This is a genomic window from Salinisphaera sp. RV14 (assembly GCF_052044135.1).
In the GTDB taxonomy this organism is placed as follows: Bacteria; Pseudomonadota; Gammaproteobacteria; order Nevskiales; family Salinisphaeraceae; genus Salinisphaera.
The window spans coordinates 171,939-229,609 of record NZ_JBQDYF010000004.1 but is presented as its reverse complement, the minus strand read 5'-3'; the positions used below and the strand labels follow the sequence as shown (position 1 = coordinate 229,609).

The window sequence follows — 57,671 nt, the reverse complement described above, 5'->3', positions numbered from 1 at the left end:
GCCGTCTTCCAGTGCGATCTCTGGAGCCTTGTTTATCAGATTATTAATCGGTTCAAAATCAGAGTCGAGATTAGCAGGCTCCAAATGGCCAAAAAGCTGGTTCGCGGAAGCGTTGATTTGCTCCAAAACGAAAGGGTCATTCGAATGATGGACCAGGAACATGAGAATGTTGGCAAATTCCAGCACGTGAGGCCTATCACACATGCGTGTAATGGCCTCCCTAACGTCGCCCTCATGCAAACGACTTGCAAAATATTTAGATATAAAGAAATAAAATATATACTCATATTTATATCTAAATAACCCTACAGATTTCTCTAATATGTCTGCCTTAATTAAAATATCTATCAATTTTTCAAATGAAATATTGACATCGTATTTTTCACAGTGATTTCTATGAAATTCCTCAAGACGTTCAGACGATATTTCACGATTAACTGAGCGAAAAAAACTAAAAGAAAGCTCAGTCATATACTTGTGATACGTATTCAGATCATCGGGAGAAAGCGCCGCCTTACGCAAGGACTGCGTTAAAAGAAACTCATAATAGTGACCATACGCACTTCCCTGCAGCTGGTGTGGGAGACTCGCCTCACCGCTCTGCAGAATTATAAGCAAGAAGAGTGGATAAGCTGGAACAAAGCTAGTTCCCAAGAGGGTATTTACTAAGGCCGCCGACTCGTCTCTAAGCTCCTGGGCCTCTCGAGTAGATAAACTATCTTCGCGCCCTATAGCATTCCATTTATGAATCAGCTCGTCCCTTTTCTTATGCCCGAACTGCAATATCTTATATTGCTTTATATCAGAAAACCCTGGATACAAAGAGAGATACTTTGAAAGAAGCGCCTCAGTCCGAAATCCAGTACTTTCAGTCACTATGAGCGTAAAAAACCTACCCTGTAAAAAGTTTAAAACTTTCGCTAGCGCTTCTTCGTTCAGTTTTGAATGGTCAATATCATCTACAAGAATTACTTTGCTATTGGGCTCCAGCCTTTCGTAAACATCATCCGTATCAAATTCGTATGTCTGAGCAAAACTTTGATAAACATAACGAAAGATACTTTCCGGAGACGTATTTTTAATACTCTCCCCAGAAATTATTACTGGAACCAACCCGGATCTATAATAAGACTTGAACAGCTGGCGCAATAAGGAAGTCTTTCCCGACCGGTCTGAACCGCTGATGACCGAAGCTTTAGCAAATTCGATGGAAGTCAGGCGCTGCGCTGGGACGATGTCCTGATCTTCGGAACTTGGGTCTTTATTATTTCTTTTTAAATCTGGAAAAACATAAAGATCGTCGATCGCAAGAATAGACGATCTCGGATGCGTAAAATTGGCGCCAGGCTTTTCCAGCTCTTTCAGGACCTCTGGCTTTATATCCGGAAGACCACATGACTTAGACTTCGACGCAAAAAAATCCCATACTCTGGCGCCACCACAAGTACGAAAGCCTAAGCCGCTGCTCCATTTCAATTCATCAAGAAGTATCCGGCTATTGTCGACATCTATATCTAACAGCTGAAAGCTGCCTAGCTCTTTAGCACCGTGCTCCTGAACAACTTGCCCGTCCAGCCAAAAAGTACTGGTGGCCGGCTTGATCTCAGCCCGCGAAGCATCTCCCTGGTGCTCATGCCCGGTAACCACGAGATCATGATGAGCTTCAAGAAATTGAGCGAGAGCGCGACTTGTTTCAGGCTTAAACCAGTTTAAAGGATGATGAATAAGTCCAATTGAAAGATCCGAATCGGGAACCTCGAAGGACTCACGCATCAACTCTACCGGAAAATCTAGCGCCCCGGCAGTTTCGTTTAATGAAGACATCCAAGCGCTATTATACGCACTTACGGCAATCTTTTTAGAATTTATTTCTATTTCATAAAGCGAAACCAGAGAGTTAGAAACTTTCTGGCATCCAGCCGGAGAAACCAGGTCCCGAAACTCACCAAAGTTATCGAGAACCGAGCAGCAATGATCCACAAATGACCAATCTATAGCTAGCTCACCGCTCCGCGCGTCACGACAGTTTTTGGTTAGATGTTTTCTAACAGAGTCTTCATTCTTAAAATCGCAATCGTGATTCCCTGGACAAGGAATCACGTAAGTTTGGCATTTTTTTATTTCTTGAACCTTGCTTTCTATCTCCTCCAATACCGAAAGCATTAAATCAAACTGAATCGCAAGTCCTGAAAAAGCGATATCGCCATTCAAAATCAGTATTAAAGCACCGTTCTCCGGCGCTTTCGATGCTATAGCTTTTGCCAGTTCAGATTTATTCTGATTAAAGGTATCGCTTGAATTCAATATATGGATATCACCAAGCTGAACGGCAACTATTCCCATTGTGTCCCCCCTAAAAAAGCGGGCTAGAAGCCCGCTTTAAAGTTTCTAAATCAATCCCAGCTCAAAGCCCCACCCGTCTGGTACTCGATAACCCGAGTCTCAAAGAAGTTCTTCTCTTTGTTGAGATCCATCATCTCGCTCATCCACGGAAACGGATTCTCCGCACCGGGATACAGCTCAGCCAGGCCGATCTGCGAGCAACGCCGGTTGGCGATGAACTTCATATACTCGTCGAACATGCTGGCGTTCAAGCCGAGCACGCCGCGGGGCATGGTGTCGTGGGCGGATTCGATCTCGAGGTGCATGGCCTCGTCGATCATGGTGCGGGCTTCTTCCTGAAAGGCCTCGGACCAGAGGTGCGGGTTTTCGATCTTGATCTGGTTGATGACGTCGATGCCGAAGTTCAGGTGCATGGACTCATCACGCATGATGTATTGCACCTGCTCGGCGGTGCCGGTCATCTTGTTGCGGCGACCGAAGGAGAGGAACTGCACGAAGCCGGCATAGAACCAGATGCCTTCGAACACGCAGTAGAAGGCGATGAGGTCGCGCAGGAATTTCTGGTCGTTCTCGGGGGTGCCGGTCTTGAAGTTCGGGTCGGACAGGCTCTGGGTGTACTTCAGGGCCCAGGCGGCCTTGTTATGCACGCTGGGGAGCTCGCGGTACATGTTGTAGATCTCGCCCTCGTCGAGGTTGAGGCTCTCCACAATGTACTGGAAGCAGTGGCCGTGCACGGCTTCCTCGAAGGCCTGGCGCAGCAGGTACTGGCGGCACTCGGGGTTGGTGAGGTGCCGGAAGATGCCCAGCACGATGTTGTTGGCCACCAACGACTCGGAAGACGAGAAGAAGCCGAAGCCGCGCTTGAGGATGAGGCGCTCGTCGTCGGTCAGGCCGTTCGGATCGTTCCAGGTGGCGATGTCGGCCGCCATGTTCACTTCCTGCGGCATCCAGTGGTTGGCGCAGGCGTTGAGGTATTTGTCCCAGGCCCAGGTGTACTTGAAGGGCACGAGCTGGTTGACGTCGGCGCGGCAGTTGATGATCTGCTTTTCGTCGACGGACACGCGGTTGCCGCCGAGCTCGACCTGTTCCAGGCCGGTGACGCCATCGGCATGGCCCGGCTGCGGGGCTTCGGTTTCACGCTCGAGCGCGAACGGATCCGGGCTGGCGCCGGCCGGGTTCGGGTTGGACGTGGAACCGGCCTTGTGCGCGTCGCGGTTCGGAATACCCTGGCGCGGGGTGTCTTCGAAGTCGAGCATGGTGTTGTCCTGGTTGCTTTGCTTCGTTAAAAAGCGTTGTTCTGTTTCAGGCGGTCAGCGTGGGCGAGAAAAACGTCCGCAAATGAACGCGAGGCAGGCAAATCAAAGAAAACGGTTTACTGCGTTGTCTTTACATCTGCGTAAATCTGCGTAGATCTGCGGACGAATGTCTTTGCCTTTGCTCTGGCTTTACTGGCAGGCCTCGCAATCCGGATCGTCGATGGCACAAGCCATGGGCGCGGTGGGTGCAGCGGCCGGGGCTGGCGCGGTACTCGTCGCCGAGGCGCGCGCACCGCCGTTGCCATTAGCCGAAATCCCGCCGCCATTGGCTGCCGAGCCGCCGTTCGCGGCGCCGGAGCCACCATGGCCGCCACCGGAGCCCTTGCCCGCGTTGGCCACTGCGTTCAGCCGATGATCGCTGATGGTGGACTTCTCGGTGTGCGTGGCACCCATGGTGCGCAGGTAGTAGGTGGTCTTCAGCCCCTTCTTCCACGCCAGCTTGTACAGTTCATCGAGCTTGCGGCCGGACGGTTCGGCCATGTAGAGGTTCAGGCTCTGGGCCTGATCCAGCCACTTCTGGCGCCGCGAGCCGGATTCCACCAGCCAGCGCGGGTCGATCTCGAAGGCGCATTTGTAGAGCACCTTAAGCTCGTCCGGGATACGGTCGATCGCCTGCACGGAGCCGTCGTAGTACTTGAGGTCGTTGGCCATGACCGCGTCCCACAGGCCGAGGTTCTTGAGGTCTTCGACCAGGTACGGGTTGGCCACGGTGAACTCGCCCGACAGGTTCGATTTGACGTACAGGTTCTGGTACGTCGGCTCGATCGACTGGCTCACACCGGTGATGTTGGCGATGGTCGCCGTCGGGGCGATGGCCATGCAGTTGGAATTGCGCATGCCGACTTGCTGGATGCGGGTGCGCAGGGTTTCCCAATCCAGCGTCTGGCTCTCGTCCTGGTCCAGGTATAGTTCTCCGCTTGGGGCCTCGCCGCGGTTCTCGCGCAGCAGCTGGATGGAATCGATCGGCAGGATGCCCTGATCCCACAGGCTGCCCTTGAACGAGCTGTAGGCGCCGCGCTCTTCGGCCAGGTTGGTGGAAGCCTGGATGGCGTAGTAGCTGATCTGCTCCATGGAGCGATCGGCGAACTCGACGGCCTCTTCCGACTCGTACGGCAGCTTGAGCTTGTACAGCGCGTCCTGGAAGCCCATCAGGCCCATGCCGACCGGGCGGTGCCGCAGGTTGGAATCGCGCGCGGTCTTCACGCTGTAGTAGTTGTACTCGATGACGTTGTCGAGCATGCGCATCGCGGTGTTGATGGTGCGCTCGAGCTTCTCGGTATTCAGCTGAGGATTGCCGTTTGCATCTGGCTCGATATGCTGCGGCAGGTTCACCGAACCCAGGTTGCAGACCGCGATCTCCTTGCCCGGCGAGGTGTTGAGCGTGATCTCGGTGCACAGGTTGGAGCTGTGTACCACGCCCTTGTGCTGCTGCGGGCTGCGCAGGTTGCACGGGTCCTTGAAGGTGAACCACGGGTGGCCCGTTTCGAACAGCATGGACAGCATCTTGCGCCACAGGGTGACGGCCGGAAGCGTCTTGGTGTTGGTGATCTCGCCGGCCTCGGCCTTGGCTTCATAGCCGGCGTAGGCCTGCTCGAATGCCTTGCCGGTCAGATCGTGCAGTTCGGGCACGTCGTCGGGCGAGAACAGCGTCCAGTTTTCGTCGTTCAGCACCCGCTTGACGAACAGATCCGGGATCCAGTTCGCGGTGTTCATGTCGTGGCAGCGGCGGCGATCGTCGCCGGTGTTCTTGCGCAGGTCGAGGAATTCCTCGATGTCCTTGTGCCAGGTTTCCAGATAGGCACAGACCGCGCCCTTCCGTTTTCCGCCCTGATTCACTGCTACGGCCGTGTCGTTGACCACCTTCAGGAACGGCACAACGCCCTGGCTCTTGCCGTTGGTGCCCTTGATGTGGGCGCCCATGGCGCGGACGTTGGTCCAGTCGTTGCCCAGGCCGCCGGCGAATTTGGACAGCAGCGCGTTGTCCTGCACGGCTTCGTAGATGCCGTGCAGATCGTCGTCGACCGACGTCAGGTAGCAGGAGGACAGCTGCGGGCGCAGGGTGCCGGAGTTGAACAGCGTCGGCGTGGACGACATGAAGTCGAAGCTCGACAGCAGCTTGTAGAACTCGATCGCTTTTTCTTCGCGCTCAATCTCGTTGATCGCCAGGCCCATCGCCACGCGCATGAAAAACGCCTGCGGCAGCTCGAAGCGCTTGGAATCGTAATGGATGAAGTAGCGGTCGTAGAGCGTCTGCAGGCCGAGATAGGTGAACTCGAGATCGCGATCGGCAATCAGCGCGTTGCCGAGCATGTCCAGGTCGTACTCGCCCAGCCGCGGGTCGAGCAGTTCGTGATGCACGCCGCGGGCAATGAAGTCCTTGAAATAGGCGGTATAGCCTTCGCGCATCTCGGCGTGGGTGGCATACACCACCTCGCCTTCGGCCAGGAAGGTCAGCGCTTCGTGGCGCAGCTTGTCCATCAGCAGGCGCGCGGCCACCGAGCCATAGTTGGGCTCGGCTTCCAGGCGCTGGCGCGCGGACAGGATCAGCGCGGTGGACAGCTCGTCTTCGGTGATGCCGTCGTAGGCGTTTTTCAGCGTATCGGCCAGCACGGTGTCGGCGGTGACGCCGTCGATGCCTTCGCAGGCCTCAGTGATCACGCGCGTCAGGCGATCGCGATCGAGTTCGGCGGTGGCCCCGTTGTTGAAGGTGACCTGGATCTCGCGGGCGGCGGCCGGGGCGTCGATCGCGCCCGTTTCGGCCTGCTTGGCCGCTCGCTCGCGGGCGCGCTCCTCGCGATAGAGCACGTAGGAACGCGCCACCTTGTGCTCGCCGAAGCGCATCAGCGCCAGCTCGACGTAATCCTGGATGTCCTCGATGTGCACCGCGCCGCCGCCCGGCAGGCTGCGGGTCACCCCCTGGACCACCTGTTCGGTGATGTCCTTGACGGTCTGGCGGATGCGCGAGGAGGCCGCGCCCTGCTGGCCTTCCACGTCGATGAACGCCTTGGTCACGGCGAGCTCGATCTTGGAGGCATCGAACGGCGTGACCTTGCCATTGCGCCGAATCACTTTGTAAGCGCCGGGCTTGGTGGCCTCGATGGCCGCGCCGTAGCTCTGCCCGCCCGCGGTCTCGCCGTGCTGCTGGCGCGCTTCGCCGCGCTCGGAAATCTCTGCCTGTGCCATGTCGTCTCCGCGCTGGTTGGCTGCGTTGCGCCGCAACGCGCCGTGAAAGAGTCTTGCCCTCGACGCGGTGGACAGCCGGAAACCGCGTCGTTGGACAAACAAGATACCCCACTAGATACTGTGGTCAAGAACCCGTTTTGGGGCCCCAAATCACTACATGTTGTGTAGTTGCGGTGAACAAGCCGTGCACAACGCTGTGGATAAATCGTGGGATAAATGCCGCGATGCGCCGGTAAACAAGGCTTTGCCGCGCTGGTTAACGATTCGCCGACACGCCCCGGCCTCGGCGCGGCCTTGTGTCTTCACGGCCCGGCGCACGCCCGGCCCGCACCGCCCCCCGAAAGCCGCCACGCCACGGCATGCCTTGACCGCCAAGCGCTTGCGACTGTCGGAAAAGATGACGATTGTTTTTGTTGTGATCGAAGCCGTTTTCGATAGCTTCGGCCAAATTCCCCGCGGCCTTGCGCGGTCCGTAATGACGACGACACCGAGACAGGCGACAATACCGGCATGGACGTGATTGTGATTCGCCACGGCATTGCCCTGGATCGCGACGAAGCCCACAGCATGGGATTGTCCGACGACGAGCGCCCGCTCACCGCGCATGGCGAGCGGCGCACGCGCGCGGCCGCCGCCGGCCTGCGCGCGGCGCTGGCCGATATGCCCATCGACGCCATCCTGACCAGCCCGTTGCTGCGCGCGCGCCAGACCGCCGAGATCCTGGCCGGCTATCTGGACGACCCGCCGGTGGACGAGGCCGAGGTGCTCGCCCCGCCGGTGGACATGGAAGCGCTGGACGACTGGCTGCACACCCATTTCGGCGAGCACCGCGTGATGCTGGTGGGCCACGAGCCGGATCTGGCGACCTGGGTATCCTGGAGCCTGACGCGCCGGCGCGACCGGCTGCTGGCCTTCAAGAAGGCCGGCGCAGCCTTGCTGGAATTCCCCGGCGCGCCCGACGGCGGCACCGGCACCCTGCGCTGGTTGTTGACGGCGAAGCAGTTGCGCGCCCTGGGCTAACAAGCCGATTCAGCGCCCTATTCCGGCGCTTTTTCGCGCCATGCGGGGTTGCGTCGATCGGGGTTGCCGCCCTATACGGCCACCCCGAACAGCAGACCCGCGACCGAGGTCACGCCCATCGCGATCGCGCCCCAGAGCGTCACCCGCGCCACCGACTTGAACATGGGCGCGCCGCCGGCCCGGGCCGACAATGCGCCCAGCACCATCAAGGCCAGCAGCACGCTGATCGAGACGGCCGGCAGAACCGCCGCGCGGCTGACGACGAGCACCACGATCAATGGCACCGCGGCGCCCACGACAAACGACGCCGCCGATGCCAGCGCCGCCTGCAGCGGGCGCGCCGCGGTATTGTCCGACAGACCCAGTTCGTCGCGGGCATGCGCGCCCAGCGCGTCGTGGGCCATCAGCGCGCTGGCCACCTGCGCGGCCAGTGGCTCGTCGAGACCGCGTTCGATGTAAATCCCCTTGAGCTCGGCGTGCTCGGCCTCCGGATGCGCTTCGATCTCGCGCTGCTCCATCGCCAGGTCGGCGCGCTCGGTGTCGGACTGCGAACTGACCGAGACATATTCGCCGGCCGCCATCGACAACGCGCCGGCCACCAGCCCGGCAATGCCGGCCAGCATTACGCTCTTGGCGTCCGCCTGGCCGGCGGCCACGCCGAGCACCAGACTGGACACCGATACGATGCCGTCGTTCGCGCCGAGTACCGAGGCGCGCAGCCATCCCAGCCGATGACTGTTGTGATGTTCATGATGCCGCTGGTGGCGATGACTCGTCATGTTCCCTCTCGTGCGCCGGGTTCCAAACAGCAAGCCGGGGTGCGGCTCGCCCCACAGGCCGGCGTTTTAACACAGCTTTTTTACCGGTGTTTGAGCCGTTCTGATTCTTATTAACAGTCCACCCCGACCGCCCGCGAAACCGCCGTGCCGGACCGGCGCCCGCCAGCGCGCTGAAGCGAGCGCACGCAATCGCTTGGGGCCAGCATCTCGGTTTTGTTCGCGGCCGAATGATAGGATCACGGCCATTGCAAGGCCGGTCGAACCGGACATATGACCACGACCGTACAAGGCCACCCGCGCGCCCCGACCGATTACGACTGGCTCGTCATCGGCGGCGGCCCGCACGGCCGCTTCATCGCCGCCTCGATCGCACAGGCCGCGCCCGCGGCCCGGCTCGCCGTGGTCGATCCGATGCCGGCGATGGCCGCCTGGCGGGCCCGGGCCGCGGCCTGTGGCATGCGCTACCTGCGCTCTTCCAACGCGCATCATCTCGGCGCGCGGGCCGACAGCCTGCGGCGTTTCGCCGCCGCGCGCGGCTACGACGAAGCCCACGCACTCGGCTACTACCGCCGCCCGTCACTGGCCCTGTTCGACGCCCATGCCCGGGCCGAACTGGGCACACCGCGGCATATACCGCGCGGCGCGCGGCGCCTGAGCCGCGAACACGGGGCCTGGCGGGTCGAACTCGACCACGCTGCCCCGACGGCCCGACGCGTCGTGCTGGCAACCGGCCCGAACCGCCCGTATCGTCCGGCCGGGCTCGAAGCGGCCGAACATGTCTTCGATCCGCATTTCGCGCTCGGCGCCCCCGGCCGGGCCACGGTAATCGTGGGGGGCGGCATCACCGGCGCCCAGCTCGCCCTGCGGGCCATCGGCGCCGGGCATCGCGTGTGCTGGCTCACGCGCCAGCCGCCGGTGCGCGCGGATTTCGATTCCGACCCGTGCTATGCCGGCCCGCGCTGCCTGGCACCGTTCGCCGAGGCCTCGTGGGCCCAGCGCACGGCATTGCTCGCCCAGGCACGGCAACCCGGCACGCTGCCGCCGGATATTTACAGCGCCATCACATCGGCCTTGGCCAGCGGCGCGCTCGCCTGGCGACGGGGCGAACCAACGCGGCGGTGTGCAGCCGGCGTGATGCTGGCCGACGGCCGTCGCATCGACGCCGAGCGCGTGATCCTGGCCACCGGCTTCGTCCATCGGCCCGATGCCGACAGCGTGCTGGGCCGGGCGGTCGCGGATTTCGATCTGGCCACCGATGCCGCCGGCCATCTGCATCTCGACCGCGAGCTGGCGGTAGCACCCGGCCTGCACGTCGCCGGGCGCCCGGCCAGCCTGCAGCTCGGGCCGATGGCCGGCAATATCAAGGGCGCGCGCCTGGCCGGGCGCGTTCTGGCTACGCTGGCAGGGCGCACGAAGAGCCCTGCCCCGATGGCGGCCGCCGTTTCCTGAGCGCTCATCCCGGAGAATATTTGTGTCTGATGCCCTGACCGCCTTCGTCCAACACTACGGTCTGCTGGCCGTCTTCGTGTTGAGCGCGCTGGAATCCGCCTGTATCCCGATCCCGAGCGAACTCGTGGTGCCGGCCGCGGGATTTCTCGCATTCCAGGGCGCGCTGTCGCTGTGGGGCGTGGTCGCGGCGGCCACCCTCGGCAACGTGGCGGGCAGCTGGATCGCCTATGTCGTGGGCCGCCGGGGCGGCCGGCCGCTGATCCGGCGCTACGGCCGCTATATATGGCTCAACGAACGACATCTGGAGCGCGCCGAAGACTGGTTCGCGCACTACGGTGAGGTCACGGTGTTCGTGACCCGCCTGCTGCCGGCCTTCCGGACCTTCATCTCGCTGCCGGCCGGTATCGGCGAGATGCCGCTGGGCCGCTTCCTGCTGTATTCCCTGCTCGGCTCACTGCCGTGGAATCTGGCGCTGGCCGTGGCCGGCTACGAATTCGGCGCGCACTGGGGCGCGATCGAGCATTATCTCAAGCCGTTGTCGTATCTGTGCGCGGCCGCCTTCCTGATCGTCGTCATCTGGTTCTGGCTCGGGGCGCGGCGCGCCCGGCGGTAGATCAAACCCCGGGCGGCAGGCGCTGCTTCGAGCCGGCACTGGCGGGCGCGCCATCCACCCGATCACGGTGCGCCCTATACGGCGGCGCGGCGATCAGTCCAGCAGCGACGGGGCTTCCTTGATGTAGTCGCGGCGTTTTTGCGTGGCCTCACCGGTGAGCACGAAACCCTGCAGCCGACCGTCGCCGTCGACAAAGCGCCCCTCCACCGCCGTGCCATCACGCTCGATCTGCCATTCGCCGTGCGGGTCGACCGGCGGGTAAACGATCACCGGGCAGACGTGGGTCTTGATGATGATCGGCAACGTCGGATACTTGACCCGCCCGGGCTCGTCGTCCGCGCCCGCGGCCAACGTCTTGCCGAGGACGCGCGCGCACTGCATGAGCGGGCCGACGTAAGGCCGCCAGTGGCCGTCGACCTCGGCGCAGTCGCCGAGCGCGTAGATATCGGGATCCGAGGTGACCAGCGTGCGATCCACCACGATGCCGCGGTCGACCTCGAGCCCGGCCGCCTCGGCCAGCGCGGTGCCGGCCCTGAGGCCGACCGCCGAGAGCACGACATCGGCATTGATCTGCGAATCGTCGTCGAGCACGACATGGTAGCGATCGTCGTCCCCCTGATGCACACCGGTGGCCGCGTGCCCCAGATGCCAATCGACCCCGGCGTGGGCCAGCGCGGTCCTGACCGCCTCGCCCGCGGCTTTCGGCACGAGCTGGGCGAGCGGCCAGTCGGCCGGATCGGCCACCGAGACCTTGTAACCGTACTGGATGAGGTCGTTGGCGAACTCACAGCCGATCAACCCGGCGCCGAGAATCGCCACGTGCGAGCCCGCCTCCAGATTGTCGCGAAACGCGCGATAATCCATCAGGTTATTGACCTTGTGGACGCGGTCCGCCGCATCGCCGGCCAGGTTCAGCACGATCGGATCGGCGCCCCAGGCCAGCACCAGCCTGGAATAGGTCAGCGTCTCGCTGGCCAGTTGCACCTGATGCGCCTCGCGGTCGATGGCCTCGACCTGTTCATGGGTACGCACGGTAACATCGAGCATCGCGGCCATTTCCTCGACCGTCTTCTGCACCAGTTCGGGCGCCCCCTTGTCCTTGGCATGGGCCTCGGAGATATCGGGCTTGTAGTAGCTCGCCCCATCGTCGCGGGTGATGAGAACCACCGGCGTGGCGGTATCGTGCTTGCGGAATTCCCGGGCCACGCTGTAGCCGGCCAGTCCGGTGCCGATGATGATGATCGGGTCCATGCGCTCGTGCCTCTTTGACGTTCAGGGTCTGCACGCCCCGCCAGGCGCCGGGCGCCCGGTGGGGCCAACAGCCCGTGGAATGGCGTGTGTCGTCGGTGCCGCGGGCCGGCGCGCAACGCTCACGCGACGCATCGCGCGATGCGTCAGTCGACTTCCATCATTTCGAAGTCGTCCTTGGGCGCACCGCAATCGGGGCAGGTCCAGTCGTCGGGGATGTCTTCCCACTTGGTGCCGGGCGCGATTCCCTCGTCCGGAATGCCCTCGGCTTCGTCGTATTCGAATCCGCAGACGATGCATTGCCACTTCTTCATTGCTCGCTCTCGCTAGACCATGGTGATCAAAAAACGGGCGCTGCCGGGAGGCAGCGCCCTTTGAAACTACGCTCAAGGCTACCAAAACACCGCCGCGGCGGCGATGCAGGCCGTCGTCACGGCGACGCCAGCGGCGGCGGATACCGGGCCAGGAGCCGGTCGCGATGGCGCGGATCGAGATTGGCCCGCCGAATGTCGCCGCCGTAATGACTGGCCACGCGCGGATCCATGACGCGATACCAGAGCCACGGCACATAGGCGAGCACGATCATGCCGGCATACCCCGTGGGCAGCTCAGGGGCCTCGTCGAAATGCCGCAACGACTGATAGCGCCGGGTCGGATGGGCGTGATGATCGGAATGCCGCTGCAGATGGAACAGGAAGATGTTGGTCACGATGTGGTCGTTGTTCCAGGAATGCTCCGGCCGGCAGCGCTGGTAGCGCCCGTTGGCGTCCTTCTGGCGCAGCAGGCCGTAGTGCTCGCAGTAGTTGACGGCCTCCAGCAGCGAGGCGCCGAGCACGGCCTGCACGATCAGAAACGGCAACAGCTGAATGCCGAATGCCGCCATCATCGCGATCCAGAGCACGGCCGTCATGCCCCAGGACTGCAGCACTTCGTTGCGCGGCGACCACGTCGAAAGCCCCTTGCGCGCCAGCCGGCGCTTCTCGATATGCCAGGCCGAACGCGCGCTGCCGAGCACGGTGCGCGGCAGGAATCGCCAGAACGATTCGCCCATGCGCGCACTGGCCGGGTCTTCCGGTGTGGCCACGCGGCTGTGGTGGCCGAAGTTGTGCTCGACATAAAAATGGCCGTAGGCCACCGGCGCGAGTGCAATCCTGGCCAGCCAGCTCTCGATCACCGTGTTTTTGTGTCCGAGTTCATGGGCCGTGTTGATGGAAATGCCCGACAGCATGCCGATGGTCGAGACGAACCCCAGCCACTGCCCGATCGTGAGCGGCTGCGTGCCCACGATGACGCACACGCCGACAAACAGCACCAGCTGCACCAGCACGTAGATATACGTCGAGTAACGATAGAACGGATCGTTTTCGAGCACGTCCAGCACGCGCTCGGGCGGATTGGTGCTGTCCTTGCCGATGGTGAAATCGAGCAACGGCACGATGCCGTAGACCATGATGGGTCCGGCAAACATCAGCACCGTCAAACCACTCAGCCAACCCGCCAGCGTGACCGCGACGACCAGCATGACGATGCCGAACCCCATCGGCCACAGCCAGCGTTTTCTGTCGTAGGCCCGGGCTTCGGCAAGGCTGATCTGTGCATCGCTCATGACGCGCCTCCTGGGGCCTTGTGTACGGCCCACGTTGCAGACAAGCCCCGTCGCATCAGACAAAGCGCCGGCTCGGCAGCCATGCCGACGAACCGAACGCCACTCGTCAATGTATTAGTTACATCACGCAATGTAATTTATGATGCGGAGACCGCCGGGTCAACTGCAGCACGCCGCCGCCGGTCGCATCGACCAGCGCGGCCATGTTCGACAGCTGTCGCGCAGACGGGTACAAAAATACGAAAGCGGCGCCATCGCGCCGGGAGGAGCCTATGAACAGCGCGGCGCAGCCAATCCCGACTGCCGACACCGTGGCCGATACCGATGCCGGTCGTATCCAGCGGCTGTTCGAAGCACAACAAGCCAGGGCGCTGGTGCTGCGGACATCCAACGCTGCCGAGCGCATCGCCAAGCTCGCGCGCCTGCGCGCGTTGATGTTCGCAAAGCGCGAGGCGATCCACGCCGCCTGCCATGCGGATTTCGCCAAGCCGGCCGCCGAGGTGGAAGTCACCGAGATCCTGCCGGTGGTGGCCGAAGCGCATCACGCGATGCAAAAGCTCAAATCCTGGATGCGGCCCAAGCACAAGCGCCCCACCCTGCTCATGTTCGGCACCCGGGCCGAGGTGCGCACCGAGCCGCGCGGCGTATGCCTGATCATCTCGCCCTGGAACTACCCGATCAATCTGTCGCTCGGCCCGCTGGTCTCGGCGATCGCCGCCGGCAATACGGTGATTCTCAAGCCCTCCGAGATGACACCGCACTGTGCGGCTTTTCTGGCCGAGTTCCTGGCCGAACTGTTCGACGAAGATGAAGTCGCGGTCGTCCAGGGCGCGGTCGAGACGTCGCAGCGGCTGCTGGAACTGCCGTTCGACCATATCTTTTTCACCGGCTCGCCGGCGGTCGGCCGCATCGTGATGGGCGCGGCGGCCAGGCATCTGACATCGGTCACGCTCGAACTGGGCGGCAAGTCGCCGGTCATCGTCGACCGCTCCGCCAGGATCAAGACCGCCGCCACGACGCTGGTCTGGGGCAAGTTCGCCAACAACGGCCAGACCTGCATCGCGCCGGACTATGTCTACGTGCACGAAGCCATCCGCGACGAATTCATCGCCGCCTGCCGCGACGCACTGGATTCGCTCTACGGCGCGCGTGAAAAGCTGGCCGACAACGGCGACTACTGCCGTATCGTCAACGACAAACACTACGAGCGCGTGCGCGGCCTGCTCGACGACGCCATCGAACGCGGCGCCGAGCTGCCGGTGGGCACGGTGCCGGCCAACGACGATCGTTTCCTGGCCCCCACCCTGCTCACCCAGGTCGACGAAAACGCCCGCATCATGCAGGAAGAGATCTTCGGCCCGCTGCTGCCGATTCTCACCTACACCGATATCGAACAGCCCATCGCGGCCATCAACGCACGGCCGAAGCCATTGGCGCTGTATGTCTACGCCACCGACAACTACGTCATCGAAACGGTACTGTCGCGCACCAGTGCCGGCGGCTCCTGCGTGAACCAGGCGATGATGCATTTCCTGCACGGCCAACTGCCCTTCGGCGGCGTGAACAACTCCGGCATCGGCAACAGCCACGGCCACTATGGCTACCTGGCCTTCTCGCACGAACGCAGCGTACTGCGCGACCGCTTCTCGCTGGCGTTTTTGTTCCGGCCGCCCTACAACGCCTTCACCCGTTGGTTCATTCGGTTTGCGGTGCGGTGGTTGACCTGAGACGTTGCCAGCGGGCTCCGCCCGCTCACACGCCAACTGATTGATCCGTAAAACGGGCTTTCCATTCCAGTCGGGATTTGGTGCTTGAGTCTTTTGGGGGGCGCCGTCTGAGCTTGGCGTATCGATCCGGACCAAAAGGCTTGTTTCGCCTCGGTTTCGCACTGATGTGCGAGCCACTTTTCGGCTTGCTCTCGTTAACAAGCCAAAACAAAAGGCACCCGCCTCGGCGCCGGCTACGCCGGTTCACTCCGATGCTCGCGGCGACGGGATGCGGCAAAAACTCGGGCCGCTTTGGCGGCCCTCAAACATCTTGCCGCACCGGCGCAGTGCGCCGGACACCCGTCGCCGCTGTGCGTCTCCGTCGCCTCAGACGGGAGGAAATACAGCCGCGAACGCCAAACCTCGCGGACCGTGCCTGTATTCGGGTGCCCTTGAGCGCAGCGCCGAGCAGTGGAGGCCGAAAGCGAAAAAGACCGCCGGATGTCTGAGTCGCGCGCAGCGCGGCGAGTTTCCGGCGGTCCGCTTTCGGCCGGAGCCGCGCAGGGCACCGATGCGAAGCATCGGCGCAAGGTAGGGTGTCCTTTCCTTTGGTTACTTTCGTTTGGACAAGCAAACGAAAGTGACTCGCACAGCAGTGCGAAACCGGGAATCAACCAACCCCAATATCCAAACTCAGCCCCGAAACCCAGACTTACAACCGCGAATCGCAAGGCCGCTACTCTGACGCGAATTGATGCGTCGCACATCAGTTATGTAGGTCGGATTAGGTGCTCGCACCGTAATCCGACAGCCGAGCCACCAAGCCCGCCGATCGAGCGTCGGATTACGCGCTGCGCGCTAATCCGACCTACCGCGTGTACGTTTCCGTCGCCTCAAACAGGAGGGAATACAAACAGCGACGCCCGGGCCTCGCGAACGGTCTCTGTATTCGGGGCCCCTTGAGCGCAGCGCCGAGCAGTGGAGGCCGAAAGCGAAAAAGACCGCCGGATGTCTGAGTCGCGCGCAGCGCGGCGAGTTTCCGGCGGTCCGCTTTCGGCCGGAGCCGCGCAGGGCACCGATGCGAAGCATCGGCGCAAGGTAGGGTGTCTTTTCCTTTGGTTACTTTCGTTTGGACAAGCAAACGAAAGTAACTCGCACATCAGTGCGAAACCGGGAATCAACCAACCCCAATATCCAAACTCAGCCCCGAAATCCAGAGTTACAACCGCGAATCGCAAAGCCGCCACTCTGACGCAAATTGATGCGCCGCACATCAAGTTACGCAGGCCGGATTAGGTGCTCGCACCGTAATCCGACAGCCGAGCCACAGAGCCCGCCGATCGAGCGTCGGATTACGCGCTGCGCGCTAATCCGACCTACCGCCTGCCCGACAGGAACCCAAATACAGCCCAGGCCCGCCAAACCGAACGGGGTTGCCTGTATTTCGTCCCGTTACACGGCGACGGAGACGCACAACGGCGACGGGTGTCCGGCGCACCGCGCCGGTGCGGCCAGCCTATTTGAGCGTCGCCAAAGCGACGCGAGTTCTGGCCGCGTCCCGTCGTCGCGAGCATCGGAGTGAACCGGCGTTAGCCGGCACCGTGTTCGGGTGTCCTTTCCTTTGGTTACTTTCGGTTGGACAAGCAAACGAAAGTGACTCGCACATCAGTGCGAAACCAACGGTTAACCGCCCCGGTACCCGACCTCGTATCCCGAATACGGACCAGCAAGCGGCGAAAGATATAAAACTCACGAAGCCGTCGTGACTGGGTTGGCACACATCAGCGCGAAACCAGCCGCTGACAAGCCTCGCAGATCAAATCCATACACCACAACGGGCGCGGTGCGCGCCGCCGTCTCGCACCGCGCCCCCATCTGTAAATGACAACGAAATGCGCCTCACCCGGCCACAACACACGACCCCTGCGTTAAGCTGACCGGCGACATCCCACACTGACATCGTCGCCATGAACGCACCGCAACGCTTTGCCGCCGCCCTCGACAAGGAACAGCCGCTGCAGATCGTGGGCGCGATCAATGCCTACGCGGCGATGCTCGCCGCGCATTCCGGCTTCAACGCAATCTATCTGTCCGGGGGCGGCGTGGCCAACTGGTCGTACGGCCTGCCGGATCTCGGCATGACCACGATGAACGACGTGCTCGAGGATGTGCGGCGGATCACCTATGCGACCGACACGCCGCTGCTGGTCGATGTCGATACCGGCTGGGGCAGCGCGTTCAACATCGCGCGCTCGATCAGGCTCATGGAAGGTGCCGGGGCGGCGGCCGTGCATATCGAGGACCAGGTCGCGGCCAAGCGCTGCGGCCACCGGCCGGGCAAGGAAATCGTCTCGCAGGGCGAAATGGTCGATCGCGTCAAGGCCGCGGTGGACGCCCGCGACCAGATGAAGATCATGGCGCGTACCGATGCGCTCGCCGTGGAAGGCCTGGATGCCGCGGTCGAACGCGCCGCGGCCTGCGTGGAGGCCGGCGCCGACTATATCTTCGCCGAGGCGATGACGGATCTGGCGATGTATGCCCGCTTCACCGAGCTGGGCGTGCCGGTGCTGGCCAATATCACCGAATTCGGTGCCACCGAGCTCTACACCACCGACCAACTGGCGGCTCAGGGCGTGGCGATGGTTCTGTACCCGCTCTCGGCCTCGCGCGCGATGGCCAATGCCGCCCTCGATGTATATCGCACGATTCGCGAACACGGCACGCAGAAGCCGGCGCTGCACAGCATGCAGACCCGTGACGAGCTCTACGAACATCTCGGCTACCACGCTTTCGAGGACAAGCTCGACGCGCTGTTCGGTCAACCGCACGATTCCCGGTAACAAGGAGATCCTGGTGAAAAGAGGCGGTATCGCGGCGATCGTCGTCATCGCGATCGCGATCATCGGTGCGGCCATTTACGGCACCGGCGCGCTGCGGCACGCTCCGGCGCCAAACCAGCCCTCGACCGGCCAGGCCCCGGCGGCATCGACCTCCGCGCCGGCCGCGAATGCGTCAGGCAACAGCGCGGCGAACAAGCCGGCACCGAACGCAAAAGCCGCGGCCGCGACGCAAAAGCCGGCCGAATCGCCCGCCGAGCGCTACTGCGCCAGCGGCCACGGCAAGGCCGATATCCACGCCATCACGCAGGCCGGCGGCCTGGTCCAGATCTTTCAGCACGAGGGCGCGCTGGCCGATGCCTATGGTTGCGCCAAGGCCTATCTCAAGCATGGCGGCAAGGTGAATGCGGTCGATCCGCGGGCCGATTCGAAACATCTCACGCCGTTGCTGTTCGCCATCAAACGCAACGATCCCAAGATGGTTCATTTCATGCTCGACCACGGCGCCGACCCGCACCAGCGCGGCGGGCCGCACCACATCAAACCGTACGGCTATGCCGTGTTCGAGGCGCTGCATCATCAAAGCACCAACTACAACGCCGTGATCAATATTCTGGATTCGGCGCTGGGCGACCAGCCAGCGGCGTCCAGCGGTTCCTGATCGGCAAATGCGGCGTGCGATGAAGCGAGCCCCGGCGCAATACGGATGCGAGCCGTGCCCACTCTGCGCTAGTTTTGTCGCCATGTTTCGAGTCGCCACTGTCCTCACCATGCCCCTGGCCCCCATTGTGTTCGCCGTTCCGCCGGACCCGCGTACGGCCTGCCCCGCGCGATGAGCGGCATGGCGCCGCCCAACGGCGAATCAACGCCGAGCCTGCAAGTCGAGGATGACGCGGAACGCCGCTGCGTGCGCCTGACCGGGTCCTGGCGGCTGTTCACCGCCAGCGACCACCGGCGGCGGGTCGCCGATGAGCTCGATGCCCTGGATTCGCCCCGGGATATGACCTGGGATTTGAGCGAGATCAGCGCGCTGGACAGCGCCGGCGCCTGGCTGCTCTGGCAGGCCTGGGGCAAGCGCGAGCCGGCCGAACTCAAATGCCGCGATCCGCACCGGCAGCGCTTCGAGCGGCTGGCCGGCGCACCCGAGGTGCCGCCGCGCGAAAGTCGTCTGTCCCTGCTCGATCTGCTCGATCGTCTCGGCGGCGATCTGATCGCCGTCGGGCGGCATGTGGGCGGCATGATCGCCCTGCTGATCGGCGTAATGGCCGATATCGCCACCATTTCCGTGCGCTGGCGCCTGATCCCGGCGCGCGAGATTAGCGCCGCGATCTACCGCTCCGGGGTTTCGTCCGTCGTGCTGCTGGGGGTCACCGGCTATGTGATCGGCGTAGTGATGAGCCTGCAGATCGGCGTCACGCTGTCGAGCTTCGGCGCCAACCAGCGCATCATCGGACTGATGGGCCTGGCCGTGCTGCGCGAGCTCGGCCCGGTGATCGCGGCCCTTATCCAGGCCGGCCGCGCCGGTTCGTCGATCACCGCCGGTATCGCCGGCATGCACCTGACCGAGGAACTCGACGCGCTCAAGACATTCGGCGGCTCCCCGCGGCTGCGTCTGGTCACCTCGCGCGTGATCGCCATGATGATCACCATGCCGTTGCTGGTGGTCTGGACCGACGGCGCCGAGATCATGGGCGGTGCCACCACGGCGCAGTTCGATCTGGGCGTGCCGTTCGCATTGTTCATCGCCCGTCTGCCGGAGTCGGTGCAGATATACAACTTCTGGCTGGGACTGGGCAAAGGCGCCTTGTTCGGTCTGATCATCGCGTTGGTGGGCAGCTATTTCGGACTTACCGCCCGTGCCAATACCGACAGCCTGAGCGCCCAGACCACGCGCTCGGTGGTGGTCGGCCTGGCGCTGATCTTGATCATCGACGCCCTGAGCGGCGCCATTCTCGCCAAGCTGGGCCTGATATGACGGCCGATCGGCAGGCACAGTCACGGCCCGCGGTCGAGGTGGCCGGCCTGGGGGCGAAGATCGGCCAGCGCTGGATTCTGCGCGGGCTGGATCTGCGCGTGGAACAGGGCGAGACGCTGGCCGTGATCGGCGGCAGCGGCAGCGGCAAGTCGCTGACGCTGCGGCATCTGATCGGCCTCAACGAGCCCGACGAAGGCCGGGTCGACGTGCTGGGCGTACCCCTGCGGCGCCTGGATCAGTCCCGCATGCGCCAGCTTTCCCGCCACTGGGGCGTGCTGTTCCAGCAGGGGGCGCTGTTCAGCTCGTTGCCGGTGTTCGCCAATATCGCGTTCCCGATGCGGGAGCTGCGCCGCGACGGACTGCACATGCCCGAGTCCATGATCAACGACCTGGTCAGCCTCAAGCTGGCGGCCGTCGGTCTCGATCCCGACGTCGGCAACCAGATGCCCGACGCCCTCTCCGGCGGCATGATCAAGCGTGCGGCCCTGGCCCGGGCGCTCGCGCTCGACCCCGAGCTGTTGTTTCTCGATGAGCCGACCGCAGGCCTGGACCCGGCCTCGGCGACCGATTTCCATCAACTCTACAAACATCTGCACAAGGATATGGGCCTGTCCGGACTGATCGTCACCCACGACCGATCGACGCTGGCCTCCGTAGCCGACCGGGTGGCGATTCTGGACCAGGGCCGTATCCTGACCGTGGGAACGCTGGACGAGGTGCGTCGCGTTTCGCATCCGTTCATCGAACGTTTTTTTGCCGACGACACTGCCGTCGGGGCAGCCGAGAGCTGAGATGGAATACCGTTCGCATATCGTCGCCGCCGTGATTTTCATCCTGGTTTTCGGGGGCGGCGCGGTGGGCTTTTTCTTCTGGCTGTCCACCGGTGGCAACGCACACCGCACAATCGTGATCGAGACCACCCAGTCGGTGGGCGGCGTCAGCGCCCAATCGCCGGTCAAGTTCAAAGGGCTCAAGGTCGGGCATATCGAAAGCGTGGGTTTCGATCCACACGACGCCAACAAGGTCCGCATCGTGTTCAAGGTGCGCGATTCGGTGCCGCTGACGCAGTCCAGCTACGCCAAACTGGCCACGCAGGGCATTACCGGGATGTCCACGCTCACATTGAGCACACCGGATCCGTCGGCGCCGGCAGTGTCCGGCAACCCGCCCCATCTGCCATTGCACAAGGGGCTGCTCGGCCGGCTCAAGAGCCGGGGCCAGGCCGATCTGAAAAAGGTCACCCAAATCCTCGACCAGGTCCAGAGCCTGACCGGCGGCAAGAACGCGAAACACATCAGCCAGACCCTGGCGCAGCTCAATCAGGCGACACACCAGCTCACCGAAGCCGAAAAGAGCCTGCAGCCGACGCTGGCCCAGTTGCCGCAACTGACCGAGCAACTGCGGCATACGGTCGACAGCGTCGACCAACTGACCCACAAGGCGATCCCGGCGATCCAGAAAGCGGGCAAGGCCGCTCAGTCGGCCCGGAACGTCGGCCAGTCGAGCCAGGACGTGATGCGTAACCTGAACAATCAGGTGCTGCCGCACGTCGATGCGCTCACACGCCAGATGCAGGACACGGCGCGCCAGATCCAGAAACTCGGCGCCGAACTGTCGTCCAAGCCCCAGAGCGTACTCACCGGTCCGCCGGCCCGCCGTCCGGGCCCCGGTGAGCCCGGTTTCAACGCCCCGGGCGGTCAATGAAGGGATCCGACATGACGTCACACACTCGCTTGTCACAACGTCTGGCCGTACTCGCACTTGCGCTGGCGGGCGCCGGCGCCGCACTCGGCCTGACCGGCTGCAGCGTACTCAGTGGCGGCGACCACTATCCGACGCGCTATACCCTGGACGCGGGCTCGTCGGAACCGACGAGCGCCAGCACGCCATCGACCGGGTATACGCTGGACCTGCGCCCGGTCAGCGCACCGGACTGGCTGAATTCCAAACGCATGCTGTACCGGCTGGACTACGCCAACAACGCCCAGCTTGCCGCCTATACCCGTTCCGAGTGGGCCGACACACCGGCCCGGCTGGTGGGTGACAATCTGGGGGATGCGCTATCGGCGTCCGGGCTGTTCGCCGCCGTGCTCGCCAACGCTTCGGGCCAGGCCAATCTCGCGCTTCAGGTCGAACTGTCGGATTTCTCGCAGCACTTCTCGTCGCGCACGGCCAGCCAGGGCCGGATCGGCGCCACCGCCACGCTGCTGCGTGCCGACAACGGCGCAGTGATCGCGCAGAAGCGCTTCCAGACCACCGCACCGGCGTCGAATGCGAACGCCGTCGGCGGCGTAGCGGCGTTGGCGAAAGCCGATACACAGCTGGATCGCGATATTCGCCAGTGGCTCGCGCATACGCTGGCCCACTGCGGCAACGCCTGTCCGGCACCGGGCCAAGACTGACCCGGCCAAGCCACGCCACGCGCCGAGTGCATCATCGCGATGCATCCGGCGCAGCGTCATGCCGGAGCTCAGCCGCCGATCAGCCGGTCGCGCGCTTCGGCGTACTTGGCCGCCGTGTTGGCAATCACATCGGCCGGCAGGCGCGGGGCGGGCGCCGTCTTGTCCCAGTCCAGCGTTTCCAGATAGTCACGCACGTACTGCTTGTCGAAACTGGGCGGGCTCATGCCGGTGGCATATTGGTCGGCCGGCCAGAAGCGCGAGGAATCGGGGGTGAGCACTTCGTCGATCAAAACGAGCTGATCAGTCTGATCGACACCGAACTCGAACTTGGTGTCGGCAATGATGATGCCGCGCCCGGCGGCATAGTCGGCCGCCGAACGATACAGCCCGACCGCGACATCACGGATCTCGGCCGCGCGCTCGGGGCCGATGATCTCGGCGGTACGCTCGAAGGAGATGGTTTCGTCATGATCGCCGGCCTCGGCCTTGGTCGCCGGGGTGAAGATGGGCTCGGCCAGTTTCTCGGCCTGAGCCAGGCCCTCGGGCAGCGCGATGCCGGAGATCGCGCCGGTGGCCTGGTAATCCTTCCAGCCCGAGCCGATCACGTAACCGCGCACGACCGCTTCGATCGGCAGCGCGTCGAGCCGCCGCACCAGCATCGCCCGGCCGGCGACCTGGGCGATTTCGGCGTCGTCGAGAACCCGCTCGAGCGGCATGTCGACACGCTGGTCGGCCACCGTCCCGGCGAAGCGATCGAACCAGAAATGGGTCAGCTCGGTGAGCACCGCGCCCTTGCCCGGAATCGGATCGGGCAACACCACATCGAAGGCCGACAACCGGTCGGTGGCTACGATCAACAGATAATCGACACCGACGGCGTAGACATCGCGCACCTTGCCGCGCATGAGCAGCGGCAGGCTGTGCAGTTCGGATTCAAAAAGCGTTTCGGGCATGACGATCGATGGCTGGGCTGCACGGACGCGTAGTTTAACAGCCGCGTCGCGCGCCCGAGGCGCCCGCTACAGCAACCCGTAGCTGCCGCCGGTGGCGATCGCGATGATCAGCAGCCCGAGCCACAGGCTCGCGGTGGCAAGCAGGCGCAACTGATTCATGGCCCGGCCGGCATCGGCCAGCGCACCGGCCGCCAGCGCCGCCCGTACCCGCTTCCAGGGCGCGAAGAACATATGCGCATACAGCGCGATCATGACCCAGGCCAGCGCCTGCATCACGTTGATATAAGGTGGCACCACGGCGATGCCGCCGAGCAGCCCCGTCATCGCATAGCCGGTGACCAACAGCGTGAAGATCGCGATCCAGACCCACAGAAAAAAACGGCCAAGCGCGATCGACAACAATGGCAACCGCTCGCCCAGCGGCACCGACGAGGCCGCCGGCCGCAGCACACCGACCAGAAAGAACAACCCGCCCACCCAGATGGTGGCGGCCAGCGAATGCAGCGCGATGAGATAGGCCATTCGGATTCCTTGTTCGGCATGCGCCCGGGCGCCCGCCATGGGCGGCACCCTACGGAGCGCGGGGGGAGAGGACGGCGCCGCGGTCTTGACGCGCGAGCCGCCATGACAGAGCGTACCGAAGCCAGCAGGTGCAATCCACGGTTATCAAGCGGGCCTATTGTCGTCAACTACCCCGCCCTGAAGGGCGGAGCTTGATGCTCCGGAGTTGACCAGACCTGTGTTGGAGCACAAGCCATGCGTTAAACAACACAAAACCTTACCCGGGAAGCCGACTTCGGTCGGTATATAGGCACCGTGGGATGCTTCCTCAGTCCCACGCACTGCGGGGTACGCGTTAAACAGGCCGATGGGGTCGAAGCCAGTGCGAGTATCCAAGCAACCCCGGGATAAGCGGTCGAGGGGAGACGGTGATGTCCGGCTTGGCATCGCCGCGTGACAAGGCCCGTAAGGGCACTTTTACAAGGAGACTGTTATGGCAGTCATGGTATTGGACAAACGAAAGCAGCCGCTCATGCCGTGCTCGGAGAAACGGGCGCGTTTGCTGCTGGATCACGGCCGGGCGGTGGTCTACCGCACCGTGCCGTTCGTGATCCGGCTCAAGGACCGCACGGCCGAGGGCTCGGCGTTCCAGGACGTGCGGGTCAAGCTCGACCCGGGCTCGAAGACCACGGGCGTGGCGGTCGTTCGCGAACCGGCGAACAAACCCGACCAGCCCCTGTTCCTGGCCGAGATAACGCACCGCGGTCGGACGATCCGAAACAACCTGACGAAACGGCGGGCACAGCGGCGGCGCCGGCGCTCAAATCGGCGGTACCGGCCCGCACGATTCAACAATCGCCGGCGCCGGGACGGGTGGCTGCCGCCCTCCCTTCAGCACCGCGTCGATACGACGGTGGCCTGGGTGGACCGGCTGACCCGGTGGCTGCCGGTCAGGGCATTAAGCCAGGAGCTGGTGCGTTTCGATACTCACCAGCTCCACAACCCCGAGGTGGCCGGCGTGGCATACCAGCAGGGCGAACTGTTCGGCTATGAAGTCCGCGAATACCTGCTGGAGAAGTGGGGACGCCAGTGCGCCTACTGCGATACCGCCGGCGTGCCGCTGCAAGTCGAGCACATCCAGCCCAAAAGCCGCGGCGGCAGCGATCGGGTCTCGAATCTGACCATCGCCTGTGGGCCGTGCAACCACGCCAAGGGCAATTGCCCCATTCAGGACTTTCTGGCCGCCGATCCGGACCGTGCGGATCGGATACTGTCCCAGGCCAAGGCGCCCCTGGCGGATGCCGCGGCCGTCAATGCCACGCGCTGGGCACTGCGGAGCCGCCTGATCGCTCTCGGCTTTGATGTCGAAGTCGCCAGCGGCGGGCGCACCAAGTACAACCGGGCCCGGCTGGGCATCCCCAAGGCCCATTGCCTCGATGCGCTGTGCGTGGGCACCGTCACCCGCGTCCGGGGCTGGCAACAGCCGGTGCTGTGCATCACCGCCGCGGGTCGCGGCAGCTACCAGCGAACCCGCCTGAATCGTCATGGGTTCCCGCGCGGTTATCTGACCCGCCGGAAACAGATCCACGGTTTTCAGACCGGCGACCGGGTTAAGGCGGTGGTGCCCCACGGCAAGAAAGCGGGCACCCACCGGGGCCGCGTGGCCGTCCGAGCCACGGGCCGTTTCAATATCCAAACGCCCGATGGCGTTGTACAGGGCCTGTCCCATCGCCACTGCACGCTGATCCAGCGCGGCGACGGGTATGGCTATTCATTTCGCAAAACGCAGGAGGATGCGGGCCGGGTGGCCGCCTGACGGCGGCGTGCTATCCCGCCCCGGCATGAATGCCGGGGTTTCCCGCGCAATACCGATGACTCGATCCCCTTTCTCCCCCCTGATCGCGCCCTCGATCCTGTCCGCCGACATGGCCGCACTCGGCGACGAATGCGAAGCCGTCATCGCCGCCGGCGCCGACTGGATCCACTTCGACGTGATGGACAACCACTACGTGCCGAATCTCACCTTCGGCCCGCCGGTGTGTGCGGCGCTGGCCAGGCGCCTGGCGCGCTCGCATCCGGATGTGCCGATCGACGTGCATCTGATGTGCGAACCGGTGGACGACCTGATCCGCGGTTTCGCCGACGCCGGGGCGGCCTCGATCACTTTCCACCCCGAGGCCACGCGCCACGTCGATCGCAGCCTCGCACTCGCGCGCGATCTCGGCTGCAAGACCGGGCTGGTGTTCAACCCGGCCACCTCACTGGAATGGCTGAAATACGTGCTCGACAAGATCGACATCATCCAGATCATGTCGGTGAATCCCGGTTTCGGCGGCCAATCGTTCATCCGCGAATCGCTGGGCAAGATCGCCGAGGCGCGCGATATCATCGACACGGTGGTCGCCGGCACCGATCGCGAGATCCGCATCGAGGTCGATGGCGGCGTGAAGATCGACAATATCGGCGAAATCGCCGAGGCCGGCGCCGATACCTTCGTCGCCGGCTCGGCCATCTTCGGTCAGGACGATTACGCTCGCGTCATCGGCCAGATGAAGCAGGCGATCGGCCAAGGATAGTAAGCGAGGCAACCGCCTGGCTTTCGATCTGGACGCAGAGGCCGTTTGCCTGCAAGCCGCGAGACGAGGACACACACTTTGAAAGACAACAAAGGCCGCGCCCGCACTTCGATCGGTCGACGCCGGTCTGGCGCAATGAGCCGTGAAGATCAACGCATCCGCGTCGCCTGGTTCTACTACATCGAAGGGTTGACCCAGAACGAAGTGGCCAAGCGGGTCGGGTTGAGCCGGCCGCTGGTTAACCAGATTCTGGCGACCTGCCGGGCCGAGGGCCTGATCCAGATCCGGCTGGACTCGGATATCAGCAGCTGCACACGGCTTGCCGGGCAGCTGATCTCCAAATTCGGCCTCCTGGACGCGGTGGTCACGCCCGCGCCTGCCCACCCCGAAAATCTCGCCCGCACGATCGGTCTGCAAGCGGGTTTCTATCTGAGCGATCAGCTCAATCACGACCTGCAGATCGCGATTGGCTGGGGCGAGACGTTATGGCACAGCCTCAAGGGCGTTGAGCGTCAAAACCTTCGTAATTCATCGATTGCCTCGATGTTGGGCGGACTCACGCGCTACGCCGAAATCAGCGCCTACGAGACCGCGACACGCCTGGCGGATATGCTGTCCGCCCATTGTTATTACATGGCGGCGCCGGTTTATACCGATGACGCCAAGACGCGCGATCTGTTCGTGAATCAGCTCGTGCTGCAGGAAGTGTTCTCACGCGTACGGTCCGCCGATATTGCGCTCTGCAGCGTCGGTCAGATGGATACGCAAGCCACGCTGCATCGTCTGGAATTGGTCAGCGAAGACGATCTGGCCGATCTGAAGGCCCATCGCGCGGTGGGTGATCTGCTCGGGCACTATCTCGATGCCGATGGCAACGTTGTCGATTGTGACCTGAATTCGCGCGTGGTGGCCGCCCACCCCGCCGATCTGCGCAATATCGAACGCGTGGTGCTGGCTTCGGGAGGCCAAGCCAAGACCGAAATCATCAGCGCGGTGCTGCGGGCGCAATATGCGAACGTATTGGTCACCGATGAGGAGACCGCCGAACTGCTGTGCAAGGCTTGAAAGGCATCGAATCGCAATCTTCGCCGGCGCCCATCGGCCGCGTTGCGCGCCCGAGCGATGCCACATGGTTTTCGCTGCACGTACCCGCGCCGGAATTATCGTCGTATTGACACGCCCGAAGAAACTTCATTTACTATTGATAAACAAAATAACAAAAGAATAACCCGGGCATTGTTTCGCTCGGGTGCAAGCGACGCATCCAGGCCTGAGGTGTCGACTGAGGAGTAACGTCATCATGCGATATGACCTGACCTCGATGGGGTTTATCACCTTCGATTGCCTGGGTCGGCCGGTATCGGCGTTGCCGCCCGGCGGCGGCACCTACTTTATCGACGAGATCACCCTGGCCGTATCGGGCGCGGCCGGGAGCGCGGTCATCGCAGCCAGCCGCTACGGCTTGAAGACGCTGGCCGTGGGTGGGGTCGGCAACGATCTGATGGGCGACTGGGTACTTCAGCGACTGGCACATTTCGGCGTCGATACCGCCACCATGCAGCGCTGCCCCGGCGTCGGCACCTCCTCTTCGATCGTCACCACGCGCCCCAACGGCGAGCGCCCGGCGCTGCACATGAAAGGGGCCACCGCCCATTTCGAAGTCACCGCGGCCATGCGCGACCAGGTCCTGGATTGCCGGGTGCTGCTGCTCGGCGGGGTCGGCCTCATGGATCGCATGGACGGTGCGCCGAATGTCGCCCTGCTCAAGGAAGCCAAACGTCGCGGCTGCATCACCCTGCTGGACGTATTTGCGAGCCGGCCCGAGGATCTGGATTTGATCGAGGGGCTGATGCCCTACACGGATTATTTTCTGCCATCGATCGAGGAAGCGGCCGCCCTGTCCGGCAAGCAACAGCACAAAGAGATCGCTGCGTTTTTCCTGGATCGCGGCGTCGGCTGCGTAACGCTGACGATGGGCGCGGAAGGCGCCTATTATCACCATGCCGACGGCACGCGCTTCCATCAGCCGCCATTCGGAGTCGAGGTGGTGTGCACCTGTGGTTGCGGCGATGTATTTAACGCCGGTTTTGCCACCGGCCTCTGCCACGGTCTCGACGCCCAGGACACGGTCCGTTTTGCGCAGGCGACGTCGGCCCTCAACGCCACCGGCCTGGGCTCTCAGGCCGGCGTCCGATCGTACGAGCACACGCTCAAGATCATGAACAGCTGGCCGCTGCAGAAACCGCATGGCAACGCCGCCTCGGCGCTGGAGACATAACCCGCGCCAGCCGTCACCCGAGCGTTAGGGGCCGTTGCCGATGACAGCGCGGGCTTCCGGCCACGCTTACAACAGCAATGACCAATGCCGGCTGCGCTCGGCCAGATCGGCCAGAAAGCGCGCGCCGTCGACACCGTCCGCGGCCCGATGATCGACCGACAGCGTGGCCGAAACCACCGTCTTCGGCTTCCATTCGCCATTCGCCCACGCCGGCACGGTACGACGCCGGCCTATAGCGATGATCGCGGACTGCGGTGCGTTGATAATGGCGTTGAAACGGTCGATGCCGAACATGCCGAGATTGGATACGGTGAACGTGCCGCCGGTCATCTCGTCGCCAGCCAACTCACGAGCCACGGCCCGCCGGGTTAGCCCGCGATAGCGTTCAGCGAATGTCTTGAACGCTATCCGGCCGGCATCGCGAATCACGGGAACGACCAGCCCGTCCTTGCCGGCAACCGCCACACCCAGATGAACCTGGCGCCGGAGCTCGAGTCGATCGGTGCCGATCAGGCGACCGTTGAGCCGGGGGTGCTCGGTCAGCGTGCGGGCAATGGCGAAACACAGCAGGCAACCCAGGCTCGGCTTGTGCTCGATCCGCGCCGCCAGTTCGGTGCGCAGGTCGAGCAGCGCATCGATCTCCAGTTCCCGCTCCAGATAGAAATGCGGGATATCGCGAAAACTGCGCTGGGTGCGTTCGCCGGTCAGTTGCTGGACGCGGCTCAGGGCCACAATTTCGCCCGCAGCGGACTCGTCCGATGCACGCTCGCGAACCGGCATATCGCCGGGCCGGCCGGCGGCGGCACGAACATCCGCCTGGTAGACCACACCATCGGGGCCGCTGCCCGCCACATCGCGGATATCCAGGCCCTGAGCGGCCGCCTCGCGTCGTGCAGCCGGCGAGGCAAGGCCACGCCCAGCTCCAACACCCGCCGCTGCGGACTCGGGCGCCGGCTCGCGGTCGGCGGCGTCCGAATCGCCCATCGGCTCGACACGCGAGTCTGAATCTACAGACACCGGCGCCTCGACCGATACGGGCGGCTCGGCCTTATCGGCCGCCACATCCGGCAACGCCGGTGCCGGCTCGTCTTCCGACACGATCCAGGCCAGCGGCTCGCCCACGGCAATCACATCGCCCGCTTTGCCGCGCAAGCGGCGGATGATGCCGGCAACCTCGGCCTCCAGATCGTGGTTGGTCTTATCGGTTTCGATCGTCAGGATCGGATCGCCCTTAGCGACATGGTCGCCCTCGGCCACCAGCCATTCGACCACGGTAACCTCGGCCAGATCCATGCCGATATGCGGCACTTCGACCAGCACGGCCATCAGACGTACCGTCCCGGGTCGCTGGCCAGAACCTGGGTCACGGCCTCGACGATGCGCTCCGGCGATGGCCGGATCGAGGCTTCGAGACGCTTGTTGTAGGGGATCGGCGTATCCGCGCAGGCCACGCGCGCGGGCGCCCGGTCCAGGGCGTAGAACGCCGGGCCCTCGGTGACTCGCGTCACCAGTTCGCCGCCCCAGCCGCCGGTGCGTACATCTTCCTCGACCACCACTAAACGCCCGGTCTTGCGTACCGACTCGCATACGCGATCGCTGTCCATCGGCGCCAGGCTCAGCAGATTGATCACCTCGGCATCGATGTTCTGCCCGGCCAGCGTTTCGGCCGCCTCGAGGGCGTAGTTGTGCATCAGGCCCGCGGCGACCAGGGTTACGTCGCCGCCTTCGCGGGTACAGCGTGCCCGACCGATTTCATAGGTTTCCGGCTGATCCGGCAGGCTGCCCTTGGTGTTGTAGAGCAGTTTGTGTTCATAGAACAGTACCGGATTGGGATCGGCCATGGCGGCGCGGAACAGCCCCTGCGCATCCGCCGGGGTGGACGGCATCACTACCCGCAGACCGGGCACGTGCACGAACCAGGCTTCCAGCGATTGGCTGTGCTGGGCCGCCGCGCCGGTGCCCGCCCCGCCGGGCGTACGCAAGACCAATGGTACCGACGCCGCCCCGCCGAACATGTAACGCAGTTTGGCGGCCTGATTCACCAACTGGTCCATGCAGTGGGTGATGAAATCCGAGAACTGGATCTCGACTATCGGCCGCATGCCCATGACCGCCGCGCCGATCGCCAGACCGGTAAAGCCGGCTTCGGACAACGGCGTGTCGAGCACGCGCTCGGTGCCGAACTCTTCGACCAGGCCGCGGCTGACGCCGAAGGCCCCGCCATAGACGCCGACATCCTCGCCGAGCAGAAACGCTTCGTCGTTGGTGGCCAGCGTTTCCCGCAGCACGGCCGTCATCGCTTCGCGGAAGGTGACATCCTCAGGCATAGACATCCTCCAGCGCGCTCGACAGCTCGGGTTCCGGATCGCGCTCGGCGCGGCCGAACGCCTGCTCGACCTGGTCCGCGGCGGCCTCCGCCAAGGCCTGGCTGCGCTCGTCGTCCAGCAGACCGCGCTCGGTCAGCGTTCGGATATAGCGTTCGATGGGATCGTTGGCGCGCCACTCGGCGATTTCCTCGCGCGTGCGATAGCGATTGGCATCGCTTTTGGAATGGCCGAGATAGCGATAGGTGATGGTCTCGATCAGGGCCGGCCCGGCGCCGCGACAGCCGTTCATCAAGCGTGCGCCCGCCGTGTACACCGCTTCCAGGTCCATGCCGTCCACGGCTTCGGCCGGCATGCCGTAGCTGGCCGCACGGTTCGCGATACTGCCGCCGGCGGTGGCCTTTTCAGCCGAAAGCGACATGGCGTACTGATTGTTCTCGCACACGAACAGCACCGGCAGTTGCCACACCGAGGCCAGATTCAGTGTTTCGTTGAAAATGCCTTCCTGGACCGCGCCGTCGCCGAAAAAACAGACCGCGACATGATCCTGGGCCCGCTGTTTGAAGGCGAACGCCGCCCCGCAGGCGATGCCCATGCTGCCGCCCACGATGCCATTGGCCCCCAGCATGCCGGCCTGGACGTCGGCGATATGCATGCTGCCGCCCTTGCCGCCGCAGTAGCCGGTGGCCTTGCCCAGCAGTTCCGCCGCCATGCGGTACGGATCCAGGCCAAAGGCAATCGCGTGACCGTGGCCTCGATGCGTGCCGGTGATCACGTCGCCCTCCTGGCGGTGAGCCAGCGTGCCGACCGCGCAAGCCTCCTGCCCCACGCAGAAGTGCGCCGTGCCGTGCATGGCTCCCTTGGCATACAACTTGTCCACTTTCTCATCGAAGGCACGAATCAGCTGCATCTGCGCCAGCAGCGCCAGTTGACGCTCGGCCGGCAACGCCGACAGCGTGGGCGCGGTGTTTGCGGACGCGTTTTTTTTCCGGGTCGCCATGATCAACAATCCTGTCGTCAGTTCGCGATGGGGGCGAGCAGTTCGTCCTGCTCGTGCCGGAGACGCACGATCGGCTGATCGGCATCGGGCCTGCAGTTGGCGTAGGTCAGATATTCGTCGGCCTTGATCGGCTGCGTCACGCGGGCGCCTTCGCATAGGCCCAGCGGAATCGCGCGGTGCTCCCCGGCATCCGCGGCCGACAGAATCGTACCGAAGTAGGCGTAGCCACCAATCGCATCCAGCGTCTCGCCCGGCTGCAGATCGCGCTTGGCCACCGCGGTGGCTTCGGCGTAGCGCCGGGGTAGCGGTTGCATGGCCGCTTTGCGGTAGAGCACGGCTTCGGCCGCCGACAGCGGCACTTCGAGGCTGGTGAGGTGATAGGGCCGATGGAACAGGTGATACCAGCCCTTGCCCACATGCAGATCCTCCAGGCGCTCACGAATCCGAGGATGCCGTGTTTCGACGATCACGAACACGCCGGGCGCCACGCCGCGGCCGACCGAGAAATCCACCACGCCCCGGCGCGACAGCAGACCGCCGTCCTCGCGCGGGCACAGCAGGCCGGGCAACTCGGCCAGCCCGGCATCGACACCGTGCATGCCGGGCACGTCGGGCACGAGTCCGGTGGCATTGGCCAGCGCGGCCATCTCGATCATGGTCTTGGAGCCGTCGACGAACTCGACGAGCATGCGCGGGTTCATGTTGCGGCGCGCCGCCTCTTCTTCGTAATCCCGCGGCACGGCGTATCGATCGAACTTGTTGTTCTTGCCCTTACCCGCCGCAACGATCGGATAGCCCAGGGTCTGCACGAAGCGCACCAGTTCCATCGTGGCACTGGGTTCGTCACCGGCACCGAGCGTATAGACCACCCCGGCTTCATCGGCCCGGCGCTGCAACAGCGGGCCGATGGTGACGTCGGTTTCCACGTTCATGAGGACCAGATGCTTGCCATGATCGAACGCGTCGATGGCAAGGCGCGCCCCGAATGAAGGCGATCCCGTGGCATCGATGAGCACATCGATCGCCTCGCAATCGCATACGTCGAGATGATTCGAAGTCAGCGCAATGCCACCGGCGGCAATGATCTTCGGCACCGTGGCCGTATCGTCGGCTTCGCGCCCGACGCCGTCGGCCAATCCCGCGACCGCGATCGCCTTGCGTGCCGCGGCCAGCTCCAATTCGACGATCGCGCCGATACGAACGCCGGGCATCAGACTCACCTGGGTAACGATATCCGTACCCATTTCGCCGGTGCCGACCAGACCGATGGTAATGGGTTTGCCGTCACGCTCCCGACGCTTCAAATCGGCCAGAAGACTATGGTTGTCATTCATTGACGTGCTCCTGCAGGCCCGCCGGTGGGGCCCGATGACCCCCGCCGCGCCTTGGCGCTGCGATCCCTTCGGTTTCGATCCGCGACAACGACGATGCTTTCCGCCAACTGAATATATACTTTTGATATCCTAATTATCATTAGTATCATCGCCGCTTTTTCCACTGTCAACTTCTTTTAAGCGATCCGCCGTGTTTCTAAGTTGGCCGCTTTCGACACCAACCCCGGAAACACGAGACGCCGCCGGCAAGCGGGGCTTTCGCGATGTCTAATTCTTCAATGCCCCCATGGTCAGCCCGCGTGACAGATGCCGCTGAATGAGCAGTGTCAGAATGAACATCGGCACAAACGTGACCAACGCGACGACGGCAATATCGTTGTAGATGATCCCTTTCGAGCCGCCCGTGAACATGGCCAGCCCGACCGACAACGTCTGCGCTTTTTCCGTATACGAAATCAGCAGCGTGAACAGGAACTCGTTGACGGCGAATATGAGCGCCAGGATGGACGCGGTGACCACGCCGGATATGGACAGCGGCAGCGTGATGCGCAGCAGGATGCCGATCGAATGGGCGCCGTCGACGCGCGCCGCTTCCTCGATTTCGCGCGGCACTTCGATCATGTAACTGCGGATGACCCAGGTCACGATCGAGAGATTGATCGCGGCATAGATCAGCATCAGCGCCACAGGGTTGTCCAGGAGATGTATGTTCTTGAATAGAATGTATATCGGCAGCGCCACGGCGGCTGGCACGATCATGCGCGTACTCAGGATATAGAAGCCGATCTGGTCCCGGCCCCGGTACTGAAAACGCGCGAGGCTGTAGGCCGCCGGAATCGCCAGCAGCAGATCGAGCAATACACTGCCGATCGCGGCCACGAAGGTATTGCGCAGATACGCCCACATCGGCCAGTTATCGAAGGTGTCCCGCCAGGCATCGAGCGTGAAATGCGGCCAGTAGATCGGCGGGTTGACCATGGTCTCGGTTCGCCCGCGCAGGCTGATCGTGACCAGCCAGAGGATCGGCAGCAGGCAGAAGAACGCCCAGCACGCCAGCAGCAGATAGCGGCCGATACGGCTCGAATGCCGTGCCATACGACGAGATGAAGCCATCGTCTACTCCATGGCCGGCCGGAAGTACCGGCTCACGGCATACTGCGCGGCGCCGATCGTGACCATCAGGACCAGCACGGAAGCGGCCGCCGCGGTGCCGGCATCGAACTGGTTGAAGCCGACCCGATAGATGAAATAACTCACGGTTTCGGTATCGCCAGCCGGCGCGCCCTGGGTCATCACATACACCTTGGTGAACATCGTCACGGCGTCGATGCCGCGCAGCACGAGCGCGATCGCTATGATCGGCCGCAGCAACGGCAGGCTGATCTGCCAGAACACCTGCCAGCTGCGCGCCCCGTCCACTTTCGCCGCCTCTTCCAGATCGCTGTTCTGGGCCTGTAGCGCACCGACGAAGATGAGAAACAGAAACGGCGTCCATTCCCAGACGTCGGCCACCACCAGCGACAGCCGCGCCAGGGCGGGATTGCCGACCCAGTTCAATGCATCCGGCAATACCCCCGTGCTGCCGATCAAATCGTTGACCACGCTGGCCCCGGGCACGAACAGCAGCTTCCACATGAACGACACGGCCGAGGGCATGAACAGCATCGGGGCGAGAAATATCATCCGCCAGCCCTTGACCCACGGATCGCGATAGACCAGCGCCGCGAGCCCCAGCGCGAGCACGAACTCGGCCATCACCGACGAGCCGGAAATAATGACGGTATTGACGACACTGGCGAGGAAATCGCCGTTTCGGAATAGATCCGCGTAGTTGCCGAGGCCTACGAACGTATCCATGCCCGGCATGGTGAACGACGATTGGTAGAAACTCTTGTACAGCGCGTAGATGAACGGATAGAGCGTGATGCCCAGCAGATACGCCACCGCCGGGGCGACCAGCGCATAAGGCAGCCAACGCGGATCGTGCCCGCGCCGCCGGGAAGCGGCGCGGGCTGGCTGTACTGCAGCCGTGGATACCGGCACGGACGACATGCCTAGACCGGCGCTTGCTTGCCGCGGCCCAGCCACATCCGGTCGTGTATCACGCTGTAGTCGACCGGTGGCTTGCCGCCATAGAACCCCTTGCGCCGCAGAATTTCTTCCCAGCGCTTGGACGCTGTCTGCAACGCCTCTTTCGGTTTGACGTCGCCGGCAATAGCCTTGTTCAGTTCAAGGCCCAACGAGGTTTCAAGCTGGTACATGCCCGGGATGCGCGGCTCGGCCCAGGCGTAGGGCAGCGAATCGCCCCAGATCTTGGCCGGCGGCATGATCTTCTGGAAGTTCTCATTGTGGATCACCGACATGAATCCCGGCGACACGCCGTTCGCGGAGGCGCCGTTCATGGCCTGCAGCGAGGCCGTGGTGAAGAACGCCAGCATCACGAACGCAGCTTCTGGATTGCGTGCATTGGCCGCGATCGAAGCCGTCGATCCGGCCAGATTCGGCGGTGCGAAGCGGGCATCGGCCCCGGTGCCGCGCGGCTCATACAACGCAACCGGCTCATCGCCGACGATCCGCGACTGGTCGGGGCGAGTGGCCTGGTTGGCCTGGTCCTGCCATGCCATGTTCATCGCCAACTGGCCACCGAGCCAGGCCGCGCGATCGTCTGCCCAGCCCCAGTTCTCGATCCCTTGCGGCGCGTATTTTTTCAGCTCGACGAGCACTTCCACCGCCTTGACCCCGGCATCACTGACGATCTGCGGCTTCCAGTCGGAATCCAGCAGATCGAGCCCGTACTGAGCCGCGATATGCTCCCAGGTGTAGGTGCTCCAGAACCCGCGGCCGCCCATGTAGCCGATGCCATTCATATGGGCCTCGGCTTTGTTGAGGGTCTTGGCGAAATGCACCACGTCGCCCCAGGTCTTGACCGTATCCTTGGGCGACGCCGAATGCCCCACGTATTGCTTGAATTGCTTGTTCCGGACCATGAACATCTTGAAGTCGCAATCGTAGGGAATCCCGAAGATGCCCTTGTCCGAATACAGCGCGTAGTTCTGCCAGTAGGTATCGGCGAAATCCTGGTACGGCAGTTTGTACTTATCGACATAATCGCCGAGTTCATGCAGAAAGCCCGGCGCGCTGAAATCGCCCAGCCACGGCGAGAAATACTCCAGTGCATCGAAGCGGGCCGAACCGGAAACGAAGGCGGATACCGCCTTGGTATAGAACGATGCGTCCGGAATCGAGATGACCTCGACCTTGATGCCGGACAGCTGCTGAAACGGCTTCAACGTCGCCTGCACCGAATCCGCGTCGGCGGCGCCTACAGCAAAGCGCACGGTCTGGCCGGAAAACTTCGAACGAATCGACTCCCAGTCGGCCGTTCGAATCCAGTCTTTCTTCGGATCCCAGAGCACTGAATCGGGGCCCAGCCCGAACTGCTCGAGGTACTTCTTCGGCACGTAATTGCCGGGTTTGATGGAATCCAGCACCTTGTCCGGATCCGGCATCGCGTCGGCAAACGCGTATTTGGGCAGGACCAACGGCGCGACCGCCAGCGCGCCCATGCCCGCGAGGCCGCCCTGTACAAAACGGCGCCGGGTCCATAGGCCGGCTGTTTTTTCGCTTTTCATCGCCTTCTCCTGGTTTCGATCTTCGAGTCAGGCCGGGCCTGAACGCCGAGGGGACGTGAGCAGCCTTTGCGTTAGTCGGGTCGGCCGCCCACGGCGGATCCGACAGAGGCCAACTCGCCGTTCGGCTGCATTGAGCGGATCGAGTCGGCCTGGTTTTGTGATCCGGCGGCATTCAGGCGCTTGCCGGTCGCTTGATCGAACACATGCAGTCGCCCGGCCAGCAGAGCGAGTTCGATGGGTTGCTTGGCCCGGAGCGTTTGATCGCGGGGCAATTCCGCGATCAGCGGGTGCCCATCGACCACGAATCGAATATCTGTGGTCGAGCCCATCTGCTCCACCAGCTCAATCGTGCCTTGGATGGTCCCCATCACCGACCGTGCATCGACCGGCTGCGGTTTCAGGTGTTCCGGCCGGAATCCGATCGTCACATCGCGACCGCCGAGCGACACGAGTTGCTGCTGCAAACAGGCCTCGAGCTGGAAATCGAATCCGGGGCCATGAATTCGTGTCGCGTCTTCGCCAACTTCGGCCGACAGAAAGTTCATGGGCGGGTTGCCGATGAAGCCCGCGACATAACTGTTGACCGGTTCGTCGTAGAGCGCCAGCGGCGTGGCAATCTGCTGGATCACACCACCGTTCATGACCACGATACGATCACCCATGGTCATGGCCTCGACCTGGTCGTGGGTGACGTAGAAAGTGGTGACACCGATGCGGCGATGCAGCTTGGCGATCTCCGCGCGCATGCTCACCCGCAGCTTGGCATCCAGATTGGACAACGGCTCGTCCATGAGGAAAACCTCGGGCTCGCGCACGATGGCCCGGCCCAGCGCAACGCGCTGGCGCTGTCCGCCGGACAGCTCCCGTGGTTTGCGCGCCAACAAGGGTTCGATGTCCAGCGTCTGCGCGGCGGCCCGGACTCGCCGCTCGATTTCCGTCTTCGGAAAACGCCGCAATTTGAGGGCGAATGCGAGGTTGTCGAATACATTGCGATGGGGATAGAGCGCATAGCTCTGGAAAACCATGGCGATTTCGCGATCCTGAACCGGCACGTCCTGCATGGGGCGACCGTCGAAACTCAGCGTCCCGCTGTCCATATCCTCGAGGCCGGCGATCATGCGCAGGGTGGTGGACTTGCCGCAGCCGGACGGGCCGACCAATACCACGAACTCCCCCTCGCACGATTCGAGATTGAAGTCCTGCACGGCCGGCGTGCTGCCGAAGTACTTGCAGACATTTTCGAGCTTGACCACTGCCATGAACGAACCTCGAACAGCTATCGATCCGGCCTCTGCGCGGCTTACGCTCAAGCCGCTCGGCGGCTTTTGAATTCAATCGATCCGATGTCGATCACACTCGAACGCAAGAGTCTTTTTCCGTCTCCCGGTTGCAGACTGCGCTTGGCCGGCTGTAACGGCATGCGCCCCCTGCATCCGTGTTCTGTATCTCAATCACTCCCATCAGGCCAGGGCTCGGTACGGATCCAGGCTATACCTCGGCTTTGCCGATGTTTACAGGGCGATCAAAACATTGATTAGGGCCCAACCATTGAGCCGCTTTTTTCATTTGATATTCCATCTGACTTTAGTATTATCCATGTCGATGCAAGGATTGCCGGAGCGCGGTTCCCCGACACCGGGCCTCCGTTGAGGGCCAACCCGGCATACCCACAACACGCGGATGATTCGTTACCTGGGCCTCGCACGCCGCTGTTCCGCCATCGGGATTTGGCAAGCCGGGAAATTTCAGTCAGCTTCGGCAAGACACAAGGGCGTGTTGCCGTTTCGTTCGAGTCCGCGCCAAGCGCTGTTTTGCGGCAAGACGAGGCGTAGTGCGCGCCGCGCAGATCATTCTGCGCAAGCGTGCTAGAACGCTGGATTGCCGTCGTGTCGTCAATCGTTGGGCGCTTGTCCCGAAGGGTTGGGCCGCCCAAAAAAAATTGGCTATGGGCGCCCGGCGGCATTGCTAGCCTTGATCGTGGCACGCCACGATCGGCGACTCGCGCCTTGCCGGACGCGATTTGCGGTCTCCAACGCGGCGCTCGCACGAAACGGCAACAGGCCCTCGCAAACAACTACGGCTATGGCGTCGGTACCTGAGATGACCGCGAAGATGACTTCAAATCGATCGAAACAAGCCGTCAACCGCGCTTTCGACGCGGCCTGGCGATGGCGGGTGCAGCTCTGGCGGGGTTGATGCCCACACCCGTTGCGGCGCGCGTTGTCGCGCCGCCTGTTTGTCAATATCCGATCGATTGATGCGCCATGTCCGATTCCGTCTCCTACGAGGCTTCGCTACTCGCCCGGCGTGAACCGCTGGTGGTCGAGGCGCTGGCCGATCTCGACACGCCGCTGTCGACTTATCTGAAAGTCGCCGATGCGCCCTATTCCTTCCTGCTGGAATCCGTGCAGGGCGGCGAGCGCTGGGGCCGTTATTCCATCATCGGCCTGCCGGCCACCGAGCGTATTCGCGTGCGCGGCAGAACGCTCGTGCACGAAACCGATGACGGCATCATCGAGACACTCGAGACCGCCGATCCGCTGGCCTGGATCCAGGCGTTCAACGATGCCCGCCCGCTGCCGCGGTTGCCCGAGCTGCCGCGCCTGACCGGCGGGCTGGTCGGCTACTTCGGCTACGACACCATTCGTTACATCGAGCCGCGGCTCGCCGGCGGCGCCGACGACAAGGACGACCCACTGGATCTGCCGGATATCCTGCTGCTGGTCGCCGAAGAGCTGGTGATCTTCGACAACCTGTCCGGCAAGCTCTATGTGGTCGCCCATCATCTGGAAGGCGACGCCGAGGACCGCGCCCGCGTCCAGGCTCGGGTGGAAACCATTCTGGATGCGCTGGAGGCGCCCCTGCCGGCGTCCGCGGCGCGTACCGGCGCCGACAACCCGGCCATCGACCCCGAGATGGACGACGGCCGTTTCGTCTCCGGCCTGACCCAGGCCGGCTACGAGGACGCCGTGCGCCGTATCCGCGAATACACCCAGGCCGGCGACGTGATGCAGGTGGTGCCGAGCCAGCGTCTGTCGGCGCCGTTCAACGCCGAACCGATGTCGTTGTATCGGGCGCTGCGCAGCCTGAACCCGTCGCCGTACATGTTCTATTTCAACTTCGGCGATCACCACGTCGTGGGCGCCTCGCCGGAGATCCTGGTACGCGCGATGGACGGCGAGGTCACGGTCCGCCCGATCGCCGGCACCCGCAAACGCGGCCTCACGCCGGCCGAAGACGAAGCGCTCGCCGAGGAGCTGCTGGAAGATCCGAAGGAGATCGCCGAGCATCTGATGCTCATCGACCTCGGCCGCAACGATGTCGGCCGCGTGGCCACGCCGGGCACGGTCAAACTCACCGAGCGCATGGCGATCGAGCGCTATTCGCACGTCATGCATATCGTGTCCAACGTCACCGGCAAGCTGCGCGACGATCTGACGCCGATGGACGCACTCCGCGCGGCGTTTCCGGCCGGCACGCTCTCGGGCGCGCCCAAGATCCGGGCGATGGAGATCATCGACGAAATCGAGCCGGTCAAGCGCGGCGTCTACGGCGGCGCGGTCGGCTATCTGGCCGGCAACGGCAGCATGGATCTGGCGATCGCGATCCGCACCGCCGTGATCAAGAACGGCGAGATCCATGTCCAGGCCGGCGGCGGCATCGTCGCCGACAGCCAACCCACCGCCGAGTGGGAAGAAACCATGAACAAGGCCCGCGCGGTGATGAAGGCCGCGGCCCTGGCCGAACAGGGGCTGGCCACACGCCGGCCGATCGGCGAGGGGACGCAGAACCGCTGATCCATTCATATACGCCCGCGCCGGTCGGTCGGGATTTGCATGGCGCCGGCGGTGACGACCCGCACACCACAGGCCCCAATGTCAGGATAGTTGCCACCCGGTATGGCGGTTGACCTGCGTGTTCATCCGCTCCATCGCATGACAGGTACGGGTGCGAATGCGTTTGCACTAATGTTCGGGCAACGTAAAGACCGCGAGCCCTTCGGGCAATGCGGTTTCAGAACCAACCCGCCAGATCCGGGGCCGTTGTTTCGTAGGCGGTCACAAACCGCTCCAGCAGGCGTTTGGCTTCAGCGGCGTCGGCCAATCGCATCACTTCCGCCACTTCCCAGCGTCCAACGGGGCTGCCAGCGCGTGGGTATGGCCCCAAATCGACGCTTTGTGTGTTTGCTGGCGCTGCCGCTATCGTTCCCGATCAGCGATCAAGCCAACGCCCGGTACACATCCAGCGTCTGCCGTGAACACCGATCCCAACTGAATTCGGCGGCACGCTGGAGGCCGAGTTCGGCGTGGTGACTTCGCAAATCCGCGTCTTCCAGCAACACACGGAGCCCGTCGCGAATCGCATCCACGTCCAGTGGATCAACCTCAAGGGCAGCGCCGCCCGAAACCTCGGGCAAGGAAGTCACATTCGAAGTGACGATCGGCGTTCCGCTCGCAAAAGCCTCCAGCAGCGGAAGACCGAAGCCCTCGTATAAAGAGGGATAGGCGACGACAGCTGCGGACGAGTACAAGTCCGCCACCCACCGGCGCGGCAGATAACCCAGACACAACGCCTCCCCTCGGACCAGGAGTTCTTGCAAGCGCGCGACCAGCGTCGCATTGCGCCAACCACGAACCCCGACCAGTACCAGAGGATTATCGCGCCGCACCGCATCCGGTAGTGCGGCGTAAGCAGCAATCAGACGTTCCAGGTTCTTGCGCGGCTCAAGCGTGGCAACCGAAAGTACAAATCCCCGGTGACGCAAACCGAAGCGCAGCAATGTCGGGGCGACCTCGGCTGGCTCGCGCGTACGGAAATCACCTTCGGCGGCCAAATGGGTCACCGCGATCTTGCGGCTGGATACGCCGTACACATCGACGATTTCCCCGGCAACGAAACGCGAATCAGTGATCACCCGATCGGCCCGCTCCAATGCGCCGGGCAAGTGCCGATTGAGAAAAGCCACCCGTTCCGCCGGATGAAACTGCGGATATCGGACATGCGAAAGATCGTGGACCGTGATGACCACCGGCCCCGGGTAATGCAGCGGCATATAGTTCGGCTCATGATAGATGAACCCCTCATGCGCCAACGATCTCAAGGACCGCCTTGCCAGCCAGTCGCGCATAAAATGGCGCGCGGGATAGGCGCCCGGCATACCCCGGATCACGCCGCTGAACGACGCCGCTTTTTTCGCAAATATATTAGGTGGCTCGTCGCCGGCCGTCTGGTCGCTGTGTACCAGGCTCCGAAGCATATCGCCGCGTAACACCTGCCGCCCCTTGCACCCGGCAAGTTCAGCGACCTCGCCCGCCGCCGCCATCGCATCGATGAGATGTTCGGTGTACAGCCCGATGCCAGTCCGCGGGGACTTCAACGAATGCACATTGAACAAAACCTTCAACCGCCGCCCCTCTCATGCGGCGCACCAGCTTGAAGCATCCAGCTGAGCGTATCGCGCAGCGTGAGGCTTGGTTTATAGCCGATGGCGTCGGTGAGATGGCGATGCGATCCCCGCAGCACCGGAATCTCGTTGGCACGCACAAACGCGGGGTTCACCGAGACATCCATTGTATGACCTGTCAGACGCTGCATTATTGTCAGCAGTTCACGCAAGGCAACCGCTTTGCCCGAGCAGACATTAAAGACATCCGAATGCAAACTCGACTCCAGCAGTCCGATATAAGCACCGATCACGTCGCGGACATCCGAAAAATCGCGGCTGACATCCAGATTGCCAAGTTCAATGGTCTCGGCGCGGCGTCTAAACCGCGCAACCATCTTGGGCACCAGAAATCTCTCGTCCTGTCCCACGCCGGTATAGTTGAATGGCCTGGAAATCAGGATGGGCAAGCGTTCGAACCAGGTCCGCACCATGTGTTCCATGGCCAGTTTGCTGCAGGCGTAGTGGTTGACCGGCGCCGGACAGACCGACTCGTCGATCACCTCGGCACAAGGCTTGCCGTAGACGTTGGCAGAGCTGGCAATCAGCACCTTTCGCGGCAGCGTTGGCAAACGGGAAAGCGCGTCCAGCAAATTAAGCGTGCCGAACAGGTTGACGTCGTAAAAGCCGCGGGCATCGTCGTGCCCGACGAATGCCAATGCTGCCAGATGAACCACATAGACGGGCTCAACGTCGCGAACAGCGGCCTGCACAGCGGATGATTCCGTGAGATCGCAGGCAATCATGCGCGTGCGGCTTGTCTCCGACGCCTCGCTGCTCAAGCCGACTACGCGATAACCGCGCGCTTCCAGCGCTGGCACCAGGTAGCGGCCGGTGAAGCCGCTCGCCCCGGTCACCAGAACAACCGGCGCATCCATCAGAACAAAACTCCCGCCCGATTCCGCTCGATATCCGCTTCCACCATCATGGCGCAGAGTTGCTCCAATGTGGTCTCCGAACTCCAGCCCAGCTCGGCCTTCGCCTTGGCCGGATCGCCGATCAGCAAATCCACTTCAGCCGGGCGATAGAACCTGGGATTCACCCGCACAATAGTCTTGCCGGTCGCCGTGTCGAGGCCACGCTCCTGCTCGCCCCGGCCCTGCCACTCGAGCGTAATACCGACGCCCTTGGCCGCCATGGAGACGAAGTCCCGTACGGTTTCCGTCCGGTTGGTTGCCAGTACATACGTATCCGGCGCATCGGCCTGCAGCATACGCCACATCCCTTCAACGTAATCTTTTGCGTAGCCCCAATCGCGTTTCGCGTCCAGATTGCCCAGTTCCAACACATCCAGCTGGCCGAGCTTGATCTTGGCGATACCGTCCGTGATTTTCCGGGTAACGAATTCACGCCCGCGCAGAGGGCTTTCATGATTGAACAGAATGCCACTGACACCGAAAATCCCGTAGCTCTCGCGATAGTTCACCGTCGTCCAGTGCGCATAGAGCTTGGCCACGCCGTACGGGCTTCTCGGATGAAACGGCGTCTGCTCGTCCTGCGGCACTGCCTGGACCTTACCGAACATCTCCGACGTACTTGCTTGATAAAAGCGAATATCCGGGTTGACGATGCGGATGGCTTCCAACAGATTCAGCGCGCCGATACCCGTGATCTGGGCCGTCGTATGCGGCTGGTCGAAGCTCACACCGACAAAACTCTGTGCGGCGAGGTTATAAACCTCCGTGGCGCCCGTTTTCTCTAACAGGCGAATGGCAGAGCCAAGATCCGTCAGGTCAAACTCGACCAAATGCAGATTCGAATGGTCGGCGACGCCGAGCTCCCGGATCCGCCAGAAATTCACCAGGCTCGTCCGCCGGAAGGTAGCGTGGACGGTATAGTCCTTTTCAAGAAGCAACTTGGCCAGGTACGCACCGTCCTGGCCTGTGATACCGGTAATAATTGCATGTTTCATCGAAAACCTTGCCAAAGCAAATAAAGCGGCCAATAACTACCCACGAAAACAAGGCCCCGGGATCAAGACGAACCTCGCCGCCGACCTGTTACGCCTCATGGTTCAGTTCTGGCTCGCCCGCATTTTGTACGAGACTTTCGCAAATCGCACGAAAATTATCGCTTACGGCATCCCAGTCGAACTCTGTGACTACCTGCTTGCCGTTTCGCCCGAGCTGCTCGGCCAACTCGGGATCGGCGTGCAATAAGTGAATCGCCTCCGCCAGCTCACCCGGACCGACGAGCAGCGCATTCTCCTTATCCACCGCCAAATCATGGAATGCCGCGCAATGCTTGTTTGCAATCACCGGCTTCCCCGCCAGCCAAGCCTCGAGAAGCACGATGCCGAAGCTTTCGCTGCTACTCATATTACACACGGCAAAACAGGATAATAGAGCCCCCCTAACCACGTTGCGGGATTGGCGCCCCAGATACTTGGTATTGGGCGCTGCAACGGGCACACCATCATCGTCCGGGCCAATCAGTATTGCCTCTAGATCCACCCCTTCCCGGTTAAGATTCTCGACCGCCTCTATGATCTGCCGATACCCTTTCGCACCCGCTTTCCTGCCCAACACAAGAACAAACGGCCGAGGTGACGAGTGAACCTCTAGAAACGCTTCCTGGTCTGCCGGCGAAAACTGCTCTCTCGAATCACAGCCTGCCGGCAAATAACTCGTGTTGCAGCCTTTCTCGATAAGAAAGTCGCACGCAATCCGAGGCGTGGCGAGCACACGAGTCGCATTACGGGCGCTCTCGATCCAGTCCGGAAAGTGATAAAAATCGTCGTCGAGGTGGGCATGCGGAATAAGTATCGACGGCACACCCTGTTTTTTTGCCTCGTCGATAGCAACCACTGGTGGCCGAAACACATTATTGTGAGTCACAACCAGATCGTAGTCGGCCACATGATCCACGATGAAACGCTCCAGACTGCGGCTCCACGGTCCCCTTCCATCGCTGAGACGCACGCCTCGTGACGCTCTCGACTCCTCTGCGGCCTGATCAAGCAGGCGAAATACCCGCTCTGCGGGAAGCAGCGATAAGTGCTTTTGCAATAGTGTCGGCGCGGCAAGGTTAAGCGACCGACCCGCGACCGTCAGACGTGACACGGTGAAACCCAGGGGACGCGGATCGACCTCCGACTGTGGCGCAGATGTTACCAACCGGACCTCGCCTGCGTCCGCATCGAAAGACAGCGAGAATTTTCCTTTAACCGTATACGGCCCTGCGATAACACAAAGCCCACGGTAAATGGTCGTGACTGTGGCGCCCGCAGCAAAGCCTTTGCATTCGATCCGGCCTCCTTCATGCAGAAACACCCCGCATTCAGAAAACGTCCAGCGGGCCGCAGCCGCACCCTCGCCTTCGGGATATCCCCAGCCCCACGTCAGGCCGGTTTCCTCGAACCCGTGACGCAACTCTCGCTCGAGTACTTGATCAAAAAGCACCTGAGCGGACCACGCGTCATGCAAATGCGACGTTATCGCGTCAGGGTCGGGCTCATCCGCGGGAAAGCGCGCAAAACGTGTATTGGGGATATCCACCGGTACAACGAAATCCGGATCGAAAGTGTAGGTTTCGCTGAACCGCATGTAGCTGTGAATGCTGCTGACCTCGGGCGCAACCACATCAATATCAAATTCACCACTCCGACCCAGCGCACCCACGAACTTTTCGATGTTGGTTTCCGCGCCGCCTAGAGCCGGCGCTGTATAGCGATAAGCGACGTACAGGATTCGTTTCTTGTGCTTTTCCAGGCCTTGCAGCATCTCGACAAACCGTTCGGCGATGCCCTGCATTGCCAACTCTTGCTGAAACAGGTGCTGCCGGCGCGTCTTGGCCTCGGCCGCGTAAAGTTCGGGCGCTTCCAGCGTATTCCATATGGCCTCGGCAAACCGATCCAAGGGCTCAATGGCCAGATGCTCTTCTACGGCAGATGGATACCCACGCTGACCGAATTCCGTTGTAATCACAAACAGGCCATTGGCAAGATAATCGGCCAGCTTGATATTCGAGCCACTGCCCGATTTCATCGGGTTGAGCGCTATAGCGCACGATTGCATTACCGCACTTTTGGTCACCTCATCCACCACGCCCCAGAGACGCACATTCGCGGGCACCTTCAAAAGTGCGCCGCAAACAGATCCCAGAACATGGAATGGCAGATCGGGACACCGGGGCGCCAGTTCGTCCACGATGAATCGTGCGGCCTCGACGTTCGGTGGGTGGGCCGATCCGAGAAACACGATGCCGTAATCCCCGATCCTGCGGCACAAATCCTGTCGCATGCGATCGACGTCTGCGCCCGTTGCGGGTGTGGCCGCGCCATTACGCACCACGATGACAGGCGCTGCCGTGCGTTTGCCTTTTACGAGGCTTATCGCGTCTTCCCGCGAGACGGCGGCGATGGCCGCTGAACGTTCTACAGCCTGCCGCTCAATGCGTTCCACCTGAGACAATAATTCTGCTTCAAGGGGATGCTGTTCCAGAAGCCGCCGTTTGAGTTCCGTCTCATTATTATGAGACGAGTAAACAAAGCGGTCCCCCCAGGAAAGCGGTAGCGGAACCAAGTAACAGTGCTCGACCACCACGCACCGCGCGGATTGCCGCAGTAGGCGATAGACCGCATCAAGCCAGGGATTGGCCGTGCTGTGGCGACTCGCGATGATATCGTCCGCCGACACATGATACTGTGCGTTGATGGTCGCCAGATCAGCATCGTGTTCGGCCGTCCTGGGCACATTGATGACTCGGATGCCCGGGCTGTGCCATCTCGCGCTGAGAGTCCCATCGGTTGAAAAGCTGACCGCGACCACCGAACTCCAGCCACGCACCGCTTCATACAGACTTCGTGTACGCGTTCCGCCGCCGCCGACAGTCGCGAACGAATCATAATCATTCAATACCAGAACGAAGCAGTCGGCGTCACTCGCCGCCGCATCGCTGACAAGTGTCGCCAGGCGTTCCGCAACCGGCTGCGCGATCACATCCCATGTATACTGCTTCAAGCCCAGCGATTGTCCAGCCTGCCCGATAGCGGCAAGTGATATTGGATCAGCGGCCGCCCTCTTCAGCGCCTGCGGAAATTGGTCCGGGTTCGACTCAAGATATTCCTCTCCCGGAGCGGCCTGAATACCCCGCATGCCCATGGGTGTGGAAAGCACCGGCAAGCCATAGGCAAAATACTCGAGTACCTTGACGTTCGAGCCACTGCCCGTTGTCATCGGATTGAGGGCAAGATCAGCGCGCCTCAGTATCCGCGTCTTCGCGGCATCATCGACGATGCCGTAACGCTGCACATTGTCGGGATAACGTCCATCTTCTGGCAGGCAACCCCCGATGATGTCGAAAGCAACCTCGGGCATGGCCGGCGCCAGCGTGCGAACAATGAACTCCGCTGCCTGCACATTGGGTGGGTGCCCACTCCCCATGAACACCGCTCGAAACACATCGGATATCGTGTCCGACGAATCTTTCCGAGCGGCGGTGGCCGTCATCCCGTTCGGTGTATAAAGCGCCTCGAACCCGGAATTCGGGGCAAGCCTCCGAAACGCCGTCAGGTCACCCTCACTGCAATACAGCACCAGGTTCGCGTTTTCCAGAATACGCTGCTCGGCAGCCTCAACGAGATCATGCAAATATCCGGATTTCGCGCCTGGATGAAGCCGCCGGTATAAATGTGCCTCGCTATTGTGCGCGTTATAAACACGCGGCTTTTCGTCTGCCCCTGCGAACAAATCGTAATCCACGGTGAACGGGAAATCGTGAATAATGATATCCGCCCGGTCATACTCTTCCAGGTACGCCCGATGCAGCCGGGTAGGCCATTTCCCACAGGCCGCGATGGCCGGCCCGGAAAGATCGCCGCCACCTGAGTACTGCTCAAGCGCCGCATACTCACGGGCAAACTGTTCGCCCTTTGGAATGCGCCGTTCAACAAAATTAATGCCGTGATTGATAACCACTTCATCATCGCCGGGATGCGTCGAGGTCAGCAATGTGATCTGATGCCAGCGGCTGAGAGCCTGGTAGAAATGAAACAGACGCGACTGCCCGCCATTGGAGGGCGGAGTAAAGGCTGGAAAAAAACAAAACGCCAGAACCCTTTTCATTCATCCGCCCCGTAAGCATGGAAATATGTTTCCAAGGGCGTGCGCTGCCCGGCGTTAATCCCGTTCGACATTGCCTCGGAGCTTAGGCCCGCTGTTTCGTTTCCGGCACGTGTTGTTGCAGACGCTGCCGCCCCCGATGCAGCCCGGGCTGACCAAACGTCACCGCGTGAGCCCGATCCGAACTTAGACTCCAGATAAAGCTGGCGCAGCTTGATATTCAGCCCGGGCGCCCGGTTCAATACACGCAGTGCAGCACGCCTGAAACGAGGGGCTGTCTTGGCATAATTGCCCGCCCGACTCACCAAGCCGACCAGCATCCCGCGGCGGGCATTCCCGAGCTTGGCGGACGATGAATTTTGCATTGTCGAATTCCCGCGCGGCGAGGTGATACGCCACAACGTCTGGGTGTACGACGGTTTATGCTTCGGCGCTGGCTCTTGGGCTTCGGGTGCAACCGACGCGGCGGCGCTGGCGGCTTGGCCGCGCCGCAACCGGCGCTCGACACTTGGGATTCGCGTCACGAGCCGCTTGATGCGCGGATGCCGGCTCACGTAGTCGATCGCGCCGTCGACCGGATCCAGTCGAACGGCCGTACTTTTGGCCCGGCGACGCCCCTCACGGGCGACTTGCGCCCCCCAACGCAGTGGCTCCGTAACCCGCCACGATCGGCTGTTGTAGACGGAATGCAATTCCGACTGCGCGGCTCCGGCGGCATCCAGCGCCTGCTGTGCCATCGTCGTTGCAGTCTCTACGCCGGTTCGGGCGGCATCCAGAGCCTGCGTTGCAGTCTCCACGCCGGTTCGGGCGGCGTCCAGGGCCTGCTCGGCCGTTTCATGGGCCGTCGTCGCCGTCGTCTCCGCCCCGGCGAAGCGGGCATCGAACCGCTCGGCCAGGTTCTCGTACGGCATGCCGTACGCCGCTTCGAATGCCGTATCGAAACACTCAAGCTGCGACGCGGGTCCGTGCTTCTGCGCCACAACCGCATAATCCGGGCTGGCCCCGCCGATCACTTCACGCACCCCGATCGGCACATCGCCGTGCAAACGCCGATCCTCCTGCAGCCGCAGAATTCGGGTTCGGGCAAAGCCCGCGTACTCCGGCAGAAACGCCAGCAGCGGCGGCGGCAACGGGTGACGATGGGTCGGGTCGAGATAGAAATGCCGCGACGCCACCAGGATATTTTCCGGGTTTGGCGTCTCGAGAATGAGCAGCCCGCCCGGCAACAGCACCCGCAACGCTTCGCCGACCAGGGCCTGCAATGTCTCGAACGGTAAATGCTCGGCGATATGAAAGCCCGAAACCAGAGCGAGGCTTTCGTCTTCCATTTCCGCCAGCGCCGCGAGCGCGTCCGCCTGCCGCACCGCAAGCTCACGCTCACGGCAGGCCGCCAGCATGCCCGCATCCAGGTCGACGCCCTCGGCAGCAAACCCCTGGGCCTGCACGACTTCCAGCCACTCGCCCCGGCCACAGCCCAGATCCAGCGCGCGCGGCGCGGTCGTGGCTTCAGTCAGCGGCGCCAGAAACGGCAGGTAAACGCGCAACCGCGCGTCGATAGTCTCGCGCGTGCCGCGAAAACGGTCCTCGAAGGCGCGATAAAAACCGTTTTCAGCCACGCTCACACTCCCATTCCGGGGGCAGCCACATCGCGCCGGTGAATACCGGCCGGTTGACATTCACCACATCGAACACCGCCGCGAGATCCCACCAGTCGTAGTTAGCCGCCACGTGCGTATCGAACGCATGCAGGGCAACCGCCACGGAGTAGGAGCCGACCCCCAGATTCGCGGGGAAGCGGAAGGTGTAGCCGAAACACTCGCCCGCCGACACGTCGGTGAGACTTGCCCCCAGATGATGCGTGTTGATACCGAACATCGGCTGCCCCAGCCGATCCTTGATCACATAACCGAGCACCAGCCGCTCCAGGTCGACATGCGCCCGACACGCGACCCGCAACGCAACCGGCTCGCCCACGCGAAGGTGCTCGACGGCCTTGCCGGCGGCATCGCAAAGCGTCACCGATTCAACCCGGGCCTCGCCCGTGCCCGAGCGCGTCTGCACGCGACCGCTCTCGGTTTCGGTCACCTCGATGGTGCTGCTCTCTTCTTTTTCCGCGATCAGCGCGTTATAGAAGTCCATCACGGCTTCCGGCTGACCATCCTTGATCACGCGGCCTTCGGCGAGCAGCAGCGCACGCGTGCAGAGTGTCTGAATCGCGGTTCGGTCGTGCGAGACAATCAGAAGCGACGTACCTTCGGCCTGGAACTCTCGAATCCGCGCAAAGCTTTTGTGCTGGAAATACGTATCGCCAACCGACAACGCCTCGTCGATAATCAGCACCTCCGGCCGGTAGGCGGTCGCCACGGCAAACGCCACGCGCATCTGCATGCCGCTGGAATAGGTACGTACCGGCTCATCGAAATACCCGCCGATCTCGGCAAACGCCTCGATATCGCCGATGACTGCATCAACCTGTTCGCGGCTGAAGCCCATCAATCCTGCCGAGTGGTACACATTCTGCCGCCCCGTGAGATCGGCATGAAACCCCATGCCCAACTCGAGAATCGCCGCAATACGCCCGCGCGCGACCGCCTCGCCCGTGCTCGCCCGCAGCGTACCGGTGATGATCTTGAGCAAGGTACTCTTGCCCGCACCGTTCTGGCCCACGATCCCGACCGCCTCGCCCGGCGGGATTTCGAAGTCCACGTTCTGCAGCGTCCACTGTTCGGCGATCGGCTTGAAGCCGAAACCGAACCAGGACAACACCCGCCGCCACTCGCCGCCGTAGTCGCGATACGCCTTGCCGAGGCCGCGCACTTCCAGTACCGGTGCGTCGTTACTCATAACACGTCGGCCATATCTTCGGCGGCGCACCGATAAATCCGCCACGAAAGCGCGAGCAGCACGGCCGCCAGCACCGCGGGATAGATCAGGGTTTCAATATCCGGCGAGCGGCCATACACGAGCACCGCGTGATAAGCCTCCACCACGCCGGTCATGGGATTGATCAGCAGGATATCCTGATAGCTTGTCGGCAGCATGCGCGCGGTATAGACCACCGGCGTCAACCAGAACCAGAACTGCAGCACAATCCCCATGATCTGGCCGACGTCGCGAATGAACACATTCACCACCCCGATCAGCAGCCCCAGACCCAGAGCCAGCGCCACGGTCAGCGCGGTGAGCAGCGGCAACCACAACAACGCCGGCGACGGCCAGTGCCCCATCAGCGTGAACACCACAAAAATGGCCACGAACAGCAGCACATTGGTCACCAGCGTGCTGCCGGCGGCAATCAGCGGCAGACTGATGCGGGGGAACGACAGTTTCTTGATCAGGTTGGCATTGGCGACGAACACATTCAGACAACGTCCGACCAGCTCGTTGAACAGGTTCCAGCCGAGCATGCCGGCCATCAGATAAATGGCATAGCCGAAGCGGCTGTGCACGCCGGGCATCTTGGCCGACAGCACCGCCGACAACACCAGCGCATAGATCGCCACTTGCGCCAGCGGGTTGAGAATCATCCAGAGACCGCCCAGCCGACTGCTCGCGAACTGAGTCAGAAACTCGTTCTTGATCGACCCGACAATAAAACCCCGGTAGCGCCATACAGAAGCAATCAAAACATTCAAACCCTCTGCAGCATGAGCGCGCCCCGACACGCGCACGCTGCTATTTCACACATCTTTCATTTGGTCTTCAAATGACAGTCCGGCGGCCCCATCGCATAAACCTGGGCTGCCCCATCCGGGGCCACGAGCCGCACACGCCCCGACGTACACATGCCGTTGTTGGCGAAGTGGATAGGCTTCAACACCTCGAGCGACCATCCTTTCGGCACCTTCGGCGCGGTCTTGTTGTTCAACTCGAAGCCATGCCCATGCACATAGGCCTTGAGCGACAGCTCATTGAGCTGCTGCACGATCTCGCTGCGTTGGCCATGGCCACGCCAGGCCCCGATCATCTTCATCGCCTGCGGAATGACCACCGCCGTGATCAGCGCCCCGATGAACAGCACGACGGTAATCTCCAGCAGCGTCATGCCGCGCTCGCGGCCGGGGCCGGTTGCCCTACGACCGCCCGGGCGGCAAATAGCCGATATCCGCATTAATGCCCTTGCCACCCGGCTTGCCGTCGGCACCGTCCGACCATAGTGCAAACGGCATGTTCTTAGGCCCCGGCACCTGATAATGATAGGCATAACCCCACGGATCCTTCGGCACCTTCGGATCACCCAGATAGGGTCCGTGCCAGCGCTTGGCCAGTGACGGGTTCGACGGCGGCTGCACCAACAGACTCAATCCTTCATGGTTGTTCGGAAACCGACCGTAGTCCAACTCCAGGGTCTGCAGCGAATTTTTAAGCATTTTGATCTGCACCTTGGCGGTCTTGACCTTCGACTTGTCCGCCTGGCTGAACAGGCGCGGACCGATCAACCCGGCCAGCAGGCCGATTATCACCAATACCACCAACATTTCGATCAGCGTAAAACCACGCTGTGCGCGCTGCATTCAACTCTCCTCCCGCGCCGGGCGCGCAGGCATCATGGCAAAGGAAAAACGGTCGCTACTGGAGCACCGCGTTGTTCAGACTGGTCACCGCCAGCATGATCGCGACCATCAGCAGCCCGATCGACGCACCGATGAACAGAATCGCCGCCGGCTCGAGCAGCAGCAGAAAGCGTTTCATGCGCTGCGTGGCCGACGTATTGTATACCCTCGTCAAAGAGGCCAGTACCTCCGCCAACCGCCCGGACTGCTCGCCCACGCGCAACAGATTAGCACCCATGGGATCAATCAGATGCTGACGTTCCAGCGCATCGGTCAGCCGTTCGCCGGCGCGGATGTTGGCCTGTACAGTCGTGAGCCGGCGCCGCAGGCTGGCGATGGTCACGGCCTCGGCGCTCAGTGCCAGCGCGCGCGCCAGCGGCACCTTGCTGCTCAGCAGCGCGCCCAGGGAATGCGTCCAACGCCCCATCTCGGCCTGCAGCAACCAGCTGCCGATGCCCGGCAGACGCAGCAGCGTGTCCTCCGCCGTGCGCCGCACCTGCGGTTGCTGCAGCAACGCCCAACACACCCCGGCGACCCCCGCCACGCCGGCGAGCACGAGCAGCCAGTGGTCGTGTAAAAACATACCGATGTGCAAAACAACGCGGGAAATCCAGGGCACCGAATCGCCGCCCTTGGACAGCAACCGCTGGAATCGCGGCACCACAATCGCGAATATCAGCACGATCGCCGCCAGCCCGGCGATCACCAGGATCGCCGGATAGATCAGCGCATTACGCAGCTCACGTTGGCTCGACGCGACATATTCCATGCGGTCCAGCGCGGTTCGCATCGCCCCGCCCAGATCGCCGGCAGCCTCACCGGCGCGGATCATCTGCAGCACGTCGGGTGGCAGCGACAGCCGCGAACGCTCCAGCGATTCCGAAAACGAATCGCCGCCGCGCAGCCCGGCATGCAGTTCGTCGAACACCGTCCCGAGCGGGGTGTTGGCGTGTCCCTTGCGCAGTGACGGCAACGCCTCGGAAAGCGGCACGCCGGACGCCAGCAGCGTCGCCATCTCCTCCACCGCCTGCTTGCGCATCGCCCCGGTCAGCCGGCGGCTGCGCAGCCGTCCGCCGCGCGGCTGGCGCGCCGGCGCAATCGTCAGCGGCAACAGCCCCTGAGCCTGCAACGCCCGATAGGCCGCCGACTCACTGTCCGCCTCGATATGCCCTTCCATGCCCACGCCCTGGGCATTGGTGGCCTCGTAATGGAACAACTCAGCCGGCATGATCGACTTCCAGCGCGGAAGATACCGGCTTGTCTTCGTCCATACCCTCCATCACGCCGGTCACGCGGAACACCTCATCCAGCGTCGTCTGGCCGCGCCAGGCCTTTAGCAGCCCATCTTCGCGCAGCGTCCGGAAATGCGACGGCAGCGCCTCGCTCATCCGTGCCCGTGGGGCCGCTTCCGAGACCAGCCGTTCCAACGTGGGGCCCACTTCGATCCATTCATAAATACCCACGCGCCCACTGTAGCCGGTCCCCATACACTGGCGGCAACCCACCGCGCGGTGAAAATTCGGGGCATCCGGCAGCAGCGCGCCGAAACGCGCGCGCAGACTGTCCAGCACGCCCGACAAGCCATCCGGCGCGGCCTCGGGTTCCCGGCAATGGGGGCACACCCGACGCACCAGCCGCTGCGCCAGGACCCCGCGCACGGCCGAGGCCAGCAGATACGGCTCCACCCCCATGTCGATCAGCCGGCCGAAGGCCGAAATCGCGTCGTTGGTATGCAACGTCGAAAACACCGTATGCCCGGTCAGCGACGACTGCACCGCAATGCCGGCCGTCTCGCCGTCGCGCACCTCGCCGATCATGATCACGTCCGGGTCCTGGCGCAGGATGGCGCGTAGCGCGCGCGCGAAATCGTAGCCGATGTCGGCATGCGCCTGAACCTGCACCACGCCGTGCATCCGGTTTTCGACCGGATCCTCCACCGTGATGATCTTGCGCTCGCCATTGTTCACCTCGCCCAGCAGCGCATAAAGCGTGGTGCTCTTGCCCGAGCCGGTCGGCCCGGTGACCAGCATCAGCCCGTGCGGCTGGTTGGCCACATGCTTCATCTGCTGGTACAGATCCGGCTCGAGCCCGAGCACATCCAGATCGAGCCGGCGATCATCCTTGGGCAGCAGACGCATCACCACCGACTCGCCGTCGGTATCCGGCAACGTGGAAATACGCACATCCAGCGTCATCCCCGCCGCCTGCAGGCTGATCCGCCCGTCCTGCGGCAAGCGCCGCTCGGCGATATCCAGATCGGCCATCAGCTTCACCCGCGACAGCACCGCCTCCATACGCGTGCCCGTGGTGCGCATATGATCGACCAGTACGCCATCGATGCGAAAGCGTACCCGCAGCGCGCCGTTGTCGGGCTCCAGGTGGATATCCGAGGCATCCAGCTCCACCGCCTGGGTGAGCACATTGTTCACCAGCGACACCACAGGCGCTTCCTCGGCCAGTTCGCGCAGATAGGCTTCATCATCGCGGTTGCCGCCCGAGCGGGCATCCACCAGGCCCAGCCAAAGCGACTCCGCCTGCGAGCCGAGCAGATGCCATGCCACATCCAGCCCGCGCGCCTCGGCCAGCTCGTTGACCAGCACATCGGCCGGGTCGCGCCCAGCGAAATGCAGCTGCCCGTCGTCGTCCAGCCACGGAATAATCTGCCGGAACAGGAACCAGTCGCCGGAAAAGCCGGTATGCTGGATGCCCGCTGCCACCGCCTCCGCCGTGGGCGGCTGCGCGTTCGGCGCGTAATGCACGCCCAACTGCTCAGCCAGCACCGGCAGCAGCCGATCCTCCGAGCACACGCCCAGGCGATTCAACACCGCGCCCAGCCAGCCGCCGTATTCGGCCTGGAACCGAAGTGCCTTGTCCAGTTCGGCCGCATCGATGCGGCCGGCTGCAATCAGCATCTGGCCAAGCATCTGTGGGGAGTCGGGGGATTCAAGTGCGTCTGTCATCGGGGCTCACCCTCGCGCATTCTGGGAACAAGCCGGTTCGGCCGCATCCGCGGCCCGCCGGCCCGGGGCCCGGCCGTGGCGATGACGGCGGCGCCAGCGGGCGACCGGCCGATCGACGACCCAGAATGCAGCCCAGGACAGCCCGAACGAAACCCCCAGTACGGCCAGCACATTGGCAGCCGACCCCTGCGGTCCCACGGGATGCATCTGAAAATACCAGATGGGCAGAAACTGCGCCAGAAACACGCCATACGCCAGATAGCCCAGCCGCACATCCCAGCGGTGAACCGGCAGCCGCCCCAGCCCGTGGATGGCGGCCATCCCCGCCACCAGCCCGATCAGTTCCTCGCGCAGATACGGTGCGCTCACATGCCCGGCCGCCCAGGCCACCGCCAGCGCGGCCACCACGGTTGCCGCCGCGCCCCACTGCAACGCTCGATCCCGGCGCCGGATCGCCGCCCCGAGCAGAAAGATGAACAGAATCCCCGGCAACAGCCGATAGCCCCAGGTATCGGTATTCACCAGCCCGCTGGCGGCCACCACAAACCAGCACGCGCTGACCGCAAACGCCGCCCGGAATGCACGCAGGCCGCGCAAAAGCCCCGGCGCCACCAGATAAAACTGCAACTCGGCGGCCAGCGACCAGGCCGGCGGAATGAAGGTCGCGTGCCCGATCCCGGTGAACATGAAAAAATTCAACGGAATGATGAACAGATTCTGCAGCAGCGTGGCCGCATCGACCGGCCCGCGCATATAACCGGCTCGATAGCCGGTGGCCCAGATAAACGCCCCCGCCAGCGCAAGGAACAGCAGATACGGCGGCACAATGCGCAGCGCGCGGTCGCGATAGAAGGCCCAGGTATCGCCCGGACGATCGAAATAGCGCAAAAACTGGTCGGCCATGATATAGCCCGCCAGCATGTAGAAAACCACCACCGACGCCACCCCGGGATTCAACCCGGCGAACAGCACGCCGCAATGGGACACGGCCACGAAGCTGGCCAGTACAAGGCGCAGAATACCGAACATTCCATCAATATTAGAGCCTGTTGCCGTCTCGCGCGAGCCTGCAAATGAAACCACAGCAAGCCTCTGGGGCAACCGGCCGGTCATCCAGACGCGCACAACCCATACCGACGTCGGCAGTCGCCTGCCGCAGCGCATGTACAATCACGCGCTAAGCCGCAGCCCGACCGACTCAACCGCATGGCGCACAACGCGATCGACTCCACGCTGGCCAGGTCGCCGACCGCGCCCCTCCGGTCGCGGGCACCCGCCGCCTCATCCGGGCACGCCATGGCCGGTTTCGGCCTGCTGGAAGCCATCGTCTCGCTGGCCTTGATCAGCGTCGGCGCGATGGCCGCCTACGACTGGATCAACACCAATCTCATCAGTGTCGGCCGAATCCAGGATGTCGCCCGCAAGACCGAAGCGAAAAACAACATCCTCGGCTATCTCGACAATCTCAACCCCATGCAGCAGGGCAGCGGCCAACAGGCGTTCCTGCATTACCGTATCCGTTGGCAAAGCAAACCCGTGGCGCCACCGCGCGACCAGGTCAACAGTGCCAGCGGCACC

At 62.8% G+C, this 57,671-nt stretch carries 45 protein-coding genes (2 of these 45 cut by a window edge); 16 read left to right on the top strand and 29 right to left on the bottom strand.

Going from position 1 to position 57,671, the window contains the following annotated elements:
• The 3 genes from ACS8Y6_RS06745 to ACS8Y6_RS06735 all read right to left on the bottom strand — a co-directional run.
• Positions 1 to 2,343: the 5' portion of an STAND family AAA ATPase gene (locus tag ACS8Y6_RS06745; protein WP_440855245.1), read on the bottom strand. The gene continues 804 nt to the left of window position 1, outside the view; the window shows 2,343 of its 3,147 coding nt (coding positions 1–2,343); its start codon is at positions 2,341 to 2,343; its stop codon lies off the left edge, out of view.
• Between the two features lie 50 nt (positions 2,344 to 2,393).
• Positions 2,394 to 3,599, bottom strand: coding sequence for a ribonucleotide-diphosphate reductase subunit beta (locus ACS8Y6_RS06740; RefSeq protein WP_440855244.1), 1,206 nt, complete (start codon positions 3,597 to 3,599; stop codon positions 2,394 to 2,396).
• A gap of 189 nt (positions 3,600 to 3,788) precedes the next feature.
• Complete coding sequence (locus tag ACS8Y6_RS06735) at positions 3,789 to 6,842, bottom strand: ribonucleoside-diphosphate reductase subunit alpha (RefSeq protein WP_440855243.1); 3,054 nt, start codon at positions 6,840 to 6,842, stop codon at positions 3,789 to 3,791.
• Positions 6,843 to 7,352: 510 nt separating this feature from the next.
• On the opposite strand from ACS8Y6_RS06735, the gene sixA reads away from it, so the two are divergent.
• Entirely contained in the window at positions 7,353 to 7,862 is a 510-nt protein-coding gene (gene sixA, locus ACS8Y6_RS06730) for a phosphohistidine phosphatase SixA (RefSeq protein WP_440855242.1), read from the top strand.
• A 71-nt stretch (positions 7,863 to 7,933) separates the two neighbouring features.
• Here sixA and ACS8Y6_RS06725 read toward each other — a convergent pair whose 3' ends face one another.
• A complete protein-coding gene (locus tag ACS8Y6_RS06725; protein WP_440851070.1) occupies positions 7,934 to 8,641 on the bottom strand; it encodes a VIT1/CCC1 transporter family protein in 708 nt (235 codons plus the stop codon).
• A gap of 270 nt (positions 8,642 to 8,911) precedes the next feature.
• Between ACS8Y6_RS06725 and ACS8Y6_RS06720 the strand changes: the two genes are divergently transcribed.
• Complete coding sequence (locus ACS8Y6_RS06720) at positions 8,912 to 10,090, top strand: FAD/NAD(P)-binding protein (protein ID WP_440855241.1); 1,179 nt, start codon at positions 8,912 to 8,914, stop codon at positions 10,088 to 10,090.
• A gap of 22 nt (positions 10,091 to 10,112) precedes the next feature.
• Complete coding sequence (locus tag ACS8Y6_RS06715; RefSeq protein ID WP_440851072.1) at positions 10,113 to 10,703, top strand: DedA family protein; 591 nt, start codon at positions 10,113 to 10,115, stop codon at positions 10,701 to 10,703.
• A gap of 93 nt (positions 10,704 to 10,796) precedes the next feature.
• Here ACS8Y6_RS06715 and ACS8Y6_RS06710 read toward each other — a convergent pair whose 3' ends face one another.
• The 3 genes from ACS8Y6_RS06710 to ACS8Y6_RS06700 all read right to left on the bottom strand — a co-directional run bounded on the left by ACS8Y6_RS06710 (position 10,797) and on the right by ACS8Y6_RS06700 (position 13,557).
• Positions 10,797 to 11,954, bottom strand: coding sequence for an NAD(P)/FAD-dependent oxidoreductase (locus ACS8Y6_RS06710; protein ID WP_440855240.1), 1,158 nt, complete (start codon positions 11,952 to 11,954; stop codon positions 10,797 to 10,799).
• A gap of 143 nt (positions 11,955 to 12,097) precedes the next feature.
• Complete coding sequence (gene rubA / locus ACS8Y6_RS06705) at positions 12,098 to 12,265, bottom strand: rubredoxin RubA (RefSeq protein ID WP_109993664.1); 168 nt, start codon at positions 12,263 to 12,265, stop codon at positions 12,098 to 12,100.
• A 116-nt stretch (positions 12,266 to 12,381) separates the two neighbouring features.
• Positions 12,382 to 13,557: an alkane 1-monooxygenase gene (locus tag ACS8Y6_RS06700; protein ID WP_440851074.1), complete on the bottom strand. Its 1,176-nt coding sequence runs from the start codon at positions 13,555 to 13,557 to the stop codon at positions 12,382 to 12,384.
• Between the two features lie 272 nt (positions 13,558 to 13,829).
• Between ACS8Y6_RS06700 and ACS8Y6_RS06695 the strand changes: the two genes are divergently transcribed.
• From ACS8Y6_RS06695 to ACS8Y6_RS06665, 7 genes are all read left to right on the top strand, one after another.
• Entirely contained in the window at positions 13,830 to 15,284 is a 1,455-nt protein-coding gene (locus tag ACS8Y6_RS06695; RefSeq protein WP_440855239.1) for an aldehyde dehydrogenase family protein, read from the top strand.
• A gap of 1,946 nt (positions 15,285 to 17,230) precedes the next feature.
• Positions 17,231 to 18,103: a methylisocitrate lyase gene (gene prpB / locus ACS8Y6_RS06690; protein WP_440855238.1), complete on the top strand. Its 873-nt coding sequence runs from the start codon at positions 17,231 to 17,233 to the stop codon at positions 18,101 to 18,103.
• A gap of 13 nt (positions 18,104 to 18,116) precedes the next feature.
• Positions 18,117 to 18,761 (top strand): hypothetical protein, encoded by a 645-nt coding sequence (locus ACS8Y6_RS06685; protein WP_440855237.1) that lies wholly within the window; start codon positions 18,117 to 18,119, stop codon positions 18,759 to 18,761.
• 180 nt (positions 18,762 to 18,941) lie between these two features.
• Entirely contained in the window at positions 18,942 to 20,075 is a 1,134-nt protein-coding gene (locus ACS8Y6_RS06680) for an ABC transporter permease (RefSeq protein WP_440851078.1), read from the top strand.
• Entirely contained in the window at positions 20,072 to 20,866 is a 795-nt protein-coding gene (locus ACS8Y6_RS06675; RefSeq protein WP_440851079.1) for an ABC transporter ATP-binding protein, read from the top strand. The genes ACS8Y6_RS06680 and ACS8Y6_RS06675 overlap by 4 nt, the downstream gene beginning before the upstream one ends.
• 1 nt (position 20,867) lies before the next feature.
• Positions 20,868 to 21,779 (top strand): MlaD family protein, encoded by a 912-nt coding sequence (locus tag ACS8Y6_RS06670; protein ID WP_440851080.1) that lies wholly within the window; start codon positions 20,868 to 20,870, stop codon positions 21,777 to 21,779.
• An 11-nt stretch (positions 21,780 to 21,790) separates the two neighbouring features.
• Positions 21,791 to 22,477 (top strand): ABC-type transport auxiliary lipoprotein family protein, encoded by a 687-nt coding sequence (locus ACS8Y6_RS06665; RefSeq protein WP_440855236.1) that lies wholly within the window; start codon positions 21,791 to 21,793, stop codon positions 22,475 to 22,477.
• 68 nt (positions 22,478 to 22,545) lie between these two features.
• On the opposite strand, the gene ACS8Y6_RS06660 is transcribed toward ACS8Y6_RS06665, so the two are convergent.
• Together ACS8Y6_RS06660 and ACS8Y6_RS06655 are read right to left on the bottom strand one after the other, a co-directional pair.
• Complete coding sequence (locus ACS8Y6_RS06660; RefSeq protein WP_440855235.1) at positions 22,546 to 23,430, bottom strand: phosphoribosylaminoimidazolesuccinocarboxamide synthase; 885 nt, start codon at positions 23,428 to 23,430, stop codon at positions 22,546 to 22,548.
• Positions 23,431 to 23,496: 66 nt separating this feature from the next.
• Positions 23,497 to 23,952 carry a CopD family protein gene (locus ACS8Y6_RS06655; RefSeq protein ID WP_440851083.1) on the bottom strand — a complete coding sequence of 152 codons (456 nt, stop codon included), beginning with the start codon at positions 23,950 to 23,952 and terminating at the stop codon, positions 23,497 to 23,499.
• 472 nt (positions 23,953 to 24,424) lie between these two features.
• On the opposite strand from ACS8Y6_RS06655, the gene iscB reads away from it, so the two are divergent.
• From iscB to ACS8Y6_RS06635, 4 genes are all read left to right on the top strand, one after another.
• Positions 24,425 to 25,747, top strand: a complete 1,323-nt coding sequence (iscB, locus tag ACS8Y6_RS06650) for an RNA-guided endonuclease IscB (RefSeq protein ID WP_440855234.1) — start codon at positions 24,425 to 24,427, stop codon at positions 25,745 to 25,747.
• 55 nt (positions 25,748 to 25,802) lie between these two features.
• Positions 25,803 to 26,507 (top strand): ribulose-phosphate 3-epimerase, encoded by a 705-nt coding sequence (rpe, locus tag ACS8Y6_RS06645; RefSeq protein WP_440851085.1) that lies wholly within the window; start codon positions 25,803 to 25,805, stop codon positions 26,505 to 26,507.
• A gap of 135 nt (positions 26,508 to 26,642) precedes the next feature.
• Positions 26,643 to 27,572 (top strand): sugar-binding transcriptional regulator, encoded by a 930-nt coding sequence (locus ACS8Y6_RS06640; protein WP_440851086.1) that lies wholly within the window; start codon positions 26,643 to 26,645, stop codon positions 27,570 to 27,572.
• A 235-nt stretch (positions 27,573 to 27,807) separates the two neighbouring features.
• Entirely contained in the window at positions 27,808 to 28,785 is a 978-nt protein-coding gene (locus tag ACS8Y6_RS06635; RefSeq protein WP_440855233.1) for a carbohydrate kinase family protein, read from the top strand.
• A 66-nt stretch (positions 28,786 to 28,851) separates the two neighbouring features.
• On the opposite strand, the gene ACS8Y6_RS06630 is transcribed toward ACS8Y6_RS06635, so the two are convergent.
• The 8 genes from ACS8Y6_RS06630 to ACS8Y6_RS06595 all read right to left on the bottom strand — a co-directional run bounded on the left by ACS8Y6_RS06630 (position 28,852) and on the right by ACS8Y6_RS06595 (position 38,334).
• A complete protein-coding gene (locus ACS8Y6_RS06630) occupies positions 28,852 to 30,111 on the bottom strand; it encodes a dihydrolipoamide acetyltransferase family protein (protein WP_440851088.1) in 1,260 nt (419 codons plus the stop codon).
• Positions 30,111 to 31,112 carry an alpha-ketoacid dehydrogenase subunit beta gene (locus ACS8Y6_RS06625; protein WP_440851089.1) on the bottom strand — a complete coding sequence of 334 codons (1,002 nt, stop codon included), beginning with the start codon at positions 31,110 to 31,112 and terminating at the stop codon, positions 30,111 to 30,113. Before ACS8Y6_RS06625 ends, ACS8Y6_RS06630 begins: the two co-directional genes overlap by 1 nt.
• Entirely contained in the window at positions 31,105 to 32,109 is a 1,005-nt protein-coding gene (locus ACS8Y6_RS06620; RefSeq protein ID WP_440851090.1) for a thiamine pyrophosphate-dependent dehydrogenase E1 component subunit alpha, read from the bottom strand. The genes ACS8Y6_RS06625 and ACS8Y6_RS06620 overlap by 8 nt, the downstream gene beginning before the upstream one ends.
• Positions 32,110 to 32,126: 17 nt before the next feature.
• Positions 32,127 to 33,443 (bottom strand): NAD(P)H-dependent oxidoreductase, encoded by a 1,317-nt coding sequence (locus tag ACS8Y6_RS06615; RefSeq protein ID WP_440855232.1) that lies wholly within the window; start codon positions 33,441 to 33,443, stop codon positions 32,127 to 32,129.
• Between the two features lie 267 nt (positions 33,444 to 33,710).
• A complete protein-coding gene (locus ACS8Y6_RS06610; protein ID WP_440851092.1) occupies positions 33,711 to 34,556 on the bottom strand; it encodes a carbohydrate ABC transporter permease in 846 nt (281 codons plus the stop codon).
• A gap of 3 nt (positions 34,557 to 34,559) precedes the next feature.
• Positions 34,560 to 35,495 (bottom strand): carbohydrate ABC transporter permease, encoded by a 936-nt coding sequence (locus ACS8Y6_RS06605; protein WP_440851093.1) that lies wholly within the window; start codon positions 35,493 to 35,495, stop codon positions 34,560 to 34,562.
• Positions 35,496 to 35,497: 2 nt separating this feature from the next.
• Complete coding sequence (locus ACS8Y6_RS06600) at positions 35,498 to 37,075, bottom strand: ABC transporter substrate-binding protein (protein ID WP_440851094.1); 1,578 nt, start codon at positions 37,073 to 37,075, stop codon at positions 35,498 to 35,500.
• 71 nt (positions 37,076 to 37,146) lie between these two features.
• Positions 37,147 to 38,334 (bottom strand): ABC transporter ATP-binding protein, encoded by a 1,188-nt coding sequence (locus ACS8Y6_RS06595; RefSeq protein ID WP_440851095.1) that lies wholly within the window; start codon positions 38,332 to 38,334, stop codon positions 37,147 to 37,149.
• Positions 38,335 to 39,339: 1,005 nt separating this feature from the next.
• On the opposite strand from ACS8Y6_RS06595, the gene trpE reads away from it, so the two are divergent.
• Positions 39,340 to 40,872, top strand: coding sequence for an anthranilate synthase component I (gene trpE / locus ACS8Y6_RS06590; RefSeq protein WP_440855231.1), 1,533 nt, complete (start codon positions 39,340 to 39,342; stop codon positions 40,870 to 40,872).
• Between the two features lie 422 nt (positions 40,873 to 41,294).
• On the opposite strand, the gene ACS8Y6_RS06585 is transcribed toward trpE, so the two are convergent.
• The 12 genes from ACS8Y6_RS06585 to ACS8Y6_RS06530 form a co-directional block, all read right to left on the bottom strand.
• On the bottom strand, positions 41,295 to 42,479 hold the full coding sequence (locus tag ACS8Y6_RS06585) for a glycosyltransferase family 4 protein (protein ID WP_440855230.1): 1,185 nt from the start codon (positions 42,477 to 42,479) through the stop codon (positions 41,295 to 41,297).
• Positions 42,476 to 43,396 (bottom strand): NAD-dependent epimerase/dehydratase family protein, encoded by a 921-nt coding sequence (locus ACS8Y6_RS06580; protein ID WP_440855229.1) that lies wholly within the window; start codon positions 43,394 to 43,396, stop codon positions 42,476 to 42,478. Before ACS8Y6_RS06580 ends, ACS8Y6_RS06585 begins: the two co-directional genes overlap by 4 nt.
• On the bottom strand, positions 43,396 to 44,430 hold the full coding sequence (gene gmd / locus ACS8Y6_RS06575) for a GDP-mannose 4,6-dehydratase (protein ID WP_440855228.1): 1,035 nt from the start codon (positions 44,428 to 44,430) through the stop codon (positions 43,396 to 43,398). The genes ACS8Y6_RS06580 and gmd overlap by 1 nt, the downstream gene beginning before the upstream one ends.
• Before the next feature lie 88 nt (positions 44,431 to 44,518).
• A complete protein-coding gene (locus ACS8Y6_RS06570; RefSeq protein ID WP_440855227.1) occupies positions 44,519 to 48,583 on the bottom strand; it encodes a glycosyltransferase in 4,065 nt (1,354 codons plus the stop codon).
• Positions 48,580 to 50,196: a class I SAM-dependent methyltransferase gene (locus ACS8Y6_RS06565; protein ID WP_440855226.1), complete on the bottom strand. Its 1,617-nt coding sequence runs from the start codon at positions 50,194 to 50,196 to the stop codon at positions 48,580 to 48,582. Before ACS8Y6_RS06565 ends, ACS8Y6_RS06570 begins: the two co-directional genes overlap by 4 nt.
• Positions 50,189 to 51,424: an ABC transporter ATP-binding protein gene (locus tag ACS8Y6_RS06560; protein ID WP_440855225.1), complete on the bottom strand. Its 1,236-nt coding sequence runs from the start codon at positions 51,422 to 51,424 to the stop codon at positions 50,189 to 50,191. Before ACS8Y6_RS06560 ends, ACS8Y6_RS06565 begins: the two co-directional genes overlap by 8 nt.
• Positions 51,421 to 52,215 carry an ABC transporter permease gene (locus ACS8Y6_RS06555; RefSeq protein ID WP_440855224.1) on the bottom strand — a complete coding sequence of 265 codons (795 nt, stop codon included), beginning with the start codon at positions 52,213 to 52,215 and terminating at the stop codon, positions 51,421 to 51,423. Before ACS8Y6_RS06555 ends, ACS8Y6_RS06560 begins: the two co-directional genes overlap by 4 nt.
• 56 nt (positions 52,216 to 52,271) lie before the next feature.
• Positions 52,272 to 52,625 carry a type II secretion system protein gene (locus ACS8Y6_RS06550; RefSeq protein WP_440855223.1) on the bottom strand — a complete coding sequence of 118 codons (354 nt, stop codon included), beginning with the start codon at positions 52,623 to 52,625 and terminating at the stop codon, positions 52,272 to 52,274.
• Positions 52,626 to 52,653: 28 nt separating this feature from the next.
• Positions 52,654 to 53,094, bottom strand: a complete 441-nt coding sequence (gene gspG / locus ACS8Y6_RS06545) for a type II secretion system major pseudopilin GspG (RefSeq protein WP_440851413.1) — start codon at positions 53,092 to 53,094, stop codon at positions 52,654 to 52,656.
• A gap of 55 nt (positions 53,095 to 53,149) precedes the next feature.
• On the bottom strand, positions 53,150 to 54,361 hold the full coding sequence (locus ACS8Y6_RS06540) for a type II secretion system F family protein (protein WP_440855222.1): 1,212 nt from the start codon (positions 54,359 to 54,361) through the stop codon (positions 53,150 to 53,152).
• Positions 54,351 to 56,093, bottom strand: coding sequence for a GspE/PulE family protein (locus tag ACS8Y6_RS06535; protein ID WP_440851415.1), 1,743 nt, complete (start codon positions 56,091 to 56,093; stop codon positions 54,351 to 54,353). Before ACS8Y6_RS06535 ends, ACS8Y6_RS06540 begins: the two co-directional genes overlap by 11 nt.
• 6 nt (positions 56,094 to 56,099) lie before the next feature.
• Positions 56,100 to 57,122, bottom strand: a complete 1,023-nt coding sequence (locus tag ACS8Y6_RS06530) for an acyltransferase family protein (protein WP_440851416.1) — start codon at positions 57,120 to 57,122, stop codon at positions 56,100 to 56,102.
• A 177-nt stretch (positions 57,123 to 57,299) separates the two neighbouring features.
• On the opposite strand from ACS8Y6_RS06530, the gene ACS8Y6_RS06525 reads away from it, so the two are divergent.
• Positions 57,300 to 57,671: the 5' portion of a type II secretion system protein gene (locus tag ACS8Y6_RS06525; protein WP_440851417.1), read on the top strand. It continues 132 nt past the right edge of the window; the window shows 372 of its 504 coding nt (coding positions 1–372); it begins with the start codon at positions 57,300 to 57,302; the stop codon falls past the right edge of the window.

What these genes read in the sequence shown, in the direction of transcription:
- ACS8Y6_RS06560 (WP_440855225.1), bottom strand. Translation starts at nt 51,424, where the DNA reads ATGAGTAACGACGCACCGGTACTGGAAGTGCGCGGCCTCGGCAAGGCG.
- ACS8Y6_RS06725 (WP_440851070.1), bottom strand. Translation starts at nt 8,641, where the DNA reads ATGACGAGTCATCGCCACCAGCGGCATCATGAACATCACAACAGTCAT.
- iscB (WP_440855234.1), top strand. Translation starts at nt 24,425, where the DNA reads ATGGCAGTCATGGTATTGGACAAACGAAAGCAGCCGCTCATGCCGTGC.
- prpB (WP_440855238.1), top strand. Translation starts at nt 17,231, where the DNA reads ATGAACGCACCGCAACGCTTTGCCGCCGCCCTCGACAAGGAACAGCCG.
- sixA (WP_440855242.1), top strand. Translation starts at nt 7,353, where the DNA reads ATGGACGTGATTGTGATTCGCCACGGCATTGCCCTGGATCGCGACGAA.
- ACS8Y6_RS06620 (WP_440851090.1), bottom strand. Translation starts at nt 32,109, where the DNA reads ATGGCGACCCGGAAAAAAAACGCGTCCGCAAACACCGCGCCCACGCTG.
- ACS8Y6_RS06735 (WP_440855243.1), bottom strand. Translation starts at nt 6,842, where the DNA reads ATGGCACAGGCAGAGATTTCCGAGCGCGGCGAAGCGCGCCAGCAGCAC.
- ACS8Y6_RS06635 (WP_440855233.1), top strand. Translation starts at nt 27,808, where the DNA reads ATGCGATATGACCTGACCTCGATGGGGTTTATCACCTTCGATTGCCTG.
- ACS8Y6_RS06640 (WP_440851086.1), top strand. Translation starts at nt 26,643, where the DNA reads ATGAGCCGTGAAGATCAACGCATCCGCGTCGCCTGGTTCTACTACATC.
- ACS8Y6_RS06615 (WP_440855232.1), bottom strand. Translation starts at nt 33,443, where the DNA reads ATGAATGACAACCATAGTCTTCTGGCCGATTTGAAGCGTCGGGAGCGT.
- rpe (WP_440851085.1), top strand. Translation starts at nt 25,803, where the DNA reads ATGACTCGATCCCCTTTCTCCCCCCTGATCGCGCCCTCGATCCTGTCC.
- ACS8Y6_RS06610 (WP_440851092.1), bottom strand. Translation starts at nt 34,556, where the DNA reads ATGGCTTCATCTCGTCGTATGGCACGGCATTCGAGCCGTATCGGCCGC.
- gspG (WP_440851413.1), bottom strand. Translation starts at nt 53,094, where the DNA reads ATGCAGCGCGCACAGCGTGGTTTTACGCTGATCGAAATGTTGGTGGTA.
- ACS8Y6_RS06670 (WP_440851080.1), top strand. Translation starts at nt 20,868, where the DNA reads ATGGAATACCGTTCGCATATCGTCGCCGCCGTGATTTTCATCCTGGTT.
- ACS8Y6_RS06625 (WP_440851089.1), bottom strand. Translation starts at nt 31,112, where the DNA reads ATGCCTGAGGATGTCACCTTCCGCGAAGCGATGACGGCCGTGCTGCGG.
- ACS8Y6_RS06630 (WP_440851088.1), bottom strand. Translation starts at nt 30,111, where the DNA reads ATGGCCGTGCTGGTCGAAGTGCCGCATATCGGCATGGATCTGGCCGAG.
- ACS8Y6_RS06605 (WP_440851093.1), bottom strand. Translation starts at nt 35,495, where the DNA reads ATGTCGTCCGTGCCGGTATCCACGGCTGCAGTACAGCCAGCCCGCGCC.
- ACS8Y6_RS06550 (WP_440855223.1), bottom strand. Translation starts at nt 52,625, where the DNA reads ATGACGCTGCTGGAGATTACCGTCGTGCTGTTCATCGGGGCGCTGATC.
- ACS8Y6_RS06720 (WP_440855241.1), top strand. Translation starts at nt 8,912, where the DNA reads ATGACCACGACCGTACAAGGCCACCCGCGCGCCCCGACCGATTACGAC.
- ACS8Y6_RS06595 (WP_440851095.1), bottom strand. Translation starts at nt 38,334, where the DNA reads ATGGCAGTGGTCAAGCTCGAAAATGTCTGCAAGTACTTCGGCAGCACG.
- ACS8Y6_RS06655 (WP_440851083.1), bottom strand. Translation starts at nt 23,952, where the DNA reads ATGGCCTATCTCATCGCGCTGCATTCGCTGGCCGCCACCATCTGGGTG.
- ACS8Y6_RS06675 (WP_440851079.1), top strand. Translation starts at nt 20,072, where the DNA reads ATGACGGCCGATCGGCAGGCACAGTCACGGCCCGCGGTCGAGGTGGCC.
- gmd (WP_440855228.1), bottom strand. Translation starts at nt 44,430, where the DNA reads ATGAAACATGCAATTATTACCGGTATCACAGGCCAGGACGGTGCGTAC.
- ACS8Y6_RS06680 (WP_440851078.1), top strand. Translation starts at nt 18,942, where the DNA reads ATGGCGCCGCCCAACGGCGAATCAACGCCGAGCCTGCAAGTCGAGGAT.
- ACS8Y6_RS06600 (WP_440851094.1), bottom strand. Translation starts at nt 37,075, where the DNA reads ATGAAAAGCGAAAAAACAGCCGGCCTATGGACCCGGCGCCGTTTTGTA.
- ACS8Y6_RS06540 (WP_440855222.1), bottom strand. Translation starts at nt 54,361, where the DNA reads ATGCCGGCTGAGTTGTTCCATTACGAGGCCACCAATGCCCAGGGCGTG.
- rubA (WP_109993664.1), bottom strand. Translation starts at nt 12,265, where the DNA reads ATGAAGAAGTGGCAATGCATCGTCTGCGGATTCGAATACGACGAAGCC.
- ACS8Y6_RS06660 (WP_440855235.1), bottom strand. Translation starts at nt 23,430, where the DNA reads ATGCCCGAAACGCTTTTTGAATCCGAACTGCACAGCCTGCCGCTGCTC.
- ACS8Y6_RS06570 (WP_440855227.1), bottom strand. Translation starts at nt 48,583, where the DNA reads ATGAAAAGGGTTCTGGCGTTTTGTTTTTTTCCAGCCTTTACTCCGCCC.
- ACS8Y6_RS06580 (WP_440855229.1), bottom strand. Translation starts at nt 43,396, where the DNA reads ATGGATGCGCCGGTTGTTCTGGTGACCGGGGCGAGCGGCTTCACCGGC.
- ACS8Y6_RS06700 (WP_440851074.1), bottom strand. Translation starts at nt 13,557, where the DNA reads ATGAGCGATGCACAGATCAGCCTTGCCGAAGCCCGGGCCTACGACAGA.
- ACS8Y6_RS06740 (WP_440855244.1), bottom strand. Translation starts at nt 3,599, where the DNA reads ATGCTCGACTTCGAAGACACCCCGCGCCAGGGTATTCCGAACCGCGAC.
- ACS8Y6_RS06665 (WP_440855236.1), top strand. Translation starts at nt 21,791, where the DNA reads ATGACGTCACACACTCGCTTGTCACAACGTCTGGCCGTACTCGCACTT.
- trpE (WP_440855231.1), top strand. Translation starts at nt 39,340, where the DNA reads ATGTCCGATTCCGTCTCCTACGAGGCTTCGCTACTCGCCCGGCGTGAA.
- ACS8Y6_RS06710 (WP_440855240.1), bottom strand. Translation starts at nt 11,954, where the DNA reads ATGGACCCGATCATCATCATCGGCACCGGACTGGCCGGCTACAGCGTG.
- ACS8Y6_RS06695 (WP_440855239.1), top strand. Translation starts at nt 13,830, where the DNA reads ATGAACAGCGCGGCGCAGCCAATCCCGACTGCCGACACCGTGGCCGAT.
- ACS8Y6_RS06535 (WP_440851415.1), bottom strand. Translation starts at nt 56,093, where the DNA reads ATGACAGACGCACTTGAATCCCCCGACTCCCCACAGATGCTTGGCCAG.
- ACS8Y6_RS06530 (WP_440851416.1), bottom strand. Translation starts at nt 57,122, where the DNA reads ATGTTCGGTATTCTGCGCCTTGTACTGGCCAGCTTCGTGGCCGTGTCC.